Source organism: Frateuria flava (assembly GCF_017837635.1).
GTDB lineage: Bacteria > Pseudomonadota > Gammaproteobacteria > Xanthomonadales > Rhodanobacteraceae > Frateuria_A > Frateuria_A flava.
On the sequence record NZ_JAGJRS010000033.1, the window covers coordinates 1 to 48502 of the forward strand.

The 48502-nt window shown below is 67.6% G+C and carries 45 protein-coding genes and 4 tRNA genes; 29 read left to right on the forward strand and 20 right to left on the reverse strand.

The window, feature by feature from the left end:
- Positions 1-242 precede the first annotated feature (242 nt).
- Complete coding sequence (locus tag J7I44_RS14655; protein ID WP_209622457.1) at positions 243-2336, forward strand: M13 family metallopeptidase; 2094 nt, start codon at positions 243-245, stop codon at positions 2334-2336.
- Positions 2337-2501: 165 nt separating this feature from the next.
- Here J7I44_RS14655 and J7I44_RS14660 read toward each other — a convergent pair whose 3' ends face one another.
- The 6 genes from J7I44_RS14660 to cdd form a co-directional block, all read right to left on the reverse strand.
- Complete coding sequence (locus tag J7I44_RS14660) at positions 2502-2852, reverse strand: hypothetical protein (RefSeq protein WP_209622459.1); 351 nt, start codon at positions 2850-2852, stop codon at positions 2502-2504.
- Between the two features lie 166 nt (positions 2853-3018).
- On the reverse strand, positions 3019-3591 hold the full coding sequence (locus J7I44_RS14665) for an NUDIX hydrolase (protein WP_209622461.1): 573 nt from the start codon (positions 3589-3591) through the stop codon (positions 3019-3021).
- A 372-nt stretch (positions 3592-3963) separates the two neighbouring features.
- Positions 3964-7974, reverse strand: a complete 4011-nt coding sequence (locus J7I44_RS14670; protein WP_209622464.1) for a LexA family protein — start codon at positions 7972-7974, stop codon at positions 3964-3966.
- Between the two features lie 296 nt (positions 7975-8270).
- The gene (locus J7I44_RS14675) at positions 8271-9176 is read right to left on the reverse strand and encodes a 5'-3' exonuclease (protein WP_209622467.1); all 906 of its coding nucleotides are present in this window, start codon (positions 9174-9176) and stop codon (positions 8271-8273) included.
- A complete protein-coding gene (locus J7I44_RS14680; protein ID WP_245188219.1) occupies positions 9164-9730 on the reverse strand; it encodes a nitroreductase family protein in 567 nt (188 codons plus the stop codon). Before J7I44_RS14680 ends, J7I44_RS14675 begins: the two co-directional genes overlap by 13 nt.
- 143 nt (positions 9731-9873) lie before the next feature.
- Positions 9874-10275, reverse strand: coding sequence for a cytidine deaminase (gene cdd, locus J7I44_RS14685; RefSeq protein WP_209622473.1), 402 nt, complete (start codon positions 10273-10275; stop codon positions 9874-9876).
- A 165-nt stretch (positions 10276-10440) separates the two neighbouring features.
- Here cdd and J7I44_RS14690 point away from each other — a divergent pair, with 165 nt between their 5' ends.
- A complete protein-coding gene (locus tag J7I44_RS14690) occupies positions 10441-11541 on the forward strand; it encodes an NAD(P) transhydrogenase subunit alpha (protein WP_209622476.1) in 1101 nt (366 codons plus the stop codon).
- A gap of 252 nt (positions 11542-11793) precedes the next feature.
- Here the strand turns inward: J7I44_RS14690 and J7I44_RS14695 are convergent, their stop codons facing one another.
- Genes J7I44_RS14695 through J7I44_RS14705 form a run of 3 tightly spaced genes read right to left on the reverse strand, consistent with a single transcriptional unit; the run spans position 11794 to position 13292 of the window.
- The gene (locus J7I44_RS14695) at positions 11794-12321 is read right to left on the reverse strand and encodes a DUF3106 domain-containing protein (protein ID WP_209622481.1); all 528 of its coding nucleotides are present in this window, start codon (positions 12319-12321) and stop codon (positions 11794-11796) included.
- 3 nt (positions 12322-12324) lie between these two features.
- Positions 12325-12711 carry a hypothetical protein gene (locus tag J7I44_RS14700; protein ID WP_209622483.1) on the reverse strand — a complete coding sequence of 129 codons (387 nt, stop codon included), beginning with the start codon at positions 12709-12711 and terminating at the stop codon, positions 12325-12327.
- Positions 12708-13292 (reverse strand): RNA polymerase sigma factor, encoded by a 585-nt coding sequence (locus J7I44_RS14705; RefSeq protein WP_209622486.1) that lies wholly within the window; start codon positions 13290-13292, stop codon positions 12708-12710. The genes J7I44_RS14700 and J7I44_RS14705 overlap by 4 nt, the downstream gene beginning before the upstream one ends.
- A 144-nt stretch (positions 13293-13436) precedes the next feature.
- On the opposite strand from J7I44_RS14705, the gene J7I44_RS14710 reads away from it, so the two are divergent.
- Complete coding sequence (locus tag J7I44_RS14710; RefSeq protein WP_209622489.1) at positions 13437-13742, forward strand: NAD(P) transhydrogenase subunit alpha part 2; 306 nt, start codon at positions 13437-13439, stop codon at positions 13740-13742.
- On the forward strand, positions 13739-15166 hold the full coding sequence (locus J7I44_RS14715; RefSeq protein WP_209622492.1) for an NAD(P)(+) transhydrogenase (Re/Si-specific) subunit beta: 1428 nt from the start codon (positions 13739-13741) through the stop codon (positions 15164-15166). Before J7I44_RS14710 ends, J7I44_RS14715 begins: the two co-directional genes overlap by 4 nt.
- Before the next feature lie 58 nt (positions 15167-15224).
- On the opposite strand, the gene J7I44_RS14720 is transcribed toward J7I44_RS14715, so the two are convergent.
- Complete coding sequence (locus J7I44_RS14720; protein ID WP_209622495.1) at positions 15225-15653, reverse strand: hypothetical protein; 429 nt, start codon at positions 15651-15653, stop codon at positions 15225-15227.
- A 226-nt stretch (positions 15654-15879) separates the two neighbouring features.
- Here J7I44_RS14720 and sufT point away from each other — a divergent pair, with 226 nt between their 5' ends.
- Positions 15880-16437 carry a putative Fe-S cluster assembly protein SufT gene (gene sufT, locus J7I44_RS14725; RefSeq protein WP_209622498.1) on the forward strand — a complete coding sequence of 186 codons (558 nt, stop codon included), beginning with the start codon at positions 15880-15882 and terminating at the stop codon, positions 16435-16437.
- Positions 16438-16884: 447 nt separating this feature from the next.
- A complete protein-coding gene (locus J7I44_RS14730) occupies positions 16885-19038 on the forward strand; it encodes a M4 family metallopeptidase (protein WP_209622504.1) in 2154 nt (717 codons plus the stop codon).
- A 122-nt stretch (positions 19039-19160) separates the two neighbouring features.
- Here J7I44_RS14730 and J7I44_RS14735 read toward each other — a convergent pair whose 3' ends face one another.
- From J7I44_RS14735 to wrbA, 4 genes are all read right to left on the reverse strand, one after another.
- Positions 19161-19649, reverse strand: coding sequence for an asparaginase domain-containing protein (locus J7I44_RS14735; protein WP_209622507.1), 489 nt, complete (start codon positions 19647-19649; stop codon positions 19161-19163).
- A gap of 107 nt (positions 19650-19756) precedes the next feature.
- Positions 19757-21391, reverse strand: a complete 1635-nt coding sequence (locus tag J7I44_RS14740; RefSeq protein ID WP_209622510.1) for an acyl-CoA dehydrogenase family protein — start codon at positions 21389-21391, stop codon at positions 19757-19759.
- Between the two features lie 414 nt (positions 21392-21805).
- Positions 21806-22156: a DUF2069 domain-containing protein gene (locus J7I44_RS14745; protein ID WP_209622513.1), complete on the reverse strand. Its 351-nt coding sequence runs from the start codon at positions 22154-22156 to the stop codon at positions 21806-21808.
- Positions 22153-22752: an NAD(P)H:quinone oxidoreductase gene (gene wrbA, locus J7I44_RS14750; protein ID WP_209622517.1), complete on the reverse strand. Its 600-nt coding sequence runs from the start codon at positions 22750-22752 to the stop codon at positions 22153-22155. The genes J7I44_RS14745 and wrbA overlap by 4 nt, the downstream gene beginning before the upstream one ends.
- A 70-nt stretch (positions 22753-22822) precedes the next feature.
- On the opposite strand from wrbA, the gene J7I44_RS14755 reads away from it, so the two are divergent.
- From J7I44_RS14755 to J7I44_RS14765, 3 genes are read left to right on the forward strand one after another with little or no spacing between them, the layout of a single operon-like run.
- Positions 22823-24088 (forward strand): YihY family inner membrane protein, encoded by a 1266-nt coding sequence (locus J7I44_RS14755; protein WP_209622523.1) that lies wholly within the window; start codon positions 22823-22825, stop codon positions 24086-24088.
- Positions 24085-24552 carry a TlpA family protein disulfide reductase gene (locus J7I44_RS14760; RefSeq protein WP_209622526.1) on the forward strand — a complete coding sequence of 156 codons (468 nt, stop codon included), beginning with the start codon at positions 24085-24087 and terminating at the stop codon, positions 24550-24552. The genes J7I44_RS14755 and J7I44_RS14760 overlap by 4 nt, the downstream gene beginning before the upstream one ends.
- A gap of 1 nt (position 24553) precedes the next feature.
- Positions 24554-24820 (forward strand): acylphosphatase, encoded by a 267-nt coding sequence (locus J7I44_RS14765; RefSeq protein ID WP_209622531.1) that lies wholly within the window; start codon positions 24554-24556, stop codon positions 24818-24820.
- Between the two features lie 73 nt (positions 24821-24893).
- Here J7I44_RS14765 and J7I44_RS14770 read toward each other — a convergent pair whose 3' ends face one another.
- Positions 24894-27041, reverse strand: a complete 2148-nt coding sequence (locus J7I44_RS14770) for an O-linked N-acetylglucosamine transferase, SPINDLY family protein (protein WP_209622534.1) — start codon at positions 27039-27041, stop codon at positions 24894-24896.
- Positions 27042-27101: 60 nt separating this feature from the next.
- Between J7I44_RS14770 and J7I44_RS14775 the strand changes: the two genes are divergently transcribed.
- Both J7I44_RS14775 and J7I44_RS14780 read left to right on the forward strand, forming a co-directional pair.
- Complete coding sequence (locus tag J7I44_RS14775) at positions 27102-27830, forward strand: hypothetical protein (RefSeq protein ID WP_209622537.1); 729 nt, start codon at positions 27102-27104, stop codon at positions 27828-27830.
- Positions 27827-29371: an XVIPCD domain-containing protein gene (locus tag J7I44_RS14780; RefSeq protein ID WP_209622540.1), complete on the forward strand. Its 1545-nt coding sequence runs from the start codon at positions 27827-27829 to the stop codon at positions 29369-29371. Before J7I44_RS14775 ends, J7I44_RS14780 begins: the two co-directional genes overlap by 4 nt.
- 66 nt (positions 29372-29437) lie before the next feature.
- Here the strand turns inward: J7I44_RS14780 and prfA are convergent, their stop codons facing one another.
- Together prfA and hemA are read right to left on the reverse strand one after the other, a co-directional pair.
- Positions 29438-30514 carry a peptide chain release factor 1 gene (prfA, locus tag J7I44_RS14785; RefSeq protein WP_245188220.1) on the reverse strand — a complete coding sequence of 359 codons (1077 nt, stop codon included), beginning with the start codon at positions 30512-30514 and terminating at the stop codon, positions 29438-29440.
- A 78-nt stretch (positions 30515-30592) separates the two neighbouring features.
- The gene (hemA, locus tag J7I44_RS14790; RefSeq protein ID WP_209622543.1) at positions 30593-31858 is read right to left on the reverse strand and encodes a glutamyl-tRNA reductase; all 1266 of its coding nucleotides are present in this window, start codon (positions 31856-31858) and stop codon (positions 30593-30595) included.
- 96 nt (positions 31859-31954) lie between these two features.
- Here hemA and J7I44_RS14795 point away from each other — a divergent pair, with 96 nt between their 5' ends.
- The 9 genes from J7I44_RS14795 to J7I44_RS14835 all read left to right on the forward strand — a co-directional run bounded on the left by J7I44_RS14795 (position 31955) and on the right by J7I44_RS14835 (position 40301).
- On the forward strand, positions 31955-33703 hold the full coding sequence (locus tag J7I44_RS14795; protein ID WP_209622546.1) for a tetratricopeptide repeat protein: 1749 nt from the start codon (positions 31955-31957) through the stop codon (positions 33701-33703).
- A complete protein-coding gene (gene lolB, locus J7I44_RS14800; protein WP_209622551.1) occupies positions 33700-34329 on the forward strand; it encodes a lipoprotein insertase outer membrane protein LolB in 630 nt (209 codons plus the stop codon). The genes J7I44_RS14795 and lolB overlap by 4 nt, the downstream gene beginning before the upstream one ends.
- A gap of 4 nt (positions 34330-34333) precedes the next feature.
- On the forward strand, positions 34334-35740 hold the full coding sequence (ispE, locus tag J7I44_RS14805) for a 4-(cytidine 5'-diphospho)-2-C-methyl-D-erythritol kinase (RefSeq protein ID WP_209622553.1): 1407 nt from the start codon (positions 34334-34336) through the stop codon (positions 35738-35740).
- A gap of 44 nt (positions 35741-35784) precedes the next feature.
- Positions 35785-35861, forward strand: a tRNA-Gln gene (locus J7I44_RS14810).
- A 47-nt stretch (positions 35862-35908) separates the two neighbouring features.
- Positions 35909-36847, forward strand: a complete 939-nt coding sequence (locus J7I44_RS14815) for a ribose-phosphate diphosphokinase (protein WP_209622593.1) — start codon at positions 35909-35911, stop codon at positions 36845-36847.
- Positions 36848-37004: 157 nt separating this feature from the next.
- On the forward strand, positions 37005-37652 hold the full coding sequence (locus tag J7I44_RS14820) for a 50S ribosomal protein L25/general stress protein Ctc (protein ID WP_209622556.1): 648 nt from the start codon (positions 37005-37007) through the stop codon (positions 37650-37652).
- Positions 37653-37702: 50 nt separating this feature from the next.
- Complete coding sequence (gene pth, locus J7I44_RS14825) at positions 37703-38299, forward strand: aminoacyl-tRNA hydrolase (RefSeq protein ID WP_209622559.1); 597 nt, start codon at positions 37703-37705, stop codon at positions 38297-38299.
- Between the two features lie 72 nt (positions 38300-38371).
- Positions 38372-39463, forward strand: a complete 1092-nt coding sequence (ychF, locus tag J7I44_RS14830) for a redox-regulated ATPase YchF (RefSeq protein ID WP_209622562.1) — start codon at positions 38372-38374, stop codon at positions 39461-39463.
- Positions 39464-39893: 430 nt separating this feature from the next.
- A complete protein-coding gene (locus tag J7I44_RS14835; RefSeq protein ID WP_209622565.1) occupies positions 39894-40301 on the forward strand; it encodes a hypothetical protein in 408 nt (135 codons plus the stop codon).
- 63 nt (positions 40302-40364) lie between these two features.
- On the opposite strand, the gene J7I44_RS14840 is transcribed toward J7I44_RS14835, so the two are convergent.
- On the reverse strand, positions 40365-40787 hold the full coding sequence (locus tag J7I44_RS14840; RefSeq protein WP_209622567.1) for a DUF6491 family protein: 423 nt from the start codon (positions 40785-40787) through the stop codon (positions 40365-40367).
- A 220-nt stretch (positions 40788-41007) separates the two neighbouring features.
- Between J7I44_RS14840 and egtB the strand changes: the two genes are divergently transcribed.
- The 4 genes from egtB (at position 41008) to J7I44_RS14860 (ending at position 45160) form a co-directional block, all read left to right on the forward strand.
- A complete protein-coding gene (gene egtB, locus J7I44_RS14845) occupies positions 41008-42255 on the forward strand; it encodes an ergothioneine biosynthesis protein EgtB (RefSeq protein WP_209622570.1) in 1248 nt (415 codons plus the stop codon).
- A 20-nt stretch (positions 42256-42275) separates the two neighbouring features.
- Entirely contained in the window at positions 42276-43262 is a 987-nt protein-coding gene (gene egtD / locus J7I44_RS14850) for an L-histidine N(alpha)-methyltransferase (protein ID WP_209622572.1), read from the forward strand.
- Between the two features lie 132 nt (positions 43263-43394).
- On the forward strand, positions 43395-44450 hold the full coding sequence (locus J7I44_RS14855) for a class I SAM-dependent methyltransferase (RefSeq protein WP_209622575.1): 1056 nt from the start codon (positions 43395-43397) through the stop codon (positions 44448-44450).
- Complete coding sequence (locus J7I44_RS14860) at positions 44447-45160, forward strand: pseudouridine synthase (protein WP_209622578.1); 714 nt, start codon at positions 44447-44449, stop codon at positions 45158-45160. Before J7I44_RS14855 ends, J7I44_RS14860 begins: the two co-directional genes overlap by 4 nt.
- 62 nt (positions 45161-45222) lie before the next feature.
- On the opposite strand, the gene J7I44_RS14865 is transcribed toward J7I44_RS14860, so the two are convergent.
- On the reverse strand, positions 45223-45561 hold the full coding sequence (locus J7I44_RS14865; RefSeq protein ID WP_209622581.1) for a YkgJ family cysteine cluster protein: 339 nt from the start codon (positions 45559-45561) through the stop codon (positions 45223-45225).
- A gap of 104 nt (positions 45562-45665) precedes the next feature.
- On the opposite strand from J7I44_RS14865, the gene J7I44_RS14870 reads away from it, so the two are divergent.
- The gene (locus J7I44_RS14870; RefSeq protein ID WP_209622584.1) at positions 45666-47222 is read left to right on the forward strand and encodes a protein adenylyltransferase SelO; all 1557 of its coding nucleotides are present in this window, start codon (positions 45666-45668) and stop codon (positions 47220-47222) included.
- Positions 47223-47378: 156 nt separating this feature from the next.
- On the opposite strand, the gene trxC is transcribed toward J7I44_RS14870, so the two are convergent.
- On the reverse strand, positions 47379-47816 hold the full coding sequence (gene trxC, locus J7I44_RS14875; protein WP_209622587.1) for a thioredoxin TrxC: 438 nt from the start codon (positions 47814-47816) through the stop codon (positions 47379-47381).
- A gap of 172 nt (positions 47817-47988) precedes the next feature.
- Here trxC and J7I44_RS14880 point away from each other — a divergent pair.
- The 4 genes from J7I44_RS14880 to J7I44_RS14895 form a co-directional block, all read left to right on the forward strand.
- A tRNA-Tyr gene (locus J7I44_RS14880) sits at positions 47989-48074 on the forward strand.
- Between the two features lie 31 nt (positions 48075-48105).
- Positions 48106-48179: transfer RNA gene (locus J7I44_RS14885), tRNA-Gly, on the forward strand.
- A gap of 79 nt (positions 48180-48258) precedes the next feature.
- Positions 48259-48334: transfer RNA gene (locus J7I44_RS14890), tRNA-Thr, on the forward strand.
- An 80-nt stretch (positions 48335-48414) separates the two neighbouring features.
- Positions 48415-48502 (forward strand): GTP-binding protein (locus tag J7I44_RS14895; protein WP_033473206.1); only part of this gene is annotated, 88 nt, incomplete at its 3' end.

The window sequence follows — 48502 nt, forward strand, 5'->3', positions numbered from 1 at the left end:
GCCATCGTTGATGCAATGGCGGCTTAGCTCCTATCCGGTGTCCAAAAAGACTTGACCACTTCACCCCGATCCTTCCCCCGTTCACGGGGGAAGGTGCCCGGAGGGCGGATGGGGGAGGCCTTGCGGCAGTCCCCCCACCACGAAACGCCCTGCCGGCAACAGCCCTCTAGCCCACAGGTCATGCACACCCGCTTGCCGGTTCGCGGCTATCGTGGGCGTCTGTTTCCAGCGGAGCAAAGGCAATGCAAGCGATGCGATGGATGGTGGCGACCGCGCTGTTGTGCGGTTCGGCGGTGAGCGCCGGGGCGTTCGCGGCGGCGGCCCAGCAGGGCAAGGCGCCGGCGGGCATTCCGGTCGGCGGTGCGATCGGCGTGGACCTGGCCGGCATGGACCACTCGGTCAAGCCGGGCGACGATTTCGACAACTTCGCCAACGGTACCTGGCGCAAGAACGCGGTGATCCCGGCCGACCGTGCCAGCACCGGCATCTTCCTGCAGGTGTTCCAGAAGGCCGAGAAGCGCAACGCGCAGATCATTCGCGAGGCCGGCGCCAGCCAGCCGGCGGCGGGCAGCGACCAGCGCAAGATTGCCGACTACTACGCGGCCTTCATGAACGAGGCGGCGATCGAGAAGGCGGGCCTGTCGCCGCTCAAGCCCGAGCTCGACCGCATCGAGGCGATCCGCAATCGCAGCGACCTCTCGCGCGTGCTCGGCGGCCAGCTGCGTGCCGACGTCGACCCGATCAACGCCACCAACTACCACACCGAGCACCTGTTCGGCCTGTTCGTGGCGCAGGGCCTGGAAGACCCCTCGCACAACATCGCCTACCTGCTGCAGGGCGGTCTGGGCATGCCCAACCGCGACTACTACCTGAAGAACGACGCGGAGATGGTCGGTTTTCGCGACAAGTACAAGGCGTACATCGCCGCCACCCTCGAGCGCGCCGGCGTGGCCGAGGCGAAGGCCAAGGCGGACGCCATCTTCGGCCTGGAAATGAAGATCGCCAAGGCGCAGTCCAGCCTGATCGAGACCGAGGACGTGCACAAGGCCAACAACCCGTGGCCGGCCAGCGCCTACGCGCAGAAGGCGCCCGGGATGGACTGGAATGCCTACTTCGAGGCGGCCGGGCTGGCCGGCCAGCCGGTGATCGATGCGTGGCAGCCCGACGCGATCAAGGGCCTGTCGGCGCTGGTCGCCAGCGAGCCGCTCGACACCTGGAAGGACTACCTCACCTTCCACACCATCAACGAAAGCGCCGGCCTGCTGCCCAAGGCCTACGCCGACGCCAGCTTCGAGTTCTACGGCCACACCCTGACCGGCACGCCCCAGCAGCGCGACCGCTGGAAGCGCGCCATCGGCGCGGTCAACAACGACCTCGGCGACGCGGTCGGGCAGATCTACGTCAAGAAGTACTTCCCGCCGGCCTCCAAGCGCCAGGTGCAGGACATGGTCAAGAACATCCTGGCCGCGTTCGACGAGCGCGTGGGCCAGCTGGACTGGATGACCGATGCCACCAAGGCCAAGGCCAAGGCCAAGATCGAGTCGCTCAAGGTCGGCGTGGGCTATCCGGAAACCTGGCGCGACTACAGCGCGCTGGTGATCAAACCCGATGACGCGCTGGGCAACCATCTGCGTGCGGTCGAGCAGGAATTCCGCCACCAGAAGGCCAAGCTTGGCCAGAGCGTGGACCGTGGCGAGTGGTGGATGACGCCGCAGACCGTCAACGCGGTCAACCTGCCGCTGCAGAACGCGCTCAACTTCCCGGCGGCGATCCTCGAAGCGCCGTTCTTCGACCCGAAGGCCGACGCGGCCGCCAATTACGGTTCGATCGGGGCCGTGATCGGTCACGAGATCAGCCACAGCTTCGACAACATGGGCGCCGAGTTCGATGCGCAGGGCCGCCTGGCCAACTGGTGGACGCCGGAAGACCTGGCCCACTTCAAGGCCGCCGGCCAGAAACTCGTCGAGCAGTACAACGCGTACGAGCCGCTGCCCGGGCTGCACATCAACGGCCAGCAGACCCTCGGCGAAAACATCGCCGACGTCTCCGGCCTGACCGCCGCGTGGATCGCCTACCAGAAATCGCTGGGGGGCAAGCCGGCGCCGGTGATGCATGGCCTGACCGGCGCACAGCGCTTCTTCCTCGCCTACGCGCAGTCCTGGCGCAGCAAGACCCGCGATGCGGCACTGCGCCAGCAGATCATCACCGACGGCCACGCGCCGGGCCGCTACCGCGCGCAGACCGTGCGCAACATCGACGCCTGGTACCAGGCGTTCGATCCCAAGCCCGGCCAGAAGCTCTACCTGGACCCGAAGCAGCGCGTGCACATCTGGTAGCAAACCAAGCTCCCTCTCCCCTCCGGGGAGAGGGTTGGGGTGAGGGGCCGGGGCTCGCCGAGATGCCCGGCTAGAGAAAGCCAATTCGCCTCCAGCCCTCCGTTGAGGGGGCAAAACAAAAAGGCCCCAACCGGGGCCTTTTTGCTGGTGCATCCAGTCCGATGCTTACCAGGTACGCACGTTCGCCACGCCGGCGGTGAAGCTCTGCATGTCCGACTGGTAGCGGAACAGACGGCCCAGGTCGAACTCGACCGACTGGCCCGGGGCGATGTTGGCCGTACCGGCCGGCCAGCCCTTCTTGCTCGCCAGCACCTTGCCGCTGGAGTCCTTGGCGTCGATGGAGATCTGCGCGGCCGCCGGCTCGGCGCAATGGTTGACCAGCTGGCCCTTCAGGCTCAGGCGGCCACCGCTGGCGGCGATCTTGAAGTCCTGCACGGCGAAGTCGGTCGGCGAGCAGGCGGCATGCGCGGCCATCGGCGCGAGCAGGAACAGGGCGGAGGCGAGCAGGATTTTCATGGCGGATTCCATTGCAGTAGGGATGTCGATAGGAGGCGACACCCCCGGAATCGGCCGCTGCCAGGAAATCTTTAGCGCGGTTGTCCCAACCCGGCCAAGATGCCCGTAGGGTGGGCTTCAGCCCACCATGGCCCTGCTCCAGGGCGGCGGTGGGCTGAAGCCCACCCTACGCTACCTCTGCGCGCTGACCCGCGTGCTCCAGGAACCACAGCCCGGCGAACAGCTTCGGATCGACCGAATACCCCTCGGCCGCCCGCGCGAACAGCCAGGCGCCTGCCTCGGTACGGGGTACCTCATGGACCACGATGTTCTCGCTCTCGTCGCCCCCGCCGGCACCGGCCCGAACCAGACCGTGGGCCCGCACGAAGGCGATCATCTCGGTGCTCATGCCCGAGGACGAAGGCCCCTCGTGGATGAACTCCACGCGGTCACACCGGTAGCCCGTCTCTTCCTCCAGCTCGCGCGCGGCCGCCAGCAGCGCGCTTTCGTCCAGTTGGTCGGCCAGGTCCCCGACCAACCCGGCCGGCATCTCGATCGTGTGCTTGAGGATCGACACCCGGTACTGCTCCACGAACAGCACGCAATCATCGGGCGTCACCGCCACGATGATCACCGCACCGCCCGGGTTATTGCGCTCGGCATACTCCCAGCGCCCCCGCTTGCGCAGGCTGAGCCAGCGGCCTTCGCAGAGGGTTTCGACGGGGAGGTGGGCGTCAGCGGGGATGCGGTCGTCGTTCATAGGGCTACAGGACAACGGGAGCACCGCATGGTGCCGCGCCCAACGTGACCCGGCAATGTCCGCTTTCGGCCAGAAGCGGACGTCGTGAATGAGTTGCGGCGAGGAACCAGTCAGCTCTTGAGAATGATGTACACGAGTGGGGTGATCGCAAACACCACGATGGAGAGCCCGATACAGAAACGCAGCCACGGGGAGAGTTGACCGGTCACTTCGACGTGGTCCCGGCTCAACCTAAATGACCCTCGCGTCACTTTCGACATCGCACAACCCCTCACGACTCGACCTGATTCACCGCCGCCATGTGTCCACGTCCTTCCAACCCGCCGAGCCAACAGGACACGAAGCATTAGCCGCGGTTCGGCAACAAACGCACTACTCAAATCGCTCGTTGCGCGCGCGATGTTCTTCCAGCTCCCGTCGCGCCTCGTGGTCGATAACCCTCATGACATTGCGCCTCCACGCTGTGACTTGCTCTTGGTGGGCGGGCCCGAGGATGTCTGACAGTTGGTCGAGCAAGGGTAGGCGCTTGCGAATGACGTCCGCGCGCGAGCCGCTCCAACTGCTCGGGATCAAGACATCGATGAGCGTCTCGGCGACCGCTGCCGCATCGGGTGCATTCGCTAGCAAGGCCCTCACGCGCGTGGACCACGCTAGCGCGCCGCCGTCTGCCTGCGAATCGAATGCCGGCAGCAGAGGAGCGACGCGCATCCAGCGTTGCGGACCGCCCGCACGGCACCATTCCAGCAGTGCATCTTCCGGAACGCTCAGCAAGGCGCCCGATCGCCGGCCGCCGGCCAACGCACCGCGTCGTGTGTAGTCGCGCACCGGCTCCTCGCCCTCGTCCCCAACGAGGGCGTCCAGGGCGAGCTTGGGCTGTACCGCGAAGAAGGCCTTAAGCGTTTCAGTGAAGTCGTACCGCGAGACCGTCCAGTTGCTGATCGCCTCGCTGATGCGCTCTAGCATTCGGGCCGCAGGGAATTGCGCGTCGTTGCCCGTCAGGAAGCGCGCGACGAGCTGACCGAGCGCATGGTCGAGTCCATGGTCGTTCCGCGTAAGCGGAGCATTGGCGATGAGTTCGCGAGCACACGACGTGAGTTGCGGCCCGATGGACTTGGGTTCGCCGTAGATGTGCATGTGGAGAATATCGATTGCGATCGCCACGCCGCCGGGCTTGATGCTCAGCCGCTCGAGCAGCTCTACCAGACGCTCCTCGGGTACCGGCTCAGTTGCGCGGCCAAAGCCGAGGTGACGGAACACCCAGGCAGGCACGTTCGGATTGTTCATTGATGCGATCAGGCGATCACAGCCGCGGTCGTCCAGATCCGCGCTCAGCTGCAGGACCGGAACCCACTCAACGAGCGATGGGCGCCCCATACTCTCGTCGAGGAACCTGTCAAACAGCTCGCGGTCGCGCTCGGACGTGGCGCGCAAAAAGCCGCGGAATACCTGCACGTTGCGCTCTTCCGGGGGCATGGCTTCGAAGGAGTCGACCAACGCGGCCCACATGGCCGTCAGCGACGCGGAGGTAGATGCGAGGCCCTCACCAAAATGCCATTGCCGCCCATGGACGTTGGCGACCACGAGCGGTGCGATCTGCGCGAATGCAACCTCATCGACTGCGACCAGCTCCCCGAGCTGCCGCGCCCGGAGATCGGCGCGCTCGTAGCTTCGGGCTGGCGATTCGTCTCCGTCGGCGTAGTCGACGCCTGCGAAGTGATTGTTCAGCACGACGGCCTTGACCTGACCCGCCAGTGTCGAAGGGTGGGCGAGGGCCTCAAGTTGAACGAGCCGCGCGTGCGACTCCGCTGGAAGCCCCTTCTCGCCATCGAAGCCCAGTGTCTGGCGGATCGCTAGCCACCCGCGCTCCCATCCGAACGGCAGTAGCGCCGCGGTCGCCTTTTCCAAGGGCTCCAAGGCCCCCGCCACCGTCCAGAGCGAGCGAAACTGGCTTGCCAGGGCGTTGCGGGCGGCTTCGGCTGTCGGTCCGCCGCCCGTTCCGGTCTCGATCGCGAGTCCGATGAATGTGTCGATCCAGTGGCGGGCCTCCGCGCCACGCGGGTATGCGCCGTAGTCTCGAACCCGCGCGCCGAACTCGAATCCGTAGTGCGACGAGAGGTGGTGGCATTCCAAGGCAGAAGACAGCGCATCCACGCCGATCGCCTGGATGAGCTCATTCTTCGACCCAAGCAGGTTCTTCACCCATGCCGCCCGCTGCTCGGTCGATGCCTGGGTGCCGGAAAGGTAGATCTGGAAGAGCGATTTGATGACGTCGCGCGTGGGGTCGCTGCGCTTATCCGCCGGTTCGGCCAGCGCAAATCGAATCAGAAGCCCCATGCACGTGTCGAACAGATCCGCATCCCACGCGATCAGACGGATGATCCGAACCAGACGGACACGGGAATACGAGTCTGAGGCCAGCAGGCGCTCGCCATTGGGCCCATCTAGCGTCCGCTGGATCGTCTCGAGCGTTGCCGCCGGATCGACAGGCGCGATGTTCTCGAACACTTCCTCGTGCAGCGATCCGAGCTCGCTCACGTCGCCCAGCAGGCCATCGGGCGCCAGCCAACGTCGCGCGATGGCGACCGCCTCCACGGACTTGTGCAGATAGCCTAGACGGCGGGAGAACGACTTCAACAGCCGCTCCTGGTCCCTGACCAGATGCTTCTCAACCAGGGGAATCGGAATCGTGACCAGGGCTCGGGCGGCAAGTCGGTTGGCGACCGCGTGCGGCAGGATGGCGCGCCATTGGCCCCGCCGTTGGGCTAGCCCACGCGCCTCCAGGTCGGCGACGTGCCGATACAGCGCGAGAGGCTTGATATCGACCAATGCGCCGAGTTGGGCGAGCTCACCGTCCGTGTCGTCGACATCGAAGGAGTAGACCAGCGAGCAAGCCTCGGCTGCGACTTTGAGCTCGTGGTTGATCTCCTTGCCCAGCCAGAACAGCCGATCGAACAACTCGTCATCGTTGAGCCCCGCCAAAGAGTCGTGCCGCTCCATGGTCTGGGCCAACGCGATGGCCACGCGAGAGTTGCCATCGGCAAACCGCGCGATCGTGCGCTGGTTGACCTGCGACACTTGCGGAAATTTCTGCTCAAGGATGTTTTCGACCAGCTCGTCCGAACCGGCTTCCAGATGGAATACGTTCGTCTCATTGGCCAGCTCCTCGCGAATGTCATATTCGATCGTGAGCAGGCTCACGCGATCGGAGGTCTTGCAGCGGGCGCTGAGTTGGTTGTGCAGCTGGCTGCCGCAGTTGTCCACGATGAGGATCGCGCGACGGCGGGCTGCTAACAGCTCGTCGAGGACCGCGGCGGGGGGAGGGGTTGGGCTATGGGCCGTGTCCGTATAGACCGCCAGGTCTTCAGGTAGCGCGTTTGGAGCAGCCGACTCCTCGAACAGCGCCTGGGCGAGACGCGTCTTGCCGACGCCCGACAGACCCGTCAGGCGCACCGAGTGACCCGCCTTGCGCAGCATACGGCGGATCTGGGCCAGGCCGTCGACGAGTGAGAGCTTGCTCTCCCGGTCGAGCGGGTCGGTGACCCGCAACTTTTCGTCGGCGAAGAAGAGCGCGCCCTGCTCGGTCTGGCTGGCCCACGGACCGAATGGCTGCCAGCCTTGGAGCGGGCGCCCGAGCCGCGCCCGGAGCCAGGCAACGACACCGGGATGGTGGTTGGTCCAATCGGCGAGACGACGAGCATCGTAGTAGTCGATCGTCGCGGCGGCGGCGTCCATTGTGGATGCCGCAGCCTTCATGGCCTCGAGGCGCCGGCGGTATTCCTCATCGGCGACGAGGTCAGTGGCGGCGATGAGGTAGGCGCCATGCGTGCGCATCAAGTCACCGATCGAGGGCCGCAGCACGCCGCCGGGGCACATTTCCTTCTGGATCTCAGCAGGACCCATCCGCGTGGCCTTGACCTGGAAGCCGACGGCACCGTGGTTCAAAGGGGGGGGGAGTGCCGGGTTCGGCTCGGTGCACACGCGGACATCAATGCCGCCATCCGGTGCCCGCTGGTCGCCACCCCAGATCACACTCGTTGGGGGAAGTCCTGCATCCGCCAAGCCGGCCATGCAGAGGCGGGCGACCAACGTGCGCAGGTCTGCGTCCGTCAGGTCCTGGATGTCGCGGGGTGAGACCTCGAAGAACGTCGCGGCCCCTGCGGACTGCTCCCGTGCCCGCTTGGGCCGCGCGCTACGTGCCTGGCCGGGGGTGACTTGGAGCTCGCCGCTGGCTTCTAAAACCCTGACGTGCTTCTGCGCCGCGCTTCGGGACTTGAACCCGCAGCCGTTGGCAATTTCTTGAAGGGTGGGAGGGCGCCCGTCGGCTTCGATCCGTGACTGGATGAAGGCGAGTACTTCCCGGCTGCGATTGCGTGACTTGGTCATAGAGTACAAGTGTACTCTAAAAAAAGAACAAATGTTCTCGACCTATCAGGTGCTCCACCGGAGACATGAGGAACAGTCGGGCACTCCAGAACACCTAAAGAATGTGCCCTATCGCCGGCTAGCCCGTCTGCAGCACGCGAACGACGGATGCTGAACCGTAATGTACGGTCGCCGACGGATTTGTTCGTTGCGAGCGGCGGGGGTGCGCTTCCGACTCTGCCCCGGAATGCGCTTACAGATGCCCCGGTCGATGTCCGCTTTGGGTCGAAAGCGGCCGGCATTCCTCTGAGCGACCTTTACGCACCTGTCAACGCGCGCAACCGCGAGCGCGTAAGGGGGCCGAAGCGCAGTTGCTCGCACACGGCGTCCAGTTGCCCGTTGCCCGCCTGCCGGCGCAGCGCGTCGGCGGTCGGGGCGATGGGCGCGTCCAGTGCGATGCGGGTGAGGCGCCGGCACAGCAGGGCCAGTTCGGCGTGCTCGCGCAGGCGGGCGGCGCAGGCGGCCGCGCCGCGGATGCGCAGGAAGGCAACTTCGTCGACGCGCTCGAGCAATACGTCCAGGCTGCCGAAGTGGGCGAGCAGGGCGGCGGCGGTCTTGGCGCCGATGCCAGGGACGCCGGGGATGTTGTCCACCGCGTCGCCGCACAGTGCCAGGTAGTCGGCGACCTGGTGCGGGTGCACGCCGAGTTTCTCGTGCACGCCGGCCGGACCCCAGCGCAGGTTGCGGGCGAAGTCCCACTGTTCGTCGCGTTCGCCCAGCAGTTGGCCGAAGTCCTTGTCGGCCGAGACGATCACGCTGTCCAGGCCGTGCCCGCGCAGGCTCCACAGGGCGCTGCCGATCAGGTCGTCGGCTTCGTAGCTGTGGTCGATCAGCACGGTGATGCCGAGCGCCTCGGTGATGGCGCGGCAGAGCACGAACTGGCGTTCCAGATCGGGCGGGGGCAATTCGCGGTTGGCCTTGTAGGCCGGGTAGATCGCGTTGCGGAAGGAGCTGGTCAGCGAGGCATCGAAGGCCACCGCGACGTGCTCGGCGCGGCTTTTTTCCAGCAACTCGCAGAGGAAGCGGGTGAAACCGTGGACGGCGTTGACCGGATGGCCATCGGCGTCGTGGAACTGGTCGGGCATCGAGTGCCAGGCGCGGAAGACGTACAGGCTGCCATCGACCAGGTGGACGGCGCTGGCCGTGGTGCTCACGGTGTCCATGTGGAGAACACCTCGTCCACCGCCGGGCGCTCACGGTCGGGCACGTCGATCTGCGGCGTGCCGATGTGTACGAAGCCGATCACCCGTTCGTTGCCGGCCAGCCGCAGGATCGCGGCGACATCCTGGTCGTAGGCCGCCCAGCCGGTCAGCCATTGCGCGCCGTAACCCAGCGCGTGCGCGCCCAGCAACAGGTTGTAGGCCACGCATCCGGCGGCGATCTCCTGTTCGATCGGCGGCACCTTGCTGCCGGCGGTGACCCTCGCGACGACCACCAGCACCAGCGGGGCGAACGCGTAGCGGGTGCGTTCCTTCTCGCGCTTGGATTCGGACAGCGCGGGGTTGCGCGCGGCGATCGCAGCCAGCTGCTCGCCGAAGGCCAGCTTGGCCTCGCCGCGCAACTCGATCAGCCGGAACGGCACCAGCTTGCCGTGGTCGGGCACGCGCACGGCGGCCGCGAGCAGCGCGTGCAACTCGGCGCCCTGTGGCGCCGGTTCGCCGAGCTGGCGCGAAGGGGCGGAGTGGCGTTGCATCAGGAGGTCGAGCGCGTGGGGCATGGCAGGCACGGGTGCAGGCGGGTCGTCCATGATACCCGCGCGCCGCCGCATCCCTGCAGGAGTCCGCTTGTGGGCGATGCTTTTGCTCTGGTGCACCAGGCAGAGCATCGCCCACAAGTGGGCTCCTACAGGGGACGGGGACTTCAGGGAAGGCGGAAGGAGCCGGGGAGGAGGGCGCCGACGGTGGTCTCCTCCAGCGCATCGGCCAGGTTGCCCATCAGCACCGGCATGCTCTCGTCGCAGAGTTCGGCCATCACCTGCCGGCAGGCGCCACACGGGCTCACCGGGCCGGGCGTGTCGGCGATCACCGCCAGCTGCACGAAGTCGCCCGGCCGGCAGCCGGCCGCGATGGCGCTGAACAGTGCGGTGCGTTCGGCGCAGTTGCACAGGCCGTAGGAGGCGTTCTCGACGTTGCAGCCGGTGAAGGTGCGTCCGTCACGGGTGAGCACGGCGGCGCCGACATGGAAGTTCGAATACGGCGCATAGGCCAGCTCGCGCGCTTCGCGGGCGGCGAGCAGCAGCGGGTCGACGACGGGAAGGGGCATCGGAGTGGACAAGTGGGATCTCCCTTGCAAAGACCCCGTGTGCGCCGGTGGTGGCGCTGCCGGTGGGCCAGTCTACTGCGCCCGGCGCGGCGCCGGTCAAGCGGCCTGTGCTTGCGGGCTGGGCCGTTGGGCTAGGATGAGACGTCAGGTCCCAGGGGAAACCGTATGGCGATCACGGTGGGCGCGTTGCGCGAGGTGGCGGACGGCGAGCGGCGGGTGGCGGTCACGCCGGAGATCGCGCGCAAGCTGCAAGGCAAGGGCGTGCGGGTGTTGCTGGAGCATGGTGCCGGTGTCGCGGCGGGCTTTCCGGATGCCGCCTATGGCGAGATCGAGTTTGGCGACGCCTCGCAGGTGCTGGCGCAAGCCGACTTGCTCACGTGTGTGTTGCCCCCGTCGGACGAAGCCCTGGGCCGTTTGCGCGAGGGCGCGGTAATCGTCGGCCAGTTGCGCCCGCATGGTGCGGCGGCGCGCATCGTTGCGCTGGGCAAGCGCAGGCTCACCGCCTTCGCGCTGGAACTGCTGCCGCGTACCACCCGTGCGCAGGCCATGGACGTGCTGAGCTCGCAGGCGGCCGTGGCCGGCTACCGCGCCATGCTGATCGCTGCCGAAGCGTGTCCGAAATTCTTCCCGATGCTGACCACGGCTGCCGGCACCATCCGCCCCTCGCGCGTGCTGGTGATCGGCGCGGGCGTCGCCGGCCTGCAGGCGATCGCCACGGCGAGGCGTCTGGGTGCGCAGATCGAGGGTTACGACGTGCGGCCGGAAACGCGCGAGCAGGTCGAGTCCCTGGGTGCCAGGTTCCTCGACCTGGGCGTCAGCGCTGCCGGCAGCGGCGGCTACGCGCGCGAGCTGTCGGAGGATGAGCGGCGGGCGCAGCAGCAGGCCCTGGCCGAGCATCTGAAGCTGGTGGACGTGATCGTGACCACCGCGGCGGTGCCCGGTCGCCCGGCGCCGAAGATCCTCAGTACCGCGATGGTGGAGGGCATGAAACCCGGCGCGCTGATCGTGGACTTGGCCGCCGAAGGCGGCGGCAACTGCGAGCTGACCCGGCCGGGCGAGCGCGTGGAGCACGCGGGCGTGACCATCCTGGGGCCGCTGAACCTGCCCGCGGGCGCACCGCTGCATGCGTCGGAGATGTATGCGCGCAACGTGTACAACTTCGTCGAGTTGCTGCTGCGCGAGGGCGGATTGGCGCCGGATTTCGCCGATGAGCTGGTCGGCAAGACCTGCCTGACGCAGGGTGGCGAGCCGCGTTTCCAGCATTAGCGCTTGCCCCGCGGGGAAGGAAGGCTCAAGCGTGCAGGGCCTGATTAGGTTCGGGTCCCGGAGGGGAGCCCGACCGCCCCAACCAGGCGTCATTCCCGCGAAAGCGGGAATCCATTTTGGCTTCGGCTCACCCGGGCGAGATGGATTCCCGCTTTCGCGGGAATGACGCTCGGAAAATTGAGGAGTCCAGGTTCACTGACGAGGCTCGGCTGATCAGACGTTCAGTGGAGCGCCGCGGCAGGTTCGAGCCCGTCAGTGGTCCGGTGGACGGCGAGGCGGCGGGCGCGGCGCGGGCGGTCCCGGCGGATGGTCGAGCCCGTGCAGCCGCTGCTCGATGGTCTGCGAACGCCACTGGCGCAGCAGCCGCTCGCGCTGGTCCGGCGGCATGTGCTGGAACTGCTCATAGGCTTCGTGCAGGCGCTCGCGCTGCGCCGGCGGCAGCCGGTGGAACTTGTGCATGTTCTCGCGGGCGCGGTCGCGTTCCTGTGGCGTCATGGCCTGCCAGCGGGCGATGCGCTGGCGGATCTCCTCGCGCCGGTCCGGCGGCAGGGTGACCCAGTGTTCGGCGCGCTTGAGCATGTGCTGCTGCTTGCGTGGCGACATGTCGTTCCAGTGCCCGCGCAGCGGGGCGAGCACTTCCTGCTGGGCCGGGTCCAGGCTCTGCCAGGGACGCGGGGTCGCAGGCGCGGACGAAGCGCCGGGTGGCGGCGCGTCCTGCGCATGCAGCGGCGCCAGGCCGGCCAGGGCGAACAGCAGCGGGAGCAGTGCGAAGCGGGTCATGGGTCAGCGGCGTACCTTCACGCGGTCGTTGGCGGCCAGCCAATCGTAGAAATCGAGGTTCTGGTAGAGCTGCGGGTCGGCGCTGTCGGCGTCTGGTGGCAGGTCGGTGTCCGTGTCGGCAGTGGACGCCGCCGGCACCGCGTGTGCAGGCGCATGGTCGGCGTGGCGCAGCGGTTGCCAGATCATCAGCGTGGCCAGCGCGAGCACGGCGAAGGCGCCGGCCGGCAGCAGCAGGCGCGAAGCGACGCGCGCGGATGCCGGCTGTGCGGCTTCCAGCGCCTGTCGGCGGGCGGCACGCAGGCGGCCGCTGGTGGCCGGGTCGAGCTGCCGGCTGGCGTCCAGGTACAGCGCACGGGCGCGCTGGGCCAGCTTGTCGGGATCGGGCGTCATTGCCAGTCCTCCAGTTGGTCGCGCAGGTGGTGCATCGCGCGCGACAGATGGGTTTTCACGCTGCCTTCGGAGCAGCCCATGGCCTGTGCGGTCTGCGCCACGTCCAGGCCCTCCAGCATGCGCAACAGGAACGCTTCGCGCTGACGTTGCGGCAGGCGCTGCACCGCGGCGGAAAGATCGGCCCAGGACTGGCTGTCGTGCAGCCGCTGCAGCGGGCCGGGGCCGTGGTCGGGCGGTTCCCAGGCCGGCAGGTCCTCGCCATCGTCGTCGCGGCCGCCCAGCCAGCCGACCACGATCGAGCGCACCTTGCGGCGGCGCTGCAGGTCGACGATGCGCCGGCGCAGGATGCCCCAGAACAGCGGGGTCCACTCCTGCGCGGGTTTGTCGCGGTAGTGCTTGACCAGCCGCAGCATGGCGTCCTGCACCGCGTCGAGGGCGTCCTCGCGATGGCCCAGTTGCAGCTCGGCCAGGCGAAAGGCGCGCCGCTCGACGTCGGCCAGGAAGGCATCCAGCGTCGCCGGTACGGCGCGCTCGGGCGTCGCCAGCAGGTCGCTGTCGAGGGTGCCTGCGAGGCTGCTCATGGCATCGAGATCCGCGTCATCGGCGCTGCGGCCCTGTTCCGGTTCGGTCGGATGCTTCAACGCGGCAGGCTCGCACGGGTTGACGCGCGACCGTATGATGCGGTCACAACCGCTCGAAGGGGCGCGCGGACAGGGGAAGGGGTCATGCTCGACGGTTTCCTGGCGCTGTATGTCTTCATGCTCGCGGCGTTCACCGGCTACGAGATCATCGCGCGGGTGCCGGTGATCCTGCACACGCCGCTGATGTCCGGTTCGAACTTCATTCACGGGATCGTGCTGGTCGGCGCCATGATCGCGCTGGGCCACGCGCAGACGCCACTGGAAATCGGCATCGGTTTCGTCGGCGTGCTGCTGGGTGCCGGCAACGCCGCAGGCGGCTATGTGGTGACCGAGCGGATGCTGGAGATGTTCAAATCCAGCCGTCCCGGTGGCCCGGAGCAGCGCCGATGAGCTGGCTGCCGGGGGCGATCAAGGCCTGCTATTTCCTCGCTGCACTGCTTTTCATCCTGGGCCTCAAGCGCATGAGCTCGCCACGCAGCGCGCGCGGCGGCATCGTGTGGGCGGGCGTGGGGATGGCGCTGGCGGTGGCGGCGACCTTCGCGCTGCCGGGGCTGGCCCATCGCGGGCTGATCCTGGTGGCGCTGTTGCTGGGCACCGGTGCCGCGTGGTGGTCGGGCCGGCGCGTGGCGATGACGGCCATGCCGCAGATGGTTGCGCTGTACAACGGCATGGGCGGCGGCGCCGCGGCGGCGATCGGCGCGGCCGAGCTGGTGGCCTTTTCGGGCGCGGCGGTAACGTTGCTCGGCGGCGGCCGCTTCACCGCCGACGGGGTGGCGCCAGGCGCCATGCAGCTAGCGCTGGCCGTGCTGGGTGCGCTGATCGGCGCGGTGAGCTTTTCCGGCTCGCTGGTCGCCTTCGCCAAGCTGCAGGGCTGGCTGGACCGGCGTTTCGTGTTCCCCGGCCAGCGCGTGGTGAATCTGTTGGTGCTGGCGCTGGCGGTCGCCTTGGGCGTGCTGCTGGTTGCCGGCACGCTTGCGCCAGGGGTGATCGCCGGCTTCTTTGCGCTGGCCTTGCTGTTCGGTTTGATGATGACGCTGCCGATCGGCGGCGCCGACATGCCGGTGGTGATCTCGCTGTACAACGCATTCACCGGGCTGGCGGTGGCGTTCGAGGGTTTCGTGCTGGGCAACGAGGCGATGATCATCGCCGGCACCGTGGTCGGTGCGGCCGGCACGTTGCTCACCCAGCTGATGGCCAGGGCGATGAACCGCTCGCTGGGCAACGTGCTTTTCGGCAGTTTCGGCACCGCCACGGGCGCCGCGCAGACGATCGGCGGGGCGCAGAAGCCGATCGAGGCAAACGACGCGGCCGTGATGATGGCTTACGCCGAGCGCGTGGTGATCGTGCCGGGTTACGGCATGGCCGTGGCGCAGGCGCAGCACAAGGTGTGGGAGTTTGCCCGGCTGCTGATCGAGCGCGGGGTCAAGGTTAAGTTCGCCATCCATCCGGTCGCCGGGCGCATGCCCGGGCATATGAACGTGCTGCTGGCCGAGGCGGGCGTGCCGTACGACCTGATCGCGGACATGGATGAGATCAATGCGGAATTCCCGAGTACCGACGTGGCGCTGGTGATCGGCGCCAACGACGTGGTCAACCCGCTGGCCAAGACCGACCCGGCCTCGCCGATCTACGGTATGCCGATCCTGGACGTGGCCGCTGCGAAGAACGTCATCGTTGTCAAGCGTGGCAAGGGCACCGGCTTTGCCGGTATCGAGAACGCGCTGTTCTATGCAGATAACGCGCGCATGCTTTACGGCGACGGGCAGGCGGTGGCCGCGGAGCTGGTGGCGGCGCTCAAGGGGATCGACGCGTAGTGATCGGCGGGCCTCGGCCCGCCCGTGGCCCCTGCAGGCGGCGGGGCGGACGCCCGTCCTACGAGGTCTTGCGCGGCCGGCGGGCGGCGATCCAGGCGGCGAGCAGTGCGCCAGCCAGGGTGAATACGATATCGGCCGGACGCACCGCGAGGTGCGCGAGCGAGAGCAGCATGGCCAGGCCGGCGCCGCGCAGCGCATCGAGCAACCCCATGCCCATGGAACCGGCGAGCCGCGCCGCGGCAGTCAGCATCTCGACGTAGACGGCGGCGAGCACCGTCGCGCCCGCAGCCAGCACCGCCGTCACGCGGCCGGCCGGACGCACCCAGCCACGGATAGCCAGCGCCAGCAGCGCGCCGACCAGCAGCGCCAGCGCGGGCAGCGGGCGTTGCAGTGCCATCGTCGGAAGCATCCACACCGCACCGGCGGCGAGCCCCAGCATGGCCGCGCTGAAGGCGGCGAACAGCAGCGGGATCAAGCGCACGGGCACGGCCCATGCGGCGTAAGGTGGAAAGCCATGCAGTTCCTGCGGATCGTGGGAGCAAACGCACATGATAACCGCGCTCGGCGCTGCGCCCGCCCGAAGCGCCGCTTGCTCCCTTGAGAAAGCGGAGGCGGGCCTGATCTTGGTCAGCGGCCCACGTCCGCGGCGGGGCATAATAGAGCGCTTCCCCGCCGCGTTCCTGCGGCTTCGACGAGTGATCGGCAGAATCGGCATGAGTGGCTTCAGTCTTAGCAGCGAACCCTTCACCCTGGAACGCGATTGCGCGGCGGTGATGGTGCCGCAGGGCGAAAGCGTGATGCTTCCGGCCGGACAGATCGGCTACATCACCCAGGCGCTGGGCGGCAGCTTCACCGTGTACGTGGAGGGCAACCTGTTCCGCATCGCCGGCCACGATGCCGATGCGCTGGGCAAGGAGCCGCCACCGCCGATCGAACTGGCCGCCGATGCCAGCGACGAGGATGTGGAAAAGCTCGTCTGGCAGCAATTGCGCACCGTGTTCGATCCGGAGATTCCGATCAACGTGGTGGAGCTCGGGTTGGTCTACGACGTCTCCATCGAGGCCGGCGACAACGATTCGCGCAAGGTGTACGTCAAGCTGACGCTGACCGCACCGGGCTGCGGCATGGGCGACATCCTGGTCGACGACGTGCGCACCAAGCTGGAATTGATTCCGACCGTGGGCGAGGCCGATGTCGACCTCGTGTTCGATCCGCCCTGGAATCATTCGATGATGTCCGATGCGGCCAAGCTCGAAACCGGCATGCTCTAGCGTTGAAAGGCTGTGACTGAGCGTTTCCGAAGCCCGGCATGTCCGGGCTTTTTTTGTGCGCGCACGGTTGTGTGTGCACGCCTGTAAGTGGCGTCACGACGCGGTTTTCGCACAGAGCTAACAGCGACGATCACACTTCGGATGCCTAGGAAAAATTCACCCTTGACCCCTCCGCAAGCGGGCTCTTAATGTCGACGAATCCGTTGGCGGGGAGGTTGACGGATGGTCCTGCAGTGACGACAGGGGGTTCCTGCGTCGCCCTCGCATGATGAGCCCGCGTACTGCCCTCTCAGGGAAGAAAGGGGGAGAAGCAGCGCGCATCGGGATGCAGTCGGGACCGTTGGCAAACAGTGGCACCGTGCCCGGCACGGCTAACTCACTCATGGGGTCCGAAGTGACCGCATCAGGTCCGCTCGCCCCGAATTTCTCTTTTACGGAGTACCTGAAATGCCAAGCAATATCCGTCTGAAGCTCCTGGTTGCCGCCATCGGCATGGCTTGCGCCTCGACCGCCATGGCAGCGAACAACGAGCACGTGAACGTGCAGAATCTCGGTGCGGTGCCGGCCGGCAGCCTCGCGACGCACCTGAATCTGGGTGCCAACATGTCGCTGGCCGCACGCAGCACCGCGCACCTGCCCAACGGCAAGCAGGTGGTGCGCCAGCAGCAGATGTATCGCGGCGTGCCGGTGTACGGCCGTAGCGTCGCGGTGGTACAGGACGCGCAGGGCAACATGCTGCGCGCCTCGGGCAACGTGATGAAGCTGCCGGCCAACCTTGCCGCGCCGCTGTCGGTCACCCCGAAGCTGAGCGGCGCCCAGGCGATCGCCAAGCTGCAGGCCCATGCGCACACCACGCTGACCGGCGGCGCTTCCATCTACAACCAGAAGGCCGACCTGTTCGTCTATCCGCAGGAAAACGGTTCGCCGCGCCTGGTCTACCTCACCTCCTATGTGGTCCGCGGCCAGCATCCGAGCCGTCCGACCGCGATCGTCGATGCGCACACCGGCGAGGTGATCCAGAGCTGGGAGGGCCTGACCGACGCCACCGCCAATGGGCCGGGCGGCAACCAGAAGACCGGCAAGTATTACTACGGCACCGATTACGCCGCGCTGCAGGTCACCCAGTCGGGCAGCACCTGCTATCTGCAGAACACCAACGTGGTGACCTACAACCTCAACCACGGCACCAGCGGCGGCACCCTGGTCAACTTCACCTGCCCGACCAGCGACACCGACGCGATCAACGGCGCCTATTCGCCGGTCAACGACGCGCACCACTTCGGTGGTGTCGTGCACGACATGTACGTGGCCTACACCGGCGCCGCGCCGCTGAACATGCAGCTGCGCATGAACGTGCACTACAAGAGCAATTACGAGAACGCGTTCTGGGACGGCACCGCAATGTATTTCGGTGACGGCGCCAGCACGTTCTACCCGCTGGTTTCGCTGGACGTGACCAGCCACGAGATCAGCCACGGCTACACCGAGCAGAACTCCGGGCTGCAGTACAGCGGCCAGTCCGGCGGCATGAACGAAGCCTATTCGGACATCGCCGGTGAAGCGGCCGAGTTCTATGACCGCGGCCAGGCCGATTTCCTGGTTGGCGCGGACATCATGAAGAGCGGCACCGCCTTGCGCTTCATGTGCAATCCGCCGCAGGACGGCGGCTCGATCGACAACGCGGCCGACTACTACAGCGGCCTGGACGTGCATTACTCGTCCGGCGTCTACAACAAGGCGTTCTGCCTGCTGGCCAAGACCAGTGGCTGGGACGTCAAGAAGGCGTTCCAGGCCTTCCAGCTGGCCAACAAGTCGTACTGGACCGCGACCTCCACCTTCAATGATGGCGCCTGCGGCGTGGAGTCGGCAGCCGAGGCACTGGGCTACAACAAGAACGACGTGATCACCGCCTTCACCGGCGTCGGCGTGACCTGCCCGGGTACCGGCGGCGGTGGCGGCGGCGGTGGTGGCACCACGGCGCTGCAGAACGGTGTTCCGGTCAGCGGCGTGTCAGGTGCGGCTGGTGCTGACAACGACTTCAGCATCGCGGTGCCGGCCGGCGCCAGCAACCTGGTGATGTCGATCTCCGGTGGCAGCGGCGATGCCGACCTGTACACCAAGTTCGGCTCCATGCCGACCACCAGCAGCTACGACTGCCGTCCGTACAAGAGCGGCAACAGCGAGAGCTGCACGGTTGCCGCCCCGCAGGCGGGCACCTACTACATCAAGGTGCACGGCTACTCCTCGTACTCCAACGTCACCGTGAAGGCTTCCTACACCACCGGCGGTGGCGGCGGCGGTGGCAGCACCGACTCGGTGAGCCTGCCGACCGTGTCCACCGGCAACTGGTCGGCCACCTACACCGAGACGGTGCAGGCCGGCCATACCGCGAAGTTCGCCATCTCCGGCGGCACCGGTGATGCGGATCTGTACGTGCGGGCTGGCTCCGCGCCGACCACCAGCAGCTACAGCTGCCGTCCGTACCTCACCGGCAACAACGAGAGCTGCACCTTCACCCCGTCGACCACCACCACCTATTACATCAAGGTGCGTGCGTACCAGACGTTCTCCGGCGTGACGCTGACCGAAACGATGAACTGAGGTCGGCTTCGAGGCCGCGCCAGGTAACCGGTGCGGTCTGCCTGAAGTGAAAAAAAGAACCCCGGCTTCGGCCTGGGTTCTTTTTTGGGTTCGATTCGGAGTTCTGGCTGAAGGCGCGCGGGTCAGCCGTTTTCCTCGAAACGGTTCTCGGCGCGGTTTTTGCGCACCTTGGCCGGGTCCCACACGCGGCCGTTCATCGTGATGTAGACGCCATCGGGCAGCGTCTGCACCGCGGCCACGGCGCAGCCGATGTTGAACACCGCATCGGAGCCCTGGAAGCGCGCAGGGTTCAGTGCGCCGGTGAGCACGATCACCTTGCCCGGGATGGCCGCCAGTTCGCGCGCGGTCTCGACCATGGTGTCGGTACCGTGGGTGACCAGTACGTGCCGATGCGGCTGCGCTTCGATGGTCGAGCGCACCAGCGCGCGATCTTCGGCGCTCATGTGCAGACTGTCCTTGCGCAGGATCGGGATGACGTCGAACGCGAAGGCGACGCCAAGCTGGCCCAGGATGTCGCCGATCTGCGGCGCGCCGATCTTGTAGTCCGACTTGTCGTCGAAATAGATCTTGTCGATGGTGCCGCCGGTGGTGACGATGGTCAGATGCTGCATGGCTTCGACGTCGGTGGGGAAAGCGCAAGTTTAATGGGTCGGAACGCGCCTTGTGCGCGGTCGTCCGGCCGCGTCCACGCGAGAGGTCGATTCGTTCGCCTCGTCGATCAGAGCAGCAGCCGCGTATCCGCCATGTCCGCCGTGGTCGACCGATCCAGTCCGTGCGCCACAAAGCGCCGCAGTGCCGCGCCCGGGCGCATGTCGCTGCGTCCGCGGGCAAAGGTGGACTGGCGCGCGAGCAGGGCGGCCGCGGTGCAGCGGGCCAGCGTGAGCGACAGGTCGCGAGCCGCCGCTTCCAGGTCCGCGCGGTTGTTCCCGGACGCCTGCCACTGCCGTGCGGCCGCATCGAGCGCGGCGTGGATCGGCACTACCGCTTCGGGCTCGTGGCAGCCATCCACCCAGCCGGCGATCGCGGTGCGTAGTGCACCGAAGCCTTCGCCGAGGGCCCGCAGGCTGTCCAGTGCGAGCACGTTGGTGGTGCCCTCCCAGATCGCATAGACCTGCGCGTCGCGCAGCAGTTGCGGCAGGCCGGTGTCCTCGATGTAGCCGGCACCGCCGAAGCATTCGAGCGCTTCGGAGCACAGCGCCACCGCGACCTTCCCGGTCCACAGCTTGGCCAGCGGGGTGAGCAAGCGCAGCAGTGCAGTTTCGTGCGAGGCGGCCTGGCCCTGTTCCACGCGGCCGAGCAATTGCACGACCTCGAACGCCAGCGCGAACGCGCCCTCGAACTCGGCGCGCATATCGGCCAGGGTGCGCGCATGCAGTGGTTGCTCGATCAATGGACGGCCAAACGCTTCGCGCCGCGCCGCGTAGTCGCAGGCAAGCGCCAGTGCGCGCGCCATGCTGGCCACCGCGCAGACGGCGTTCCAGGTGCGCGTGACGTTGAGCATCGGCGCGACCTGGCGCACGCCCTGAGCGAGCTCGCCCAACGGCCAGGCCGGGAGGCCGTCGAGATGGATCTCGGCGGTCGGCAGCTCGCGTGTGCCCAGCTTGTCTTTCAGGCGATCGACAACGAGTTCCGGCTTGCGCGCGGCGCCGTCCATCGTCTCGACATAGAACAGCGCCAGTGCAGGGGTGCCTTCGCCTGCGCCTTCCGGACGTGCGAGCGCAAGCGCCGCCTCGCCGACCACCGCTGAGCTGAACCACTTGCGCCCGTGCAGGCGCCAATGGCCCGTCTCGTCCTGGCGTGCGATGGTCTCGGTGCGGCCCACGTCGGAGCCGCCGGCGGTCTCGGTCATCCATTGGCCGCTCAGCCAGAACGTAGCCGGGTCGCGGCTCAGGAAATGCGGCAGTGCACGGTCGATCAGCGCCTGGTTGCCGGACGCCTTCAGCGCCGCGATGGCGCCGTCGGTCATCGCCAGCGGGCAGGTGTAGAACTCACTGGCCAGGTGGTAGAGATAGACGCGTGCGAACTGTTCCAGGCGCGCGTGTTCGTGCGGCTCGTGCCCGGCCGCCAGGATGCCGTGGCGGGTGGTCAGGTCGGGACCTTCGTGCCACGCGTCGGTCAGTTCGATGCGATCCACGCGCCGGCCCCAGGCATCCCAGCGCGTGAGCACCGGCGTCCGCGGCGTACTGCGGCGGGCGCGCTCCCAGGCAAACTGTGCGTAGTCGCCAAGCGCGTCGAGGTCCGCATCGAGCGCCGGGCGGCTGTTCGACGGGATCACACGGTCCAGCAAGGCCAGCAGCGTGCGGTCGTTGCGGTAGGGGTGGACCAGCTGAGGCGCGGTCTGCAGGAAATCCATGGCGCGATCCCGTTGCTCGATACGCGCGAGTATAGGAGCGGGTTCGTGGGTGGCGCGCGAGACGCTCCGACTTCAACGCCGGCGCGGGTACGCCAACGCCAACGCGATCGGGTGATGCCGGCCGGATTCGCTCGTGCCGAGCGCCGGTGCGCTAGCTTGCTGGAGTATCGAGCCCTGGAGGAAAGTCTCGACCCCGCCACCGCAGGTCATCCCCGCGAAACCAGGAATCCATTTTGGTTTGGCTCACTGGAGCGACATGGGTTTCCGCTTCGCAGGAACGGCGCCTGGAGAATGGGTACTCCCTGTCATTGCCGAGCCGGACGCTGACCGGCCGCCGGAAGTAGCCGACCGGCGGGTGAGGGTTCGGCGGAGCGACAGGGTGACATCGCCGGAACCTTCTTCGGATAAGCCGCCTCAGCCTTGCGGTTTTCTGCGCTTGACCCCGGCACCAAGGGCCACGATAAGCAGTAACGTCAAGCCGATCTCCGCAAGCGCCAGCCACTTCTCGGTCGGTGCACTCCAGGCCTCGGCCACGCCATGGCAGAAGTAGAACAGGCTCAGGATACCTACCCACAGCAGCGCACGGCGCAGGTCCGGCAGCGCGGCGAGCGGCAGCAGCAGCGGTACCGCGGTGATCGCCAGCGCCAGCCAGGTCGGCAGGTGTTCCGGACGCGCGAGCCACCCGTGCCAAGCCAGTTGCAGCGCAACGAGCGCGAACCAGGCACACCGGCCGATGCGGTAGGGCAGAGCGATGGATGCGCTCATGCCGGTGTCGCCAGCTTGCGTGCGGTCTCGGCCAGCCGCCGTCCAAGTGCCCTGGCCAGTTCCCGCTCATGCTCGCTGATCGCGTTGTCGCCCTTGGCGCCGGCCACGTGGCTGGCCCCGTAGGGCGTGCCGCCGCTGCCGGTGGCGGTCAACGCCGGCTCGGTGAACGGGATGCCGAGCAGCACCATGCCGTGATGCAGCAGTGGCAGCGCCATGGTCAGCAGCGTCGACTCCTGTCCACCATGCATGGTGCTGGTCGAGGTGAAGACCGCCGCCGGCTTGCCCGCCAGCGTGCCGCTGGCCCATTCGGCGCCGGTGGTATCCAGGAAATGCTTCAGCGGCGCGGCCATGTTGCCAAAGCGCGTGGGGCTGCCCATCGCCACACCGGCGCACTCGGACAGATCCACGCGACTGACGTACGGCGCGCCCTCCTCGGGTACGGGCGGCTGCGCGGTCTCGGTGACCGGCGCGACCGGCGGTACCTGGCGCAGGCGCGCTTCCAGGCCGGCCTCCTCCACGCCACGTGCAATCAGGCGCGCGAGCTGGGCGGTATGGCCGCTTCGGCTGTAATAGAGGACCAGGATGGAAAGGCTCATGCGGGCTCGGTTGGGCGTTCGCGGGCGATCGGGTAGTGTAGCGGCCGCCTTCCGCTTGATGGTGCCGTCCATGGCCTGGCGTTTCGATCGCGACCGCGCGCTCAGTTTCAGCCGCTTCATCTGGCAGCGGTTCATCGACGACAAATGCTTCGAGACGGCCGGCGCGCTGTCCTACACCACGCTGGTCTCGCTGGTGCCGCTGATGGTGGCGGTGCTGGCGATGCTGTCGGTGTTCCCGGTGTTCCAGAGCGCGCGCGACGTCTTGCTCAACTTCGTGTTCCAGAACTTCCTGCCGACCACGGTGGCGAAAGTGCAGGCGACGTTGCAGACCTTCGCCGCCAACGCCAGCCAGCTGACCGGCATCAGCATCCTGGTGATGCTGTTCAGCGCGCTGTCGATGATGATCAGCATCGAAGACCGCCTGAACCGCATCTTCCGCGTGCACCAGCCGCGCAGCTGGAGCTCGCGTCTGCTGCTGTACTGGGCCGCGTTGACGCTGGGGCCGATCCTGGCGGTGGGCGGTATCGCGGTGACCTCGTACGTGACGGCGATGCCGCTGCTGGCCGGCGCCTATGCGCAGCTGGGCCTGGGCCAGCGCCTGCTCGGCGTGCTGCCGTTCGTGGTGACCTTCATCACCCTGTGGCTGATGTACGCGGCCATTCCCAACTGCAAGGTGCGCCGCAGCGATGCTGCGATCGGTGCGCTGCTGGGCGCCGTGCTGTTCGAGGTCGCGCGCTGGGGATTCACGCTGTTCGTCAGCAACGCGCAGACCTACCAGCAGATCTACGGCGTGCTGGCGACGATCCCGATCTTCCTGCTGTGGATCTACCTGTCGTGGGTGATCGCGATCCTCGGCGCGTCGATCGCCGCTTCGCTGTCGGCCTACGAGTACCACGCACCGGCCCAAACCTTGCCCGAAGGGGCGGAATTCCTCGGCCTGATGGTGGTGCTGCGCCATTTCGTCGATGCGCATCGCGAGGGCTGCAGCGTCGACCCCGCCACCGTGCGCCTGCAGGAGCCCTACCTGCGCAGCGCGAGCATCGCCACCTACTTCGACGATCTGCAGCGCGCCGACCTCATCCAGCGTGGCGAGGCGGGCGGCTGGCTCCTGAGCCGCAGCCTCGACAGCACCGACCTGCTGCGGGTGTATCGTCACACCAGTTACCGCTTGCCGCTGCGTCCCATGGAGGAAGCGCAAGCCCTCGGCATCAACCTGCCGGCCGCCTTGATCGCCTTGCTCGCGGAGGTGGCGCGGATGCTCGACGACACGCTGGGTCGGCGACTGGACCATACATTCCCCCCGACCCCGCCCGAACCGGAGAACCCCCTCCCATGAAGCTCGCCCCGTTCGCCCTGGCCGCCTGCCTGCTTGTCGGCGCGATGCCTGCGCACGCAGCCATGCCCGCGCAACCGGCGCTCAAGGTGACCACGCTGGACGGCAAGGCGTTCGACCTGGCCGCGCAGCGTGGGCACTGGGTGATCGTCAACTTCTGGGCCACCTGGTGCGTGCCCTGCATCAAGGAGATGCCGGACATCTCGCGCTTCGTGAAAACCCACGCCAACGTGCGCGCGATCGGACTTGCCTACGAAGACAGCGACAAGGCGGACATCCAGGCGTTCCTTGCCAAGCACCCGGTGAGCTATCCCATCGCGCAGGTTTCGCTGGACGATGCGCCGAAGGATTTCGACGAGCCGCGCGGCCTGCCTACCACCTACCTGATCGCGCCCGACGGCCGCGTGGCCAAGCGCTTCGTCGGCCCGGTGACCGAACAATCGCTGGGCGCAGCGATCGGCCAGTGACATGGCCGCCGCGCGCTTCCTCGTGAGCGGTCGGGTGCAAGGCGTGTTCTATCGCGCCAGCACCCGCGAACAGGCGCGGCGGCTGGACCTTACCGGTCACGCGCGCAACCTGCCTGATGGGTGCGTCGAGGTGCTCGCGTACGGCTCGCCCGAGGCGCTCGATGCGCTGGAGCGCTGGCTGTGGCAGGGGCCGCCCGCGGCGGAAGTGGCGGGCGTGGAGCGCTGCCCGCTGGAAGGTGTTCCTCCACCAACGTTCAGTACCCGCTGACCTGTTCAGTGGGCTCGAGCCCACCGCGTTTCACGCCGACGCAATGGTGGACTCCAAGCCCACCCAACGCAGGTCAGAAAGCCAGGTCGATCGGCGGACGGCCGATGCGATGGCGGGTGCCGATCGTCTGCACCACGCGGCGGAAATCCGCGGCGAAGCCGGCGATGTCGAACAGCGGCGAGCGCGTGCGCAGGTCAGACAGTTGCGCGCGGACCGCGGCGAGCGCAGCTCGATCGCGACCCAACTGCACCGCGGTGGCCACGAAGGCATCCGGATCGTCGGCCACCAGTTCGGGCAGGTGGGCGTGATGCAGCAGGCTGGCGGCGATGCGTCCGGCGAACGTGTCGCCGGCACAGGTCAGCAACGGACAGCCGGCGGACAACGCGTCGATGGCGGTGGTGCGGGCGCCGCAGGGCAGGGTGTCCAGGCACAGGTCGACCAGCGCGTAGCGCGCCAGGTAGTCCGCGTGCGGCAGGTCGGGCAGGAATACCAGCCGTTCCGGCGATACCTCCAGACTGGCAGCCTGCGCACGCAGGCGCTGCTCGACGCCATCGGGTCCGGTGCGCAGCCACAACATGCTGCCCGTTACCTGGCGCAGTATCTGCATGAAACGCGCGAACACGTCCGGGCCGATCGTGGCGGTAGCGTTGAAACAGGCGAACACCGTGCCCGTGGTGGGCAGGTCGCATTCGCTGCGCGTGGGTGAGGAGGCCATCGCGCGGCCTTCAACCGGCAGAAAGCAGCGCGGCAGCGAAAGCACCTTTTCGCTGTAGCCCTCGCGATGCGACGGCGGCAGCACGATGGTGTCAGCCAGGATGTAGTCGATCCACGGGGCGCCGGCAGTGCCCGGGTACGCCAACCAGTTCACCTGTACGGGCGACGGTCGCAAGGCCAGGATGTCCGCATTGGTGTGCGCGCCGTAGCCGGTGAGGTCGAACAGCACCTCGATGCCCATCGCGTGGATGCGCTCGGCCACCTGCGGGGGCGGCAACGCGTCGACGGCGTGCAACGGTGCCGCCGCAGCCAGGCGCTGGCGAATCGGATCGCCGTCGTCGGCGGTGGTGGCGAACAGGTGCAACTCGAGCCCGCCCAGGGCGATCAGCGACTGGACCAGTCCGGCTACGGTTCGACCCGTCGGGCGATCGCCGAAGCCATCGGAAAGCAGGCCTACGCGAATGGGGGCAGCCGGCGCCGGCCGGGCCAGGGCAAAGGCCAGTTTCTGGCGCAACGGGCCCAGGTGGTGCTCGATGGTGCGGGTGAAGGTTTCCATGGCCTTGCGCTGGAGCGCGCGATCGAACGGCTCCAGCGGCAGCACGAAGGGCACGATGCCCGGTTGCCCTGTTTCGATTGCTTCGCGCAGCCGCGCGGTCAACGACGCCTGCTCGCGCCAGTCGGCCAGCCGTCGCCGCAGCACGGCGAGGCGGCTGAGCGCGGCACCGGAGTGCGGCGCCAGTTGCAACGCCCGCGCATACGCCGCGGCCGCGTCGGCCGGCCGGTCCAGGGCCTCGAGCATCCGCGCAGCCTGGAAGGCGTGACGGGGTTCGCGCGGCGCCAACCGCTCCGCTTCCAGCCAGGCGCTGGCGGCTTCCTCGCTATGGCCCTGCGCCTGCAGCGCCTGTCCGAGCAGCGCGTGGGCAGCATCCAGCCGCGGCGCGAGCTTCAGCGCCTCGCGCACGTGCAGCAGCGCCCTTGTGGCATCACCCAGCTCGAGCTCCACCTCGGCCAGATTGAGGCGCAGGCCCGGGTGTCGTGGTGCCGCGCGCAGCGCCTGGCCGAACGTCTCGCGCGCTTCCTCGTGGCGGGCTGCAACCATCAGCGCCACGCCCAGCACCTGCAGCACGGCCGGATGGCCTGGCTTGCGTGCGAGTGCGGCGTGCAGTCGTTCGATGGCCGCCTCGGGGCGACCGTCCTCCAGCGCCACGTTGGCGAGGTTGCACTGCACTTCGATGCTGTCCGGCGACAATTCCGCGGCACGGTTCAGCGCGCTCAGCCCGTCGTGGCGGCGACCCAGCTGCAACAGCGCGACACCGTGCAGGCGGACGAGCTCGCCCGCCAGCGGAAAATCCCGGCGCGCGCCTGCGGCCAGCGCTTCGGCTTCCTGGCTGGCGCCCTGGCGAAGCAGATGCGTCAGGCGGTTGAGCAAGGCTTCCAGCTCGGCGCGCGCGTTGGCCGGCATGGTGCTCTTGCCGTCGGCAGAGCCACCCGGAAAGCCTGTCGTCATCGCCATTGATTCCCCAAGCCTGCTACGCTGGCCTGCACTGCCGCTGCCCGCAAGGATGCCATGGTCGCCAGTCCAATGGAAAAGCGTGCGCTTGCCTCCATTCCAGGCAACAAGCGCCTGTCGTACGCAATCGCCGGGGTAGCGCCTTTCGGCATCTCCGTTTCCGCGCCAGACCAATCCGCCGCTCGCCGCCGGGGCGCCGCCATGCGCCGTTGCGCCGTCGCGGTGCTGGTCGCGGGCCTCGCCGTCCTTCCTGCCGCCTGCTCTTCGCCCATGGATGACATCAAGCTCAATCCCCACCCCGCGCAGCGCTACGAACTGATCGCCACGGTCGACGCGCCGGGTGAATTCGATTCGGTCGAGGGCTACCTGTCCTACGAGGTGACCAACGTCGAATGTGTGCCGAAGAATCCCATCGAGGGGGCGCGCAACGTCCCCAATACAAGCCGACGGTTTGCGTTGACTCGCGTGGATGCGCATACGTGGAAGGGGAGCTTCTACAGGGATCTACTGCAGGACGAGGATTATTTCGGACTGGGTGTCTGCCATTGGGATGTGACTAACGCCTCTCCAGTCTTCAGGGTGCACGCCGCAAGCTTCAGTCCTGCCTTCGTACTGGCTGATCCGATCGAGGTCACGCTGACTCGCTATTTCAAACGATCGGATTACTTCAATCAGGCCTTGCGGAATGTGGGAGCGCTTGGCTTCAGTTCCACTGACGCCGAGGTTGGCAAGGCCGTCCAATCGTTTTTCCCGATCACTGTAACGATCAAGCGGTCACGGTCATGAGCGCGCCCACTTCCCGGCAACTTGCGGCGGCCGCCAAGGACAGCTACATCGATAGGCCGAAGGCCGATATTGACATCAAGACGGTTGCTCTGGACGGGCACTCGTATCGCGTCATTGGATATGCAAACACCCCTTCCGGCTTTCATGGCACGGCGTACCAGCAGGTGGAATCGCCCTATGCCATCGTGATCGCCTACCGAGGTACCGACCCGGACCTCAAGAACCACACGCTGACCGGCATCCAGGACGTGTCGGTGGACGCCATCATGGTGGCGGACGGCCTCAATCCGCAGGAGGCCGATGCCCGCCGCTTCACGCAGCAGGTGCTGGAAAAGGCCGCGACGCTCGGCGTTCCGCGCGACCTGGTCACCGTCACCGGCCATTCGATGGGCGGCACGCTCGCGCAGATCGAGGCGTGGCGTTTCGGCCTGCGCGGGGAGACCTTCAACGCCTACGGCGCCGCGGAACTGGGCGTTGGCGTTCCCGAGGGCGGCAGCCAGGTGATCGACAACGTCCTGGCGGGAGATCCGGTCAGCGCGTGCAGCCGCCATTTCGGGCAGGTCCGCGTCTATGCCACGCCAGCGGACGTGGCGAGCTTGCGCGAAACCGGTTACCTCGACGGACAACGCGGCCTCGGGCGTTCACTCGCGGCGCTGCGTGTCGCGGACCACGGTATCGACAACTGGGCTCCCGACAAGGGCGAGTCGGTGCTGACGGCAGCCAATGAAGCGCGCGCGGACCGATACGCCGGGGCTATCGCTGCATTCCGGCAGGATGCCTGGGGTGCGCGCGCCGGCCTGCATGCCTCGACCAAGGTGCCCTGGTCAGCGACCTGGACCCTGGCGCGGGTGACCGAGGCAGTCGAGCTGACGACGGCGACAGGCTTGCACGCGAAGTCCGAGGCCAGTCGGCTGGGTCGCGCCATGGCGCATCAGGTGGGGCGGGCGTGGGAGGTGGCACGGGACGTTTCGCAGGACACCCGGCAGGTGGTCGTGCACGCAGCGGTTGGCGCGGTGAAGCAATGGGAACAGGGTTGGGCTGGCGCCAGCCATACGCTCGCCCAAGGGCCCCGGTTCGCTCCTGGCCTCCCCGCGTCCGATCTGTATCCCGCGCCGGCCAGCGGCACCGCCGCGCCGCGCAAGCCCACGGTGCTGGATACGCCGCCATTGGGTGACCGCGGCCATCCTGCCAGCGGCCTCTACGCTCAAGCGTTCGATGCGGTCAAACGCATGGAGGCCCGCCATGGCTTGTCGGGCGGGCCGCACAGTGAACGCGTGGCAGGCGCCCTGACGGTCGCGGCGCGGCGCGCGGGGCTGCAGCGAATCGATCAGGCAGTACCCTCGGTCGATCGGGAAAGAGTGATCGCCGTGCAGGGAGAACTGCACAGTCCGTTGCGCCGGCTGGCCGCGGTCGATGCCGCGCTGGCGGCCAATACGCCTCTGGAGCGCAGCAGCGCTGAAGCGCTCTGGGCGCAGGCGCCGGAAGTACAACCGAACCTGCCCGCGGCCACCCAGGCGGCCGTGTACTCGCCGGTGCGCTGATCGCGCACGGCGAAGAATCCTGCAGTACCGGTCGCCGGTGCCCGGCGGCCGATGCGTCCCTTCGAGTTACGAGGCGAGGCTCTTCAGCTCGTCGGCCTGGTGTTCGCGGGTGAGCGTGTCGACCAGCTCGTCCAGGTCGCCGGCCAGGACTTCGGGCAGGCGGTACAGGGTGAGATTGACGCGGTGGTCGGTGATGCGGCCCTGCGGAAAGTTGTAGGTGCGGATGCGCTGGCTGCGGTCGCCCGAGCCCACCTGCAGACGACGTTCCTGTGCCTGCGCGGCGGCTTGCTTGCTCTGCGCCTCGTCGAGCAGGCGCGCCTTCAGCAGGGACAGTGCGCGGGCGCGGTTCTTGTGCTGGCTGCGCTCGTCCTGGCACTCGACCACGATGCCCGTCGGGAGGTGGGTGATGCGGATGGCCGAATCGGTCTTGTTGACGTGCTGGCCGCCAGCGCCAGAGGCGCGGAAGGTGTCGGTCTTCAGGTCCGCCGGGTTGATCTGGATGTCGTCGATCTCATCCATCTCGGGCAGGATCGCGACGGTCGCGGCCGAGGTATGGATGCGTCCCTGCGACTCGGTCTCGGGCACCCGCTGCACGCGGTGCGTGCCCGATTCGAACTTCAGCCGCGAGTAGGCGCCCTTGCCCTCGATGCGCGCGACGATCTCCTTGTAGCCCCCATGTTCGCCGGGACTTTCGCTGAGCACTTCCACGTGCCAGCGGCGCCGCTCGGCGTAGCGCGCGTACATGCGGAACAGGTCGCCGGCAAACAACGCGGCCTCGTCGCCGCCGGTGCCGGCGCGCACTTCCAGGAACAGGTTGGCCTCGTCGCGCGGATCCTTCGGCAACAGCAGGATTTGCAGCTCGCCGTCCAGTTCAGCCAGGCGGGCTTCCAGCCGCTCGACATCGTCGGCGGCCATCTCGCGCAACTCCGGGTCGGCCAGCATGGCGCGCGTCTGCGCCAGTTCCCGTTCGGCACCGTCGTGCTCGCGCAGGGCGGCGGCGACCGGCTCGATCTGCGCGTACTCGCGCGACAGTTCGCGGAAGCGGCCGGCATCGGCAAGCACGTCCGGCTGGGCCAGCAGCAGGCCGATTTCTTCGTGGCGCTCGGCCAGGGATTCGAGTTTGCGGCGGATCGAGGGGGTCATTGAAAACCAGCGGCACGAGAGGGAAGCAACCGGCATACGCCGGCTCGCGAAGCGGGAAGCGGCAGCCAGCCGCCCTCGCTATTCGTCCCTCGGCTCGGACTCCCCGTACAACCGGCCGGCCGCGTGCAGCAGATCGAGATCGCCGTTGAGCGCCGCCTCGCGCAGGCGTGCGCTGGGATGGTGCAGCAGCTTGTTCGTCAGCGTGTTGGCAAGGAACGCCAGCGCCTCGTCCGGCGACTTGCCGCGCGCCAGCATCGCCTGCGCCTTGACCAGCACCTCGTCGCGATAACGTTCGGCGTGCTGGCGCAAGTCGATCGCCGGATTTCGCAAGGTCAGCGCGCGGCGCCAGGCCATGTAGCGGTCGACCTGCAGGTCGATGATCGTCTCGGCCTCGCGCGCCGCGGCCTCGCGGGAGCGACGGTTTCCGTCGATGACCTGTTGCAGGTCGTCGATGGCATACAGGTAGACGTCCTCCAGCGATGCGATCGCCGGATCGATGTCGCGCGGCACCGCGATGTCGACCATGAACATCGGCTTGCGCTTGCGCGCCACCACGGCCCGCTCGACCATCGGACGGGTCACCACCGGCTGGCGCGCGGCGGTGGAGGAAATGACGATGTCCGCTTCGGCCAGATGTTGCGGCAGGTCGGCCAGCGCAATGGCATAACCACCGTAGCGGCTGGCAAGCTCCTGCGCGTTCTCCAGCGTCCGGTTGGCCACGATGAGGCGGCTGACCTGCTTGTCCACCAGGTGGCGCGCGGCCAGTTCGATGGTGTCGCCGGCGCCGATCAGCAGCACGCAGGCCTGTTTCAGGTCAGTGAACACCTGCTCCGCCAGCCGCACGGCGGTGAACGCCACCGAGACCGTGTGCGCGCCGATGCGGGTATCGGTGCGCACCCGCTTGGCGACCGCGAAGGTGTGCTGCAGCAGGCGATCCAGCGGCGCGCCGAGCGCCCGCGCGTCGCGCGCGAGCTGGTAGGCATCCTTCACCTGGCCCAGGATCTGCGGCTCGCCCAGCACCATCGAATCCAGACCCGTGGCGACGCGGAACATGTGGCGCACTGCCGCGTCCTCGTCATGCCGGTAGAGGAACTCGTCCAGCTTGCCCGGGGTCAAGCGATGGTGGCGATTGAGCCACGCCTGTGGCGCCTGCTCGGCACCCTCGGCCACGCCGACGTACAGCTCGGTGCGGTTGCAGGTGGAGAGGATCAGCGCCTCTTCCACGCCGGGCTCGGTCCGCAATTCGCGCAAGGCCTCGCCGGCGGCGTCCGCATCGAACGCCACCTGTTCGCGCAGGCTGACTGGCGCGGTGAGGTGATTGAGCCCGAGGGCGATCAGCGGCATGGCGTGGAATGCGAATTGACGACGGGGTATCCGTGGCGGCGTAGGCTAAGCTTTCGGTACCAGGCGCGAATCAGGTACGGCCGGACGGACCAATGGATGAGGACTAGTGTGCTGAGCGTGAAGGGCAAGTTCAAGCAACTGCGGCATTTTGCAGGCCTGCTCGGCTGCGCGCTGGGCCTGGCCGCGTGCGCCAGCCTGCCCGCCGGCAAGGCTTCCATGCCCACGCCGAAGCAGCCGCTGGACCGGCTCGCCGTGGTCACGCCGGACGAGCAGCACGACCTGCTGGCGCAGCTGCTGGCCGGCGAGATGGCGCTGACCCGCAACGACCTCAAGGGCGCCTCGGCCCGGTACACGCAGGCGATGGAGCTGTCGAACGACCCCGCCGTGGCCCAGCGGGCGGCGGAGCTGGCCCTGGCGGTACGCGACACGGTCGCCGCGGGACGCGCGATCGATCGCTGGCAAGCGCTCGGCGCCAGCCCGGCGGACCTGGCCCAGGCCCGCGCCGAACGGGCGCTGGCCACCGGCGACACTGCCGGCGCGCGCGAGCAACTGGAGCGCCTGATCGGCAGCGGCGACCCGCACGCCTGGCGTCGCTTCGGCCGCGCCCTGATCGGCGCACGCGACCCGGCCCAGGCGGCCCAACTGCTGGAAGACCTGGCCACGCCCGAGCGGCTGCCGGCCGACGCGCAGGCCTGGCTGGCGATGAGCGAGCTGGGCGAAAAGCTGGGCCGACCCCGGTATGCCATGCAGATTGCCGACGCGGCGGTAGCGCGCTTCCATGACACCGAAACCTACGCCTGGGCGGCGCAGATGAAGTTCAAGGCCGGCGACAAGAAAGCCGCCACGGCGTTGCTCAGGCAGGCACTGGTGCGTTCGCCGGACAACGTTCGCCTGCGCCTGACCTATGCCAGCCTGCTCAGCCAGGGCGGTGACTACCAGGCTGCCGCGAAGCTGCTCGACAAAGGCCCGCAGAGCGCCGAAACCTACGCCCTGCGTGCCGGGCTGGCGGCGCAGGCGCACGACAAAAAGGCCATCGCCAAGCTCTATCGGGAGCTCAAGCAGGCACCGGCCGACGTGCGCGAAAACAGCGCGTTCCTGCTCGGCCAGCTGGCCGAGATGCAGGACCGCAACGCCGAAGCGCTGGAGTGGTACGACCAGGTCGGCGACGAGGATCCTCACGCCTTTGATGCCGACTTGCGCAGTGCGGTGATCCTGCATAACCAGGGCAAGGCGGACGACGCCCACGCGCTGCTGGAGCAACTGGAAACCGCCTATCTCGATCAGCCCGAGGAACTGCGCCGCGCCTGGCAGGCCGACGCGGAGCTCTACATGCGCGAGGGGCACTACGCGCAGGCCGCCAAGGCCTACGACCATGCGCTGCAGGTGTTGCCGGACGATCCCGGCCTGCTCTACGGCCGCGGCCTGGCCTACGCCGAGGCGGGCAACATCGACCACGCGGTGGCGGATTTCCGCCACCTGCTCAAGCTCAAGCCGGACGACATCGACGCCAGCAACGCGCTGGGTTACACGCTGGCCGACGCCGATCGCGATCTGCCCGAGGCGAAAAAGCTGATCGAGATGGCCCGTGCGGCCAAGCCACACGACCCGGCGATCGCCGACTCCTGGGGCTGGCTGCAGTATCGCCTGGGGCATCTGGACGAGGCCGCACGCACGCTTCGCCAGGCCTGGGCCGCCGCCAAAGACGCCGACGTCGGGGTGCATCTGGGCGAGGTGCTGTGGAAGCTCGGCAAGCGCCAGGACGCCCGGCACGTGTTTGATCAGGTGCGCAAGCTCGACCCGCGCAACGTCAATCTGCGCGATACCTTGCGGCGCCTCGAGCCATGAGGCGCCTCTTTTTTCCGGGCGTGGCAGCCGGCCTGCTGCTGGCAGCCTGCGCGCCGGTGCCGGTGCGCAGGCCGGCCGACGAGGCCGCGCTCGCCGTGCAGGCGGCGCGCGAACGGCAGCTTTCGGGGGTGGAGCAGTGGACGCTGGAAGGCCATCTGGCGGTGTCCGATGGTCACGATGGCGGCAGCGGCAGCCTGCGCTGGATGCAGGACGGCCAGCGCTACGATTTCGAGTTGCGCGCGCCGATCACCGGCAAGAGCTTCCGCCTCAGCGGGGGTCCCGGCGGGGCCGTGCTCGAAGGCATCGAGGGCGGCCCGCTGCGCGGTCCCGACGCCGAGGCGCTGATGCGCAAGGCACTCGGCTGGGAAGTGCCGCTGGACGACCTGCGCGCCTGGGTGCTCGGCCTGCGCGCGAGCGGCAGTCCCGCCGAGCTGCGCTTCGGCGAGCACGACCTGCCGTCGCTGCTCGTGCAGGACGGCTGGACGGTGGACTACCGCGCCTGGGACCAGGCACAGCAGACGCCGTTGCCGCAGAAGGTGTTCGCCAGCCGCCCGCCCTACAAGGTCAAGCTGTCCATCGACAGCTTCAGACTGGGAGCGGCCCCCTGCGACGACTGCGGGGGTTGACGTCATGGCGGTGACTATCGCGCGCGCCGTGGCCGCGCAGGTGCCCGCGTTGTGCGCGATCGAACGGGCAGCCGTGGAGCTGTTCCGCGGCCATCGCGCATGGCCTGCGTACGAGGCCATGGCGATTCCGCCGGAGTTGCTGGAGGTGGCGGTTTCGCGCGGCCTGGTGTGGGTCGCGCTGGAGCAGGACGCGCCGGTTGGCTTCGTATGGCTGCAGGACGGTATGGCCGAGGGCTCGGTCGAGATCGCCGAGATCGACGTCTTGCCCTCCCATGGTCGCCGTGGGATCGGCGCGGCGCTGCTTGAACACGCCTGTGCCTGGGCGCGCGAGACCGGCTATCGCTGCATCGATCTGGGCACGCTTGCCGACGTGCCGTGGAACGCGCCGTTCTATGCACGGCATGGCTTTTCGACGGTGGACAAGTCCGACCCAGCCTTCGCCCGCGCCCGCGAGCGCGACCGCGAAAACGGGTTTCCCGATTCGCTGCGGGTGTTCATGTCGCGCCCGCTTGCCGCACCCCGTCCGGACGAATGGACGGCTTGGCCCGCGCCGGCCAAGCTCAACCTGTTCTTGCGCATCGTTGGACGCCGCGCGGACGGCTACCACGACCTGCAGACCGTGTTCCGCCTGCTCGACTGGGGCGACGAACTGCGCGTGCGTGTGCGCCAGGATGGCGCCATCGTCCGGGTGAACGAGGTCCGCGGCGTACCGGCTGAGGCCGATCTGGTCGTGCGCGCCGCGCGCCTGCTGCAGGCGGAGGCGGGCGCGACGCAAGGCGCCGCGATCGTCGTGGACAAGCGCGTCCCAATGGGCGGCGGCCTTGGCGGCGGCAGTTCCGATGCGGCTACCGCACTGGTTGCGCTCAACCACCTGTGGGGCTGCGGGCTGGATGAGGACGCGCTGGCCGGCCTGGCGCATCGGCTGGGTGCCGACGTGCCGGTGTTCGTGCGAGGCCGCTCGGCGTGGGCCGAGGGCGTGGGCGAGCGGCTCACGCCCATCCCGCTGCCGCGGCGCTGGTACGTGGTGCTGGACCCGCGCGAGCACGTGCCCACCGCGGCCTTGTTTCAAGCGTCTGAATTGACACGAAATGCACCGCCGGCGACAATTTCATCCTTTGCTTCCGGCGAAACGGCAGAAAACGCATTCGAGCCGGTCGTGCGCGCGCGACACCCGAAGGTGGCCGCGGCGCTGGACTGGCTCTCGCGCTTCGGCCGCGCCCGGCTTTCCGGCAGCGGTGGGTGCGTTTTCCTGGAAACCGCCTCGTTCGCACAGGCGCGCAAGGTGGTGCGGGAGTGTCCTCCGGCATTCACGGCGCAACTGGCCGCGGGACTGGAGGTTTCGCCCCTGCATCGGGCTCTCGCGCGCCACCGCGCGCGGGCCGCGGCGCCGGGGCAGCCGTTGCGGGCTTGAAACACATGACAGGCAGTCAGGACGACGGCCTGCAAACGAGACACTGGGGCGTCGCCAAGCTGGTTAAGGCACGGGATTTTGATTCCCGCATGCGCAGGTTCGAATCCTGCCGCCCCAGCCATTCACGAATGGCTCTTTGAGGAATCCCAAGTGGACACGTCCACCCCGATGCTCTTCACCGGCAATGCTCATCGCGCCCTGGCCGAGGACGTCGCGCAGCGGCTCGGTGTGCCGCTGGGCAAGGCGCTGGTCGGCAAGTTCAGCGACGGCGAGGTGCAGATCGAGATCGAGGAGAACGTCCGCCGCCAGGAAGTGTTCGTGCTGCAGCCGACCGGTGCGCCGAGCGCGGAAAACCTGATCGAGATGCTCGCGCTGGTCGACGCACTCAAGCGCGCCTCCGCCGCCACCGTCACCGCGGTCATGCCGTATTTCGGCTACGCCCGGCAGGATCGCCGCCCGCGCTCGGCGCGCGTGCCGATCACCGCCAAGATGGTGGCGACCCTGATCGGCACGGCCGGCGTGGATCGCGTGCTCACGGTCGACCTGCACGCCGACCAGATCCAGGGTTTCTTCGACATCCCGGTGGACAACGTCTATGCCTCGCCGATCCTGCTGGCGGACATCTGGCGCAACCACTCGATGGACGACATCATCGTGGTCAGCCCGGACGTCGGCGGCGTGGTGCGTGCCCGCGCGATCGCCAAGCGGCTGGATGATGCCGACCTGGCGATCATCGACAAGCGCCGCCCCAAGGCCAATGTTGCAACGGTGATGAACATCATCGGCGAGGTCGACGGCAAGACCTGCGTGCTGGTCGACGATATCGTCGACACCGCCGGCACCCTGTGCGCCGCGGCCGCCGCCCTGAAGGAGCGCGGCGCGCGCAAGGTGGTCGCCTACTGCGTGCATCCGGTGCTCTCGGGCGCGGCGATCGGCAACATCGAAAACTCCCAGCTCGACCAGCTGGTGGTTACCAACACGCTGCCGCTGCGCCCCGAGGCGCAAGGCTGCAGCAAGATCCGCCAGCTTTCGGTGGCCGAGCTGCTGGCCGAGACGATCCGCCGTATCGCTTTTGGCGAATCGGTGAGTTCGCTGTATGTGGATTGATTAGCGGGATTCGGGATTGGGGATGCGAGGTTCGGGCCAGATCGTGGCTTTTTCGAACCATGAATCCCGTCTCCCGAATCACGATCCGATGACTCCCCTGGTCGCGGGGGAGTCGCATAACCACCGCAAGGTGGACAACCTCAAAGGTGTATCAACAATGTCCCAGACTCATGAAATCAAGGCCCAGAGCCGCACGGACGAGGGGAAAGGTGCGAGCCGCCGCCTGCGTCATGCCGCGATGGTGCCTGCCGTCGTCTACGGTGGCACGCAGCCGCCGCAGAGCATTCAGATCGAACACAACACCATCCTGCTCGCCGCCAAGAACGAGTGGTTCTTCTCCTCGATCCTCGACCTGAACGTCGACGGCAAGGTGCAGAAGGTGCTGGTGCGCGACTGGCAGAAGCATCCGTTCAAGCAGCAGATGCTGCACATGGACTTCCTGCGCGTGAACGAGAACGAAGCGATTCGCGTGAACGTGCCGCTGCACTTCCTCAACCAGGAAAAGTCGCCGGCCGGCAAGACCTCCGGCGTGGTGATCTCGCACAACCTGACGGAAGTGGAAGTGTCGTGCCTGCCGGGTAACCTGCCGGAGTTCATCGAGCTCGACCTGGTCGATCTCAAGCCTGGCGACATCGTCCACCTGTCGCAGATCAAGCTGCCCAAGGGCGTTAGCCTGCCGGCGCTGAGCCTGGGTGCGGACCACGACATCGCGGTGGTCACTGCCAACGCGGTCAAGGAAGAAGCCGAGCCGGCCGCCGAAGCGGCTGCGCCGGAAGGCGAAGCCAAGCCTGCCGAGAAGAAGTAAGCCCCGTCCGGGCCTCCCGCCCCGCGGGAGGCCCGGACAGCGGCCCAGGTATGGCTGGACTCAAGCTCATCGTCGGCCTGGGCAACCCCGGCGCCGAATACCTCCGGACCCGGCACAACGCCGGGTTCTGGTTTGTGGACGCCCTGGCTTCCGGCCAGGGCGAACGCTTTTCCTTCGACGGCAAGCTGCACGGCGAGGCCTGCCGCGTGCGCATCGGCGGCGAGGGCGTGTGGCTGCTCAAGCCGTCCACCTTCATGAACAAGAGCGGCATCGCGGTCGCTTCCGCGCTGCGCTACTACAAGATCGAGCCGGACCAGTGCCTGGTCGCGCACGACGAGCTGGACCTCCCGGCAGGCACCGTGCGGATGAAGTTCGACGGCGGCCACGGCGGTCAGAACGGCTTGCGCGACACCATGCAGCATCTCGGCCACGGCAAGTTCCACCGGCTGCGCATCGGCATCGGCCACCCGGGCCACAAGGACAAAGTCACGCCCTGGGTTCTGGGCAAGCCGTCCGCGCAGGACGAGGACGCGATCCTCGACGGCATCGCCCGCGCGCTGGATGTGCTTCCGCTCGCGGTCGATGGACAGTTCGACAAGGCGATGCAGCAGTTGCATACACAGACGGGAATAGGAAATCGGGAATAGAGAATCGTTTTACGCGGCTCTTCCCGGTTTTTCCCATTCCCTATTCCCTATTCCCTATTCCCGGATCAAACCATGGGCATCAAATGCGGCATCGTCGGCCTGCCCAACGTCGGCAAGTCCACCCTGTTCAATGCGCTGACCAAGGCCGGCATCGCGGCGGCCAACTTTCCGTTCTGCACGATCGAGCCGAACGTGGGCGTGGTGCCGGTGCCCGATGAGCGGCTGAACGCGCTGTCGGCGATCGTCAATCCGCAGAAGGTGATCCCGACCGCGGTCGAGTTCGTCGACATCGCCGGCCTCGTCGCCGGCGCGTCGAAGGGCGAGGGCCTGGGCAACAAATTCCTGGCGCACATCCGCGAAGTCGACGCGATCGCCCACGTGGTGCGCTGCTTCGAGCACAGCGACATCGTGCACGTGGCCGGCAAGGTCGATCCCATCGCCGACATCGAGACGATCGACACCGAGCTGGCGCTGGCGGATCTGGACTCGGTCGAGAAGGCGCTCAACCGCGCCGAGCGCGCGGCCAAGGCCAATGACAAGGAGGCGCTGGCGAAGAAGCCGGTGTTGCAGAAGCTTGCCGCCGCGCTGAACGAAGGCAAGTCCGCGCGAAGCGTCGCGCTGGACGAGGAAGAGAAGGCGCTGGTCCGCGACCTTTTCCTGCTCACGCTCAAGCCGCTGATGTATATCGCCAACGTGCGCGAGGACGGTTTCGAGAACAACCCGCACCTTGACGCCGTGCGTGCGCGCGCCGCCACCGAGGGCGCCGAAGTGGTCCCGGTGTGCGCGGCCATCGAGGAAGAGATGGCTCAGCTGGAGGACGCCGACCGCGACGAGTTTCTCAAGGACCTCGGGCTGGACGAGCCGGGTTTGAACCGCGTGATCCGCGCCGGCTACAAATTGCTCAACCTGCAGACCTACTTCACCGCGGGCGTCAAGGAAGTGCGCGCATGGACAGTGAAGAAGGGCGCCACCGCGCCGCAGGCGGCGGGCGTGATCCACACCGACTTCGAGCGTGGTTTCATTCGCGCCGAAACCGTCTCCTACGATGACTTCATCCAGTACAAGGGCGAAGCCGGGGCGGCCCAGGCCGGTCGCCTGCGCAAGGAAGGCAAGGACTACATCGTCAAGGACGGCGACGTGCTGCACTTCCTGTTCAACGTCTGAGTTCGGCGGGTATTCGCCGGCCTGCCGGACGATCCCGCCCAAAGGCGCCCCGATCCGCCTGTCGGCACCCCCTTCAGGAGCAGTGAAAGGCTCACGATGGGAGGCTGTCGTCGATCCTCCCCCCGTCTGCGGCAGAAGGCGCCCGAAGAACGGATGGGGGCGGACGAGCCGTATCGCCTCACTTGGCGACGTTTCTTTCGCGCGGCATCCGGTTGCAGCGGCGAGCCACGGACATCCAAGGTGGACTGGATACTTGACTGCGCCTCGCCGAGGTCCACCGTGGCCACCGGATGGTGCGCGGCAAGATGCCCCCCATCCGCAAACGCCTGTTGACCCGGATCGCCGTTGCCGCTCGACTGTCTTAAGTGCCGATTAAGCGCTTTACCCGGAGCATCCGGCAGACGGCATTTCGCCCGATGGAGGCACGAATATGACCAAGCATTGGCCAGGCAAATCCGCGATGGCGATGGCTACCCTGCTGCTTGCGTCGGCGATGGCGCTGCCGACCGTCGCATCGGCGCATGATCGGCATGATCGCGGCTGGCACGGACGCGGACATTACGATCGCGGCTGGCATGATCACTACCGCCATGACCGCGGCGGCCATTGGAGCGGCGGTCGCTGGGTTGCCGGCGCAATCGTCGCCGGCGCCGTGATCGGCCTGGTCGATGATGCGCTCAGTCCGCCGCCCCGCGTGGTCTACGAGCGTCCGGTCTATCGGCGCCCGGTACGGGTCGTCTACGAAGAACCGGTAGTGACTCGCCGCGTGGTCGAAACGCGCACGGTCTATGTCGAGCAGGCGCCGCCCACCCGCTACGTGGGCTACTACGGCGACTGACATACGTGCCAACCGAACGCGGAAAGGCCCGGCCACGCCGGGCCTTTTTTGTGTCCGCGACCATTATCCGGCAGGCGGCAGCTCCGCACCGCTGCCGTGGCGTGCGGCGTGTTCGCGCAGGTGCTCGAACCTCGCCTTGTCGACCATTTCCACCGAGGAAATCGCGCAGGGTGGCTGCTCCCGGGCGCTGACGCTCTCACCCAGATCCCCGCAGATGCGGCCACCACCGACCGACTTGCCGGATTCGCTGGCCCTGAGCAGGAAACCCGGCACGCCGATGCCCAGGCGTGGGCAATCGGCCTTCAGGTGCACCACATAGCGATACGGGCCCGTGCGTACCAACGCCGTGCGCGCATCGACCACGTGCCATTCGTTGATATTGTCGGTCTGGATGCACTGTGCGTATGGCAGTGCCTTGCCAGGCGGGCTTGCGAGCGCGGCGGAACTGCTGGCGACAAGCAACAGCAGGAGGGACAGGTGTTTCATGGCATCACCTCTGGGGGCACGGGGCCAGTGACCCAGCATCGCGCGCCCGTGGGGACGGCGCCAGCGCCGCGGTGTCAGCAATCTGCCATCGATCGATCACACGTATTGAACAGGCGCTGCGTCATGCTTGGATGATGCCAACGGTCCGATCCGTTCTGCGTTTCAGCGTCGCTGGCAGGGCGCACGTGGACCGCACGTCCGACCCACGAAGGAGCAGCCCATGCCGCAGCTGAGCCCCCTCGCCGGCGACACGCTGGCCCAGCGCTATCGGCGGGTGCGCCAACAGACCGTCCAACTGTGCGCGGGCCTGACGGCCGAAGACATGATGGTGCAGTCGATGCCCGACGCCAGTCCGGCGAAATGGCATCTGGCGCATACGACCTGGTTCTTCGAGCAGTTCGTGCTTGCGCGTGATCCTCGTTACCGCCCGCGCAATCGCGCCTGGAACTACCTGTTCAACTCCTACTACCAGAGCGTCGGGCCGATGCATGCGCGGCCGCAACGCGGCCTGCTCTCGCGTCCGACGCTGGAGGAGGTGCTGGCTTATCGTCGCCACGTGGACCAGGCGCTGGATTCGATGCTTGCGCGTGGTGACGAGACCGCTTCCGCCGCGGTGATCGAGCTCGGGTTGCAACACGAGCAACAGCATCAGGAATTGCTGCTTACCGACATCCAGCACGCGTTCTGGAACAATCCGCTGTTGCCCGCCTACCTGCAAGCGGCGGCCCTGCCGGCCGCCACAACGTCGGCACCCCTGCAATACCTGCCCGGCGCGGAAGGTGTGGTGGAGATCGGCCATGCCGGCGAGGGGTTTGCCTTCGACAACGAAACCCCGCGGCACCGCGCATTGCTGGCGCCGCATGCGCTGGCCAACCGGCTGGTCACCAACGAGGAGTACGCCGCGTTCGTGCATGACGGCGGCTACCGCGAGCCGTCGTTGTGGCTGTCCGACGGCTGGGCCACGGTGCAGAACGAGGGATGGCAGCGCCCGCTCTACTGGCGCCCCGACCTGGCCAGTGCGTTCTCGCTGTCCGGCGTGCAGGCACTCGATCCGAATGCCCCGGTCTGCCACCTGAGCTACTTCGAAGCCGATGCCTTCGCCCGTTGGGCCGGCGCGCGGTTGCCCACGGAAGCCGAGTGGGAGGCCGCTGCCGCCGCGCTGCCGGTGCAGGGCAACCTGCTCGACGGCATGCCGCGACCGCCGCAGGCCGCCCACGGCACGGGATTACTGCAAATGTACGGCGATGCGTGGGAATGGACCGCCTCGCCCTATGTCGCCTATCCGGGCTTCCGCCCGCTGCCGGGCGCGCTCGGTGAATACAACGGCAAGTTCATGTGCGGCCAGTGGGTGCTGCGTGGCGGTTCGTGCGCCACGCCGCTCGGCCACGTGCGCGCGAGCTACCGCAATTTCTTCCCCTCGCAGGCGCGCTGGCAGTTCGTCGGGCTGCGCCTGGCCAAGGACCGATAAAACCTCAAGGAGCATTCCCGATGAACATCCGTGCCCTGGACCTGCCCACCGACGCACGCACGCCCTCAGCCGGCGGGTTGCTGGAGACCGTCCGCCGCGGGCTGCGCGCGCAGCCCAAGCGCCTGCCCTCGTGGCTTTTCTACGACGCGCAGGGATCGGCGTTGTTCGAACGCATCTGCGGACAGCCCGAGTACTACCTCACCCGTTGCGAAGTCGCGCTGATGCGCGAGCACGCCGCCAGCATCGCCGACACCCTGGGCGTGGACGTTCGCCTGGTCGAATACGGCAGTGGCAGCGCCACCAAGACACGCCTGCTGCTCGAACACATGGCCGCGCCGGTGAGCTACGTGCCGGTGGAAATCTCGCCCGAGCCGTTGCAGCAAAGCGTGCGGCGCCTGGGTGAGCACTTCCCGCACCTGCCGGTGCAGCCGCTGTGCGCCGACTTCACCCGCCCGCTGCGCCTGCCGATCCCGCCACGTGCGCCGCGGCGGACGGTCCTGTATTTCCCCGGTTCCACCATCGGCAACTTCGACACGCGCGAGGCGATTGCGCTGCTGCGCAAGATGCGCGCGGAGATGGGCGACAACGGCGGCATCCTGATCGGCGCGGACCTCAAAAAGGACACCGCCCTGATCGAGGCCGCCTACAACGACGCCGCGGGCATCACGGCAGCGTTCACCCTGAACATGCTCGCGCGCCTGAATCGCGAGCTGGGCAGCGATTTCGACCTCGCCGCGTTCAGCCACCGCGCGCACTACAACGCGCTGGCCGGACGCATCGAAACGAGCCTGGTCAGCCAGCGCGAGCAGAAGGTGCACGTGGGCCGCAGCCAGATCGCTTTCGGCAAGGACGAAGCGATCCGTGTGGAGGTCAGCTGCAAGTACTCGCTGGAAGACTTCGCGGCGCTCGCAGGCAAGGCCGGGCTGGAAGTGCTGCGCGTGTGGCTGGATCCCGAGCGCATGTTCTCTGTGCAGTATCTGGTGCGCGCCGGCTCGGTCGCGCGTTAGGTAGTCGGAGTCGGGCAGCGGGCGTCGCCAGGCTGCCCCGTGCACGGATCGAAGCCAGCTCGCGGGCCGCCGCCCGCGTTGACGTCGTCGCCAACGCGTAGAATCCCGCCCACCCCCGTCAGTCCGAATCCGATGGCAGCCACCGTCGCCACCGCGCCCGCGCTCCAACTGGACGCACTGTTCCTGCCCATCATCAGCGGCGAGCTTCGGGTGCCCTACGACGGCCGGGTGCTCTTTTTGCGAGCCCGTGACGGTGCGCCGCTGCGCACGTTCGTCCGCCCTGGCTGGCTTTGCGAGCAGACTTTCAAGCCGTTCGCCGACGAGCTTCGCCGGGCGGGTGTGGCGCTCGGGGAGCCAGCGCAGGACGACCATTTTGCGTTGGTGCTCGTGCTGCCCCCGCGCCAGCGTGACGAGGCCCGTGCGTTGTTCGCCCGCGCCGCTTGTTCCTTGCAGCCCGGAGGCGTCATGCTGACGGCAGTGCCCAATGGCGAAGGCGCGAAATCGGCCGAAGCGGATGCCGTGCGGTTGTTCGGCGCGGTGCGCAGCCTGTCCAAGCACAAGTGTCGCGTGTTCTGGGCGAGCGCCGGCGAAGGGCTGGACTCCACGCTGCTCGCTGAATGGGAGGCGCTCGACGCGCCGCGACGGATCGCCGGTGGTTATCTCAGCCGTCCGGGGTTGTTCGCGTGGGACCGCATCGACACAGCCTCGGCCTTGCTTGCGGCCCATCTGCCCCATGACCTGCACGGTCGCGTCGCCGACCTGGGTGCGGGATACGGCTATCTCGCCGTGCAGGTGATCGCTCGTTGTCCCGGCGTTACGGCGGTGGATATGTACGAAGCCGAGAGGCGGGCGCTGGAACCGGCGCGTATCAATCTCGCCGAAGCGGTGGCGGTCAGCGGTCGGGAGGTCGACGTGGGAGCGCACTGGCATGATGTCACTACCGGCCTGCCGCATCGCTACGACGCGATCGTGAGCAACCCGCCGTTCCACCAGGGGCGCGCGGACCTTCCCGAACTGGGGCGCGCCTTCATTGATGCCGCGGCGGACGCGCTGCTGCCGCGCGGTCGCCTGTGGCTGGTCGCCAACCGGCATCTGCCGTACGAGGCCACGCTCGCCGCCCGCTTCGCGCAGGTCCGCACGGTGGCCACACAGGACGGTTTCAAGGTGATCGAGGCGGTGCGCGCATGAAGCTGGTACGCCTGATCGCCAACCTCGGCTATGGCAGCCGCAAGGAAGTGACGCAGCTGTTCCGCGAGGGGCGCGTCACCGACCCGACGGGCGAGGTGTTGTACGCGGACGACAAGCTCGATCACGCCGACATCCGCATCGATGGTGAGATGCTCGATCCGCCGAATGGCCTGGTGCTCCTGATGCACAAGCCGACCGGCTACACCTGCTCGCGCAAGGACGCGGGCCGCCTGGTCTACGACCTGCTGCCGCCGCGCTGGCGACGGCGTGATCCGGCCTTGTCCACCGTTGGCCGGCTCGACCGGGATACGTCCGGACTGCTGCTGCTTACCGACGATGGCGCGTTGCTGCACAGGATCATTTCCCCCAAGGCGAACGTGGCCAAGGTCTACGAGGCCACGCTCGCCCGCGACCTGCAGGGAAGCGAGGGCGAACTGTTCGCCAGCGGTACGCTGATGCTCGAATCGGAAACCACGCCGCTTGCTCCCGCACAGCTGCAAGTGCTCGAACCGCGTCGCGCGAGGCTGACCGTCACCGAGGGGCGCTACCACCAGGTGCGGCGCATGTTCGCGGCGGTGGGCAATCACGTGGAGGCGCTCGAACGCGTCGCGATCGGGCGGCTGACGCTCGACGGGCTGGCGCCGGGGGAGTGGCGGGCGCTGGATGCCGCCGAGACGGCCAAGGCCTTCGACCTGCCATATCTCCTGTAGGAGCACGCTTGCGGGCGATGCTTTTTCGCCCCGAGCCGAAGCATCGGCGCGCAAGCAGGCTCCTACAGAAGCTTCACCGGCGTGGGGAGGGCAGGGCCGTACCACTTGCGCCGCTCGTCCCGGCAGCTGGGGCTGCCCATGGTGTACTTGCGACAGATGGCGGGGCGTCGCTCGTAGATCGTGCAGCGCGAGGTATCCGGGTCGACGGCGGCGCACCAGCCGTCCTCCCCCTTGGCAAGCGTCGCCAGGCCGTGGTCATCGTGCGTTACCAGCCAGTCCGGGACGTCGTCTTCGGGCATCAGCACCACGGTCAGGCGGCAACACACCGCTTCACAGGACGTGCAGTGCACGGATGGGTCTACGCTCGTAGCGTAGCGATCGTTTTCGAAGTCGTCATTCACGCGTCAGTATGCGGCTTTGGCCGGTTCGGCGCGCTAAACATTTGTGTCGGCGGCATGCCGTGAGCGCGAACGTTCCCTGGCCTCCGTCGTGCGATCATCGACCGATGCGCCTGCACTTCGACAATGCCTTCGTGCGCGAGCTGGCCGGCGACCCCGAGCGCGGATCGCGTCCGCGGCAGGTGGAAGGCGCCGCCTGGTCGCATGTCCAGCCCACGCCAGTGCCAGCGCCGCATGTGGTGGCCTGGTCGTCCGAGATGGCGGCGACCCTGGGGCTGTCCGCGCAGGACATCCAGGGCGCCGACTTCGCCCGCGTGTTTGGCGGTAACGCGTTGCTGGATGGCATGCAACCGTGGGCAAGCAACTACGGTGGCCACCAGTTCGGCGTATGGGCGGGGCAACTGGGCGATGGTCGTGCGATCTCGTTGGGTGAGGCGCTCGACGCGGGCGGTCGACGCTGGGAGCTGCAGCTCAAGGGCGCGGGGCCGACGCCGTATTCGCGCGGCGCCGATGGGCGTGCGGTGCTGCGTTCCTCGATCCGCGAGTTCCTTTGCAGCGAGGCGATGCATCACCTCGGGATCCCCACGACGCGTGCGTTGTGCCTGCTGGAGACTGGCGAGGCGGTGGTGCGAGACATGTTCTACGACGGCCATCCCCGCGAGGAGCCCGGTGCGATCGTCTGCCGCGTCGCGCCCTCGTTCATTCGCTTCGGCCACTTCGAACTACCCTATGCGCGCAACGACATCGCGTTACTGCGCCAACTGGCGGACTTCAGCATCCAGCGCGACTTTCCTCAGTTGCGCGGTCAGGGCGAGGCGCTGTATGCGGACTGGTTCGGCGAGGTGTGCGAACGCACCGCGCGGCTGATGGCCCAATGGATGCGCGTCGGTTTCGTGCACGGCGTGATGAATACCGACAACATGTCGATCCTCGGCCTGACCATCGACTATGGCCCCTACGGCTGGATCGACGACTACGATCCGCAATGGACGCCCAATACCACCGACGCGGTGCGCCGGCGCTATCGCTTCGGGCAGCAACCCAACGTGGCCTGGTGGAACCTCACGCGGCTGGCGAGTGCGCTGTCGCCGCTGTTTGCCGACGTCGCGCCGCTGCAGGCTGGGCTCGACCGCTACGTCAGCGCGTGGGAAGCGGCCGATCGCGCCACGGCGGCCGCAAAGCTGGGCCTGGCACAGGCTGGCGACGAAGAGCTGGCGCTGCGCGACGGCCTGCATGCCTGGATGCGCGAGTCGCAGGCGGACATGACACTCACCTGGCGCGCGCTCATCGACCTGGACCCGGCCGCGCCCTCGCCAAACGCGCTGGCGGGCGTGTGTTACGACGAGGCCCGGCGCATAGCCGCCGAGCCCATGCTGCGCGATTGGCTCGAGCGCTACGCCTCACGCCTGCGCAACGATCCGCTGCCGGTGGCGGAGCGCCGCCGCCACATGCAGCAGGCCAACCCGAAGTACGTGCTGCGCAACTACCTGGCGCAGGAAGCGATCGATCGTGCGGAGCAGGGCGACTACGCACTCGTGCACGAGTTGCTGGACGTCATGCGCCATCCCTGCGACGAGCAGCCGGGACGTGAACGCTTCGCACGCAAGCGTCCCGACTGGGCGAAACAGCATGCCGGCTGTTCCATGCTCTCGTGCAGTTCGTAATCGGGTGGTCGCGTTCCATGCCCACCGCTCGAGCTGCAGCGGCGGCGCGAGACGGTCGCGTCAACAAGCGATCGTGCGTGGCCGCCACGCGTTACCAGCGACACGCGGAAACGCACGCGGTCACCGACGGAAACACTGCGCCCACGACGTCAACGACTAGCGCAACGTCCCTTCGACGAACTGCCGCAACTGCGCCGCATTGAGCGCACCTGCCTGCCGGGCGATCTCACGACCGCCCTTGAACACCGCCAGCGTCGGGATGCTGCGAATGCCAAAGCGCTGCGAGAGCTGCGGTTGCGCGTCGGTGTCCACCTTGGCCAGGCGCAGGCGCGGCTCGAACTGGCGGGCGGCTTCGGCGAACACCGGCGCGAATCCGCGGCAGGGCCCGCACCAGGTCGCCCAGAAATCGACGAGTAGCGGAAGATCGCCACGTCCGGCCACCGCGTCGAAGTTGGCCGTCGTCAGTTCGATCGGCTTGCCTTCGAAAAGCGCCTGCTTGCAGCGCCCGCACACCGGATGGTCGGCAAGGCGCTCGGCCGGCACGCGATTGAGCGCACCGCAATGCGGGCAGGGGATGTTCAAGGGGGCGGACATGGCGTACTCCGGACGGGCTCCCGGGCGATATGGCGATCGTGCTTCACGGTGCAAGCGGCCCGGACGGTAGGCTGCGGTACCTATCTGCGAGAAAGTCGCCGCCACGGCGCATTTGGCCGTCGCAAAGTGTTGACACATCCGGGGCCGCTCGCGAAAATAGCCGTTCTTTGTTGGAGGGATACCCAAGCGGCCAACGGGGGCAGACTGTAAATCTGCTGGCTTACGCCTTCGGTGGTTCGAATCCACCTCCCTCCACCATCAAGACGAGTTCCGCGCAGGGTAGTGCCAGGCGGGAGTAGTTCAATGGTAGAACCTCAGCCTTCCAAGCTGATGGTGCGGGTTCGATTCCCGTCTCCCGCTCCATTGATCTCGTCGCAGGATTTTTGAGGTTCGGCCGGATGCCGGACCATTCGCCACCCAGGAAGGGTGCTGAAAGAACTTCGCTCATGTAGCTCAGTCGGTAGAGCACTTCCTTGGTAAGGAAGAGGTCACAGGTTCGATTCCTGTCATGAGCACCATCTCACGCGGCTGCCGCCGGTCGCTCCGGGCCTACGGCAGGTTTTCTTTTTTTCATTGACTCCATCGGGGTTTAGCGCGCATGGCAAAGGGTAAATTCGAACGCACCAAGCCGCACGTGAACGTCGGCACGATCGGCCACGTGGACCACGGCAAGACGACGCTGACGG

Coding starts and splice junctions, on each gene's coding strand:
- J7I44_RS14655 (WP_209622457.1), top strand. CDS start 243: ATGCAAGCGATGCGATGGATGGTGGCGACCGCGCTGTTGTGCGGTTCG.
- J7I44_RS14660 (WP_209622459.1), bottom strand. CDS start 2,852: ATGAAAATCCTGCTCGCCTCCGCCCTGTTCCTGCTCGCGCCGATGGCC.
- J7I44_RS14665 (WP_209622461.1), bottom strand. CDS start 3,591: ATGAACGACGACCGCATCCCCGCTGACGCCCACCTCCCCGTCGAAACC.
- J7I44_RS14670 (WP_209622464.1), bottom strand. CDS start 7,974: ATGACCAAGTCACGCAATCGCAGCCGGGAAGTACTCGCCTTCATCCAG.
- J7I44_RS14675 (WP_209622467.1), bottom strand. CDS start 9,176: ATGGACACCGTGAGCACCACGGCCAGCGCCGTCCACCTGGTCGATGGC.
- J7I44_RS14680 (WP_245188219.1), bottom strand. CDS start 9,730: ATGCCCCACGCGCTCGACCTCCTGATGCAACGCCACTCCGCCCCTTCG.
- cdd (WP_209622473.1), bottom strand. CDS start 10,275: ATGCCCCTTCCCGTCGTCGACCCGCTGCTGCTCGCCGCCCGCGAAGCG.
- J7I44_RS14690 (WP_209622476.1), top strand. CDS start 10,441: ATGGCGATCACGGTGGGCGCGTTGCGCGAGGTGGCGGACGGCGAGCGG.
- J7I44_RS14695 (WP_209622481.1), bottom strand. CDS start 12,321: ATGACCCGCTTCGCACTGCTCCCGCTGCTGTTCGCCCTGGCCGGCCTG.
- J7I44_RS14700 (WP_209622483.1), bottom strand. CDS start 12,711: ATGACGCCCGATCCCGACAAGCTGGCCCAGCGCGCCCGTGCGCTGTAC.
- J7I44_RS14705 (WP_209622486.1), bottom strand. CDS start 13,292: ATGAGCAGCCTCGCAGGCACCCTCGACAGCGACCTGCTGGCGACGCCC.
- J7I44_RS14710 (WP_209622489.1), top strand. CDS start 13,437: ATGCTCGACGGTTTCCTGGCGCTGTATGTCTTCATGCTCGCGGCGTTC.
- J7I44_RS14715 (WP_209622492.1), top strand. CDS start 13,739: ATGAGCTGGCTGCCGGGGGCGATCAAGGCCTGCTATTTCCTCGCTGCA.
- sufT (WP_209622498.1), top strand. CDS start 15,880: ATGAGTGGCTTCAGTCTTAGCAGCGAACCCTTCACCCTGGAACGCGAT.
- J7I44_RS14730 (WP_209622504.1), top strand. CDS start 16,885: ATGCCAAGCAATATCCGTCTGAAGCTCCTGGTTGCCGCCATCGGCATG.
- J7I44_RS14735 (WP_209622507.1), bottom strand. CDS start 19,649: ATGCAGCATCTGACCATCGTCACCACCGGCGGCACCATCGACAAGATC.
- J7I44_RS14740 (WP_209622510.1), bottom strand. CDS start 21,391: ATGGATTTCCTGCAGACCGCGCCTCAGCTGGTCCACCCCTACCGCAAC.
- J7I44_RS14745 (WP_209622513.1), bottom strand. CDS start 22,156: ATGAGCGCATCCATCGCTCTGCCCTACCGCATCGGCCGGTGTGCCTGG.
- wrbA (WP_209622517.1), bottom strand. CDS start 22,752: ATGAGCCTTTCCATCCTGGTCCTCTATTACAGCCGAAGCGGCCATACC.
- J7I44_RS14755 (WP_209622523.1), top strand. CDS start 22,823: ATGGCCTGGCGTTTCGATCGCGACCGCGCGCTCAGTTTCAGCCGCTTC.
- J7I44_RS14760 (WP_209622526.1), top strand. CDS start 24,085: ATGAAGCTCGCCCCGTTCGCCCTGGCCGCCTGCCTGCTTGTCGGCGCG.
- J7I44_RS14765 (WP_209622531.1), top strand. CDS start 24,554: ATGGCCGCCGCGCGCTTCCTCGTGAGCGGTCGGGTGCAAGGCGTGTTC.
- J7I44_RS14770 (WP_209622534.1), bottom strand. CDS start 27,041: ATGACGACAGGCTTTCCGGGTGGCTCTGCCGACGGCAAGAGCACCATG.
- J7I44_RS14775 (WP_209622537.1), top strand. CDS start 27,102: ATGGTCGCCAGTCCAATGGAAAAGCGTGCGCTTGCCTCCATTCCAGGC.
- J7I44_RS14780 (WP_209622540.1), top strand. CDS start 27,827: ATGAGCGCGCCCACTTCCCGGCAACTTGCGGCGGCCGCCAAGGACAGC.
- prfA (WP_245188220.1), bottom strand. CDS start 30,514: ATGACCCCCTCGATCCGCCGCAAACTCGAATCCCTGGCCGAGCGCCAC.
- hemA (WP_209622543.1), bottom strand. CDS start 31,858: ATGCCGCTGATCGCCCTCGGGCTCAATCACCTCACCGCGCCAGTCAGC.
- J7I44_RS14795 (WP_209622546.1), top strand. CDS start 31,955: ATGAGGACTAGTGTGCTGAGCGTGAAGGGCAAGTTCAAGCAACTGCGG.
- lolB (WP_209622551.1), top strand. CDS start 33,700: ATGAGGCGCCTCTTTTTTCCGGGCGTGGCAGCCGGCCTGCTGCTGGCA.
- ispE (WP_209622553.1), top strand. CDS start 34,334: ATGGCGGTGACTATCGCGCGCGCCGTGGCCGCGCAGGTGCCCGCGTTG.
- J7I44_RS14815 (WP_209622593.1), top strand. CDS start 35,909: ATGCTCTTCACCGGCAATGCTCATCGCGCCCTGGCCGAGGACGTCGCG.
- J7I44_RS14820 (WP_209622556.1), top strand. CDS start 37,005: ATGTCCCAGACTCATGAAATCAAGGCCCAGAGCCGCACGGACGAGGGG.
- pth (WP_209622559.1), top strand. CDS start 37,703: ATGGCTGGACTCAAGCTCATCGTCGGCCTGGGCAACCCCGGCGCCGAA.
- ychF (WP_209622562.1), top strand. CDS start 38,372: ATGGGCATCAAATGCGGCATCGTCGGCCTGCCCAACGTCGGCAAGTCC.
- J7I44_RS14835 (WP_209622565.1), top strand. CDS start 39,894: ATGACCAAGCATTGGCCAGGCAAATCCGCGATGGCGATGGCTACCCTG.
- J7I44_RS14840 (WP_209622567.1), bottom strand. CDS start 40,787: ATGAAACACCTGTCCCTCCTGCTGTTGCTTGTCGCCAGCAGTTCCGCC.
- egtB (WP_209622570.1), top strand. CDS start 41,008: ATGCCGCAGCTGAGCCCCCTCGCCGGCGACACGCTGGCCCAGCGCTAT.
- egtD (WP_209622572.1), top strand. CDS start 42,276: ATGAACATCCGTGCCCTGGACCTGCCCACCGACGCACGCACGCCCTCA.
- J7I44_RS14855 (WP_209622575.1), top strand. CDS start 43,395: ATGGCAGCCACCGTCGCCACCGCGCCCGCGCTCCAACTGGACGCACTG.
- J7I44_RS14860 (WP_209622578.1), top strand. CDS start 44,447: ATGAAGCTGGTACGCCTGATCGCCAACCTCGGCTATGGCAGCCGCAAG.
- J7I44_RS14870 (WP_209622584.1), top strand. CDS start 45,666: ATGCGCCTGCACTTCGACAATGCCTTCGTGCGCGAGCTGGCCGGCGAC.
- trxC (WP_209622587.1), bottom strand. CDS start 47,816: ATGTCCGCCCCCTTGAACATCCCCTGCCCGCATTGCGGTGCGCTCAAT.